The organism is Streptomyces sp. HNM0575, assembly GCF_012726265.1.
Lineage (GTDB): Bacteria > Actinomycetota > Actinomycetes > Streptomycetales > Streptomycetaceae > Streptomyces.
Genome location: NZ_JAASAG010000003.1, coordinates 750,941 through 808,611 on the forward strand (window position 1 = coordinate 750,941; position 57,671 = coordinate 808,611).

Annotated in this window: 46 protein-coding genes and 1 riboswitch (2 of these 47 running past the window's edge); of the genes, 29 read left to right on the top strand and 17 right to left on the bottom strand. The window is 72.3% G+C overall.

Features of this window, described 5'->3' with window-relative positions:
• Positions 1-911: the 5' end (the start) of a DEAD/DEAH box helicase gene (locus HCC61_RS11235; RefSeq protein ID WP_169135135.1), read on the bottom strand. The gene continues 2,236 nt to the left of window position 1, outside the view; 911 of the gene's 3,147 nt are visible here — the first part of the coding sequence; the start codon lies at positions 909-911; the stop codon falls past the left edge of the window.
• A gap of 154 nt (positions 912-1,065) precedes the next feature.
• Here HCC61_RS11235 and HCC61_RS11240 point away from each other — a divergent pair, with 154 nt between their 5' ends.
• Both HCC61_RS11240 and HCC61_RS11245 read left to right on the top strand, forming a co-directional pair.
• Positions 1,066-1,248 carry a hypothetical protein gene (locus tag HCC61_RS11240; RefSeq protein WP_169135136.1) on the top strand — a complete coding sequence of 61 codons (183 nt, stop codon included), beginning with the start codon at positions 1,066-1,068 and terminating at the stop codon, positions 1,246-1,248.
• A 104-nt stretch (positions 1,249-1,352) separates the two neighbouring features.
• Positions 1,353-2,357 (top strand): hypothetical protein, encoded by a 1,005-nt coding sequence (locus HCC61_RS11245; protein WP_169134610.1) that lies wholly within the window; start codon positions 1,353-1,355, stop codon positions 2,355-2,357.
• Between the two features lie 121 nt (positions 2,358-2,478).
• On the opposite strand, the gene HCC61_RS11250 is transcribed toward HCC61_RS11245, so the two are convergent.
• Entirely contained in the window at positions 2,479-3,264 is a 786-nt protein-coding gene (locus HCC61_RS11250; protein ID WP_169135137.1) for a hypothetical protein, read from the bottom strand.
• Positions 3,265-3,352: 88 nt separating this feature from the next.
• Here HCC61_RS11250 and HCC61_RS11255 point away from each other — a divergent pair, with 88 nt between their 5' ends.
• The gene (locus HCC61_RS11255; protein WP_169135138.1) at positions 3,353-4,270 is read left to right on the top strand and encodes an oxygenase MpaB family protein; all 918 of its coding nucleotides are present in this window, start codon (positions 3,353-3,355) and stop codon (positions 4,268-4,270) included.
• Positions 4,271-4,464: 194 nt separating this feature from the next.
• Here the strand turns inward: HCC61_RS11255 and HCC61_RS11260 are convergent, their stop codons facing one another.
• A complete protein-coding gene (locus HCC61_RS11260; RefSeq protein ID WP_169135139.1) occupies positions 4,465-5,076 on the bottom strand; it encodes a class I SAM-dependent methyltransferase in 612 nt (203 codons plus the stop codon).
• A 124-nt stretch (positions 5,077-5,200) separates the two neighbouring features.
• Complete coding sequence (locus HCC61_RS11265) at positions 5,201-5,629, bottom strand: PPOX class F420-dependent oxidoreductase (RefSeq protein ID WP_169135140.1); 429 nt, start codon at positions 5,627-5,629, stop codon at positions 5,201-5,203.
• Positions 5,630-5,757: 128 nt separating this feature from the next.
• On the opposite strand from HCC61_RS11265, the gene HCC61_RS11270 reads away from it, so the two are divergent.
• A complete protein-coding gene (locus HCC61_RS11270; protein ID WP_169135141.1) occupies positions 5,758-6,150 on the top strand; it encodes a roadblock/LC7 domain-containing protein in 393 nt (130 codons plus the stop codon).
• Positions 6,151-6,497: 347 nt separating this feature from the next.
• Entirely contained in the window at positions 6,498-7,628 is a 1,131-nt protein-coding gene (locus HCC61_RS11275; RefSeq protein WP_169135142.1) for a DUF6397 family protein, read from the top strand.
• Here the strand turns inward: HCC61_RS11275 and HCC61_RS11280 are convergent.
• Together HCC61_RS11280 and HCC61_RS11285 are read right to left on the bottom strand one after the other, a co-directional pair.
• A complete protein-coding gene (locus tag HCC61_RS11280; RefSeq protein WP_169135143.1) occupies positions 7,609-8,475 on the bottom strand; it encodes an acyl-CoA thioesterase II in 867 nt (288 codons plus the stop codon). The genes HCC61_RS11275 and HCC61_RS11280 overlap by 20 nt on opposite strands.
• An 88-nt stretch (positions 8,476-8,563) precedes the next feature.
• Complete coding sequence (locus HCC61_RS11285) at positions 8,564-11,107, bottom strand: DEAD/DEAH box helicase (RefSeq protein WP_169135144.1); 2,544 nt, start codon at positions 11,105-11,107, stop codon at positions 8,564-8,566.
• A gap of 181 nt (positions 11,108-11,288) precedes the next feature.
• Here HCC61_RS11285 and HCC61_RS11290 point away from each other — a divergent pair, with 181 nt between their 5' ends.
• Positions 11,289-12,083, top strand: coding sequence for a metal-dependent hydrolase (locus HCC61_RS11290; protein ID WP_169135145.1), 795 nt, complete (start codon positions 11,289-11,291; stop codon positions 12,081-12,083).
• 20 nt (positions 12,084-12,103) lie between these two features.
• Here HCC61_RS11290 and HCC61_RS11295 read toward each other — a convergent pair whose 3' ends face one another.
• Together HCC61_RS11295 and HCC61_RS11300 are read right to left on the bottom strand one after the other, a co-directional pair.
• Positions 12,104-14,071 (bottom strand): ABC transporter ATP-binding protein, encoded by a 1,968-nt coding sequence (locus HCC61_RS11295; RefSeq protein WP_240968782.1) that lies wholly within the window; start codon positions 14,069-14,071, stop codon positions 12,104-12,106.
• Positions 14,068-16,161: an ABC transporter ATP-binding protein gene (locus HCC61_RS11300; RefSeq protein WP_169135146.1), complete on the bottom strand. Its 2,094-nt coding sequence runs from the start codon at positions 16,159-16,161 to the stop codon at positions 14,068-14,070. The genes HCC61_RS11295 and HCC61_RS11300 overlap by 4 nt, the downstream gene beginning before the upstream one ends.
• A gap of 273 nt (positions 16,162-16,434) precedes the next feature.
• Here HCC61_RS11300 and HCC61_RS11305 point away from each other — a divergent pair, with 273 nt between their 5' ends.
• On the top strand, positions 16,435-17,328 hold the full coding sequence (locus HCC61_RS11305) for a L,D-transpeptidase family protein (protein WP_169135147.1): 894 nt from the start codon (positions 16,435-16,437) through the stop codon (positions 17,326-17,328).
• A gap of 263 nt (positions 17,329-17,591) precedes the next feature.
• On the top strand, positions 17,592-18,959 hold the full coding sequence (locus tag HCC61_RS11310; RefSeq protein WP_169135279.1) for an alpha-amylase family protein: 1,368 nt from the start codon (positions 17,592-17,594) through the stop codon (positions 18,957-18,959).
• Between the two features lie 68 nt (positions 18,960-19,027).
• Here the strand turns inward: HCC61_RS11310 and HCC61_RS11315 are convergent, their stop codons facing one another.
• A complete protein-coding gene (locus HCC61_RS11315; RefSeq protein WP_169135148.1) occupies positions 19,028-21,991 on the bottom strand; it encodes an FAD-binding and (Fe-S)-binding domain-containing protein in 2,964 nt (987 codons plus the stop codon).
• A gap of 245 nt (positions 21,992-22,236) precedes the next feature.
• Here HCC61_RS11315 and HCC61_RS11320 point away from each other — a divergent pair, with 245 nt between their 5' ends.
• Positions 22,237-24,147 (top strand): ABC transporter ATP-binding protein, encoded by a 1,911-nt coding sequence (locus HCC61_RS11320; RefSeq protein WP_346777143.1) that lies wholly within the window; start codon positions 22,237-22,239, stop codon positions 24,145-24,147.
• A gap of 232 nt (positions 24,148-24,379) precedes the next feature.
• Positions 24,380-25,630, top strand: a complete 1,251-nt coding sequence (locus tag HCC61_RS11325) for an MFS transporter (RefSeq protein WP_240968921.1) — start codon at positions 24,380-24,382, stop codon at positions 25,628-25,630.
• Positions 25,631-25,711: 81 nt separating this feature from the next.
• On the opposite strand, the gene HCC61_RS11330 is transcribed toward HCC61_RS11325, so the two are convergent.
• On the bottom strand, positions 25,712-26,353 hold the full coding sequence (locus tag HCC61_RS11330) for a M15 family metallopeptidase (RefSeq protein WP_169135151.1): 642 nt from the start codon (positions 26,351-26,353) through the stop codon (positions 25,712-25,714).
• A 104-nt stretch (positions 26,354-26,457) separates the two neighbouring features.
• Here HCC61_RS11330 and HCC61_RS11335 point away from each other — a divergent pair, with 104 nt between their 5' ends.
• From HCC61_RS11335 to HCC61_RS11355, 5 genes are all read left to right on the top strand, one after another.
• Positions 26,458-27,156: a class I SAM-dependent methyltransferase gene (locus HCC61_RS11335; protein ID WP_169135152.1), complete on the top strand. Its 699-nt coding sequence runs from the start codon at positions 26,458-26,460 to the stop codon at positions 27,154-27,156.
• 144 nt (positions 27,157-27,300) lie between these two features.
• On the top strand, positions 27,301-28,830 hold the full coding sequence (locus tag HCC61_RS11340) for an amino acid permease (RefSeq protein ID WP_169135153.1): 1,530 nt from the start codon (positions 27,301-27,303) through the stop codon (positions 28,828-28,830).
• A 10-nt stretch (positions 28,831-28,840) separates the two neighbouring features.
• On the top strand, positions 28,841-29,296 hold the full coding sequence (locus HCC61_RS11345) for an Lrp/AsnC family transcriptional regulator (protein ID WP_169135154.1): 456 nt from the start codon (positions 28,841-28,843) through the stop codon (positions 29,294-29,296).
• A gap of 329 nt (positions 29,297-29,625) precedes the next feature.
• Positions 29,626-30,426, top strand: coding sequence for a carbon-nitrogen hydrolase family protein (locus HCC61_RS11350; protein ID WP_169135155.1), 801 nt, complete (start codon positions 29,626-29,628; stop codon positions 30,424-30,426).
• 266 nt (positions 30,427-30,692) lie between these two features.
• The gene (locus tag HCC61_RS11355) at positions 30,693-32,417 is read left to right on the top strand and encodes an NAD(P)/FAD-dependent oxidoreductase (protein WP_169135156.1); all 1,725 of its coding nucleotides are present in this window, start codon (positions 30,693-30,695) and stop codon (positions 32,415-32,417) included.
• A gap of 121 nt (positions 32,418-32,538) precedes the next feature.
• On the opposite strand, the gene HCC61_RS11360 is transcribed toward HCC61_RS11355, so the two are convergent.
• Entirely contained in the window at positions 32,539-33,468 is a 930-nt protein-coding gene (locus tag HCC61_RS11360; protein ID WP_169135157.1) for an LLM class F420-dependent oxidoreductase, read from the bottom strand.
• A gap of 226 nt (positions 33,469-33,694) precedes the next feature.
• On the opposite strand from HCC61_RS11360, the gene HCC61_RS11365 reads away from it, so the two are divergent.
• On the top strand, positions 33,695-34,084 hold the full coding sequence (locus HCC61_RS11365; RefSeq protein ID WP_169135158.1) for a VOC family protein: 390 nt from the start codon (positions 33,695-33,697) through the stop codon (positions 34,082-34,084).
• A 45-nt stretch (positions 34,085-34,129) separates the two neighbouring features.
• Here HCC61_RS11365 and HCC61_RS11370 read toward each other — a convergent pair whose 3' ends face one another.
• On the bottom strand, positions 34,130-34,927 hold the full coding sequence (locus HCC61_RS11370; protein WP_277349036.1) for a DUF5995 family protein: 798 nt from the start codon (positions 34,925-34,927) through the stop codon (positions 34,130-34,132).
• Between the two features lie 170 nt (positions 34,928-35,097).
• Entirely contained in the window at positions 35,098-36,486 is a 1,389-nt protein-coding gene (locus HCC61_RS11375; protein ID WP_169135159.1) for an MFS transporter, read from the bottom strand.
• 304 nt (positions 36,487-36,790) lie between these two features.
• Positions 36,791-36,921: riboswitch (FMN riboswitch) on the top strand.
• A gap of 212 nt (positions 36,922-37,133) precedes the next feature.
• Between HCC61_RS11375 and ribD the strand changes: the two genes are divergently transcribed.
• From ribD to HCC61_RS11425, 10 genes are all read left to right on the top strand, one after another.
• Entirely contained in the window at positions 37,134-38,378 is a 1,245-nt protein-coding gene (gene ribD / locus HCC61_RS11380) for a bifunctional diaminohydroxyphosphoribosylaminopyrimidine deaminase/5-amino-6-(5-phosphoribosylamino)uracil reductase RibD (RefSeq protein WP_169135281.1), read from the top strand.
• On the top strand, positions 38,379-39,050 hold the full coding sequence (locus tag HCC61_RS11385) for a riboflavin synthase (RefSeq protein WP_169135160.1): 672 nt from the start codon (positions 38,379-38,381) through the stop codon (positions 39,048-39,050).
• A complete protein-coding gene (locus tag HCC61_RS11390; RefSeq protein WP_169135161.1) occupies positions 39,047-39,721 on the top strand; it encodes a nicotinamide mononucleotide transporter family protein in 675 nt (224 codons plus the stop codon). The genes HCC61_RS11385 and HCC61_RS11390 overlap by 4 nt, the downstream gene beginning before the upstream one ends.
• Positions 39,722-39,795: 74 nt before the next feature.
• Entirely contained in the window at positions 39,796-41,385 is a 1,590-nt protein-coding gene (gene ribB, locus HCC61_RS11395; protein ID WP_169135162.1) for a 3,4-dihydroxy-2-butanone-4-phosphate synthase, read from the top strand.
• A gap of 193 nt (positions 41,386-41,578) precedes the next feature.
• A complete protein-coding gene (gene ribH, locus HCC61_RS11400; RefSeq protein WP_169135163.1) occupies positions 41,579-42,064 on the top strand; it encodes a 6,7-dimethyl-8-ribityllumazine synthase in 486 nt (161 codons plus the stop codon).
• 88 nt (positions 42,065-42,152) lie between these two features.
• Complete coding sequence (locus tag HCC61_RS11405) at positions 42,153-42,425, top strand: phosphoribosyl-ATP diphosphatase (RefSeq protein WP_169135164.1); 273 nt, start codon at positions 42,153-42,155, stop codon at positions 42,423-42,425.
• A 148-nt stretch (positions 42,426-42,573) separates the two neighbouring features.
• The gene (gene hisG, locus HCC61_RS11410; protein ID WP_169135165.1) at positions 42,574-43,422 is read left to right on the top strand and encodes an ATP phosphoribosyltransferase; all 849 of its coding nucleotides are present in this window, start codon (positions 42,574-42,576) and stop codon (positions 43,420-43,422) included.
• A gap of 37 nt (positions 43,423-43,459) precedes the next feature.
• Complete coding sequence (locus HCC61_RS11415; RefSeq protein ID WP_169135166.1) at positions 43,460-43,906, top strand: PH domain-containing protein; 447 nt, start codon at positions 43,460-43,462, stop codon at positions 43,904-43,906.
• A gap of 367 nt (positions 43,907-44,273) precedes the next feature.
• Positions 44,274-45,764, top strand: a complete 1,491-nt coding sequence (locus HCC61_RS11420) for a hemolysin family protein (protein ID WP_169135167.1) — start codon at positions 44,274-44,276, stop codon at positions 45,762-45,764.
• Positions 45,761-47,005 carry a hemolysin family protein gene (locus HCC61_RS11425; RefSeq protein ID WP_169135168.1) on the top strand — a complete coding sequence of 415 codons (1,245 nt, stop codon included), beginning with the start codon at positions 45,761-45,763 and terminating at the stop codon, positions 47,003-47,005. Before HCC61_RS11420 ends, HCC61_RS11425 begins: the two co-directional genes overlap by 4 nt.
• Here the strand turns inward: HCC61_RS11425 and HCC61_RS11430 are convergent.
• Together HCC61_RS11430 and HCC61_RS11435 are read right to left on the bottom strand one after the other, a co-directional pair.
• Positions 46,926-49,031 (bottom strand): AAA family ATPase, encoded by a 2,106-nt coding sequence (locus HCC61_RS11430; RefSeq protein ID WP_206322382.1) that lies wholly within the window; start codon positions 49,029-49,031, stop codon positions 46,926-46,928. The genes HCC61_RS11425 and HCC61_RS11430 overlap by 80 nt on opposite strands.
• 506 nt (positions 49,032-49,537) lie before the next feature.
• Complete coding sequence (locus HCC61_RS11435) at positions 49,538-50,152, bottom strand: hypothetical protein (protein WP_169135282.1); 615 nt, start codon at positions 50,150-50,152, stop codon at positions 49,538-49,540.
• A gap of 249 nt (positions 50,153-50,401) precedes the next feature.
• Here HCC61_RS11435 and HCC61_RS11440 point away from each other — a divergent pair, with 249 nt between their 5' ends.
• Positions 50,402-51,772 carry a peptidase C39 family protein gene (locus tag HCC61_RS11440; protein ID WP_169135170.1) on the top strand — a complete coding sequence of 457 codons (1,371 nt, stop codon included), beginning with the start codon at positions 50,402-50,404 and terminating at the stop codon, positions 51,770-51,772.
• A gap of 193 nt (positions 51,773-51,965) precedes the next feature.
• Here the strand turns inward: HCC61_RS11440 and ccrA are convergent, their stop codons facing one another.
• Both ccrA and HCC61_RS11450 read right to left on the bottom strand, forming a co-directional pair.
• Positions 51,966-53,213 carry a crotonyl-CoA carboxylase/reductase gene (ccrA, locus tag HCC61_RS11445; RefSeq protein WP_169135171.1) on the bottom strand — a complete coding sequence of 416 codons (1,248 nt, stop codon included), beginning with the start codon at positions 53,211-53,213 and terminating at the stop codon, positions 51,966-51,968.
• A 217-nt stretch (positions 53,214-53,430) separates the two neighbouring features.
• The gene (locus tag HCC61_RS11450; protein WP_169135172.1) at positions 53,431-55,194 is read right to left on the bottom strand and encodes a tryptophan 7-halogenase; all 1,764 of its coding nucleotides are present in this window, start codon (positions 55,192-55,194) and stop codon (positions 53,431-53,433) included.
• 288 nt (positions 55,195-55,482) lie between these two features.
• Here HCC61_RS11450 and HCC61_RS11455 point away from each other — a divergent pair, with 288 nt between their 5' ends.
• Positions 55,483-56,271, top strand: a complete 789-nt coding sequence (locus HCC61_RS11455) for an alpha/beta hydrolase (RefSeq protein WP_169135173.1) — start codon at positions 55,483-55,485, stop codon at positions 56,269-56,271.
• Between the two features lie 27 nt (positions 56,272-56,298).
• Positions 56,299-57,671, top strand: part of the annotated coding region (locus HCC61_RS30655; protein WP_169135283.1) for a type I polyketide synthase (this coding region is incomplete at its 3' end). Its footprint extends 13,207 nt past the window's final position; 1,373 of its 14,580 annotated nt are in view.

The window sequence follows — 57,671 nt, forward strand, 5'->3', positions numbered from 1 at the left end:
CTGTGCAGCTGGAGCACCGCCCGGTAGCGCACGCCGTCCGGTGCGGCCACGAGCCCGGGCGCATCGGAAGGGCCGGCCGGCGTGTCCTCGTCGCCGGGCAGACCGTCGACCTCGATGCGCAGGGACAGCCGTACGCCCGCGTCGTGGCCCGCGGCGACATCCGCGGCCCACTCCCGCTGCTCGGGAATGTGCTGCGGCTCCGGGGCGGCGAACGCGGAATGTCCCGTGGCCAGGATCGCGGCCGGGGTACGGGGCAGGGCGTCGGCCACCGCGTCCAGGAAGGCGCGCAACCGCTCTTCCTGCGCCGGGAGCAGCAGGGGAGCGCCCGCGGAGGACTCTTCCGCGGCACCGTCCGCCGCCGGCAGCGGCACGGCGTGTGCGTAGGGAGGCATCGCCGCCGCGAGGCTCCGCAGCATCCCGGCGTCCGCCGGATCGAGCGGCGCCGGTCTCCACGCGTCGTGTCCGCCGGGGCTGACCCCCGGCAGCAGCCGTCCCCGAGCCGCGAGCCGCAGGGCGAGCAGCGCGGCCTCGCCCCAGAAGACCGACGAGGGGAGCCGCTGCTCCGGATCCTGGTCCTGGGGCTGCTCCCGGCCCTGGTTCCCGCCCCGGTCCTGGCCCGGCGTGTGCCGTCGCTGCGCGGCCCTGATGCGCGTCAGTACGGGAAGTGCCTCGTCCACCGGGAGCACCGCGGCCGGGACGGTGTGCGTGCCGGCGCCGCCGTCCTCCCCGGGAAGCACGACGGTCAGCTCCTCGACGCGGGCGTCGCCGTCCGGGAGCGGGGGTGCCCCGTCCGTACGCCAGAAGGCGACGCGCGAGGTACGGGGAGGATCACCGGGAAGCAGCACGGCTTCCGAGCGCGCGAGTTGGGCGATCTCGGAGGGCGTCGTCACGGTACGGGTCGCAGGGCCCACGCGATTCCTCAAATTTGACTAGCCGGGCTGGAGGCGCCGAGGTTACATCAGGGCCGAGGCAACCGGAAAACGCCGCCGGAACCCCGATGGGCGAAACGGCGTTCTAATGGATAGAGGCAGGCGGGCAGACCTGCCTGTCCTGAAGGAGGACGCAATGACCAACAGAGGCAAGATCGCCGTCGGTGGCGTGGCCGTGGGGCTGCTCCTGTGGTGGCTGACCTCGTTCTGGATCGCGCTCGCAGTGATCGTCGGGGTGCCCGTGGTCGCGTATCTGGCGCTCGACCCCTCGCAGCGGTCAAGGCTGCGCCGGGTCAGCCGCAAGGAGCTGCGCCGCTGACCTCGGCAGCCGGCAGACCCCGCCGCCGTCGCGGACACCCCCGGTGCGTCACGCCCGGCCGGTGTGGCGTGCCCAACGGGCCGCATCGTCCATAGAGTTGGGCCATGACGTTGGCGCTGGAGGCGGGGGACGCCGCGACGTGGGGCAGCACCGTGGTCACGTTCGGCATGGCGTGCTATGCGATCGCCCAGGGCATCGGCCAGCGGCGGGACCTGCGCAGGCAGAACGAACTCCAGGCGGAGGCCTCGCAGTTGCAGCGCCGCCAGATCGAGACGGCGGAGCGTCGCGCCCTGGCGATGGAGCAGCTGCTGGAGCAGCTCACCGCCGCCTCCGTGCCGCCCGCAGCCCAGGCACCGGCGGCGTCGGACGGGGAAACGTCCGGCCCGAGGGATTCGCACATCATCGTCGGCGGCATGCGTGGGGGCGTGTCCGCGACGGGTGCCGGCGCGGCTCCGGCACGGTCTGCCGGCGCTTCCTCCGCAGAGCGGCAGCCGGCACCGCCTCCCTTCACGTCGCCGGATGAGGATGCGGACGAGGAAGCCGGGGACTTCGAGCTCGCCGATCCCGAGCCGGCCGCTGAGCCCGAACCCGCCGCCGAACCTGCGGCCGTACCTGTGGCCGAACCTGTGGCCGAACCCGCCTACCCGCCGGGCGGGTACGGCTACCCGCAGTCCGGCGGCGGGTACGGCTACCCGCAACAGCAGCCGGACCCCCTCCCCGCCAGTACGCGCACGGCACCCGACTACGGCGGGTACGGCGCTCCTCCGGCTGCCCCGCCGCCGTCCCGGCCGTACGGTCCGCAGGCACCGGCTCCCGTGCCGTTCCCGCCGTACGCATCCCCGTCGGGCCCGTGGCGCGTCGAGCGCGTCGGCAGGCACGGCTTCGCGCTGCGCAACACCGGTTTCACGACGCTCACGGGTGTCCGCGTCAGCCGCGCGAACCTTCCGGACTCGGCGCGCGGAGTGCCGGAGGACTCCGTCGTACGGCCCGGTGAGGCGGCCGAGTTCCTGATGGCCGCCGAGCGGGGGCAGCCGGTGCCGGACTCGGTGGTGGTCTCGTGGCACGGAGGGCCCGCCGGTGCGTACGTGCCGGTGCCGCCGCCGGTCTGAGGGTCTGGGCGTCAGCCGGTTACCGGGCACGGAGCCGGCCGGAAGAGCCCGCGCGGGCTCAGCCGTCGACGGGACACAGCCGGCGGGCGGGAAGGCAGCGCCGTTGTGCGGGCGGGTCGGCTCACGCGGCCGGCCGCAGCGCCATCCCGTCCAACGCCTCCAGCAGACCGGGCAGTTCGGACCCCCGCCCCACGGGCAGCACCTCGCCCGGCTCTTCGTCCAGCAGCAGGAAGGCGATGTCGTCGGTGCGTGCCACCATGCTCCAGCCGGGCCCGTCCGCGCGAAGGGTGCGCGCCTCGCCCGAGGCGAAGGCCGAGCGGACGCGTCCGGGCGGCGGAGGGTCGTCCAGATATGCCCGCACCTCCTCCAGCACCCGCTTCACCGACGAGTTGGGGCTCTCGCCCGCCTGGACGAACTCGACGTCGTCCTCGACCTGTTCGCGCCAGACCGCCCACTGAAGGGCGATCTCGTCCGCTCCGAGGCGGCGTTGGGCAGGCCCCCACCGCTCGGTGTCCGGTGGTACGAGGGCGGAGCGCCCGCCGTCGATCTCCGGGTCGGGCTCCGGGTCGTGCGGCGCCGGCACTCCGGGGGCCGACACGGCGACGTTCAGCGGCCAGCCGGGCAGTGCCGCGGCCACGGAGCGGTCGGAGGGGGAGAGGTCGTACTCCATGCCGCAGTCCCACGCGGCGATCGCGCACGCGACGAGGGTCACGTCGTCGGTGGCGACGGTCCAGCGGGCGCCGGAGCCGTCCTGGCCGAGAACCAGTCCGTATCCCTCGGCGTACGGCTCGAGGCCGAGTCTCGCGCACGCCTCCGGGTAGTCGTCGCCCAGAACGCTCGGAAACTGAGCGGGAGTCAGCAGTACAGCCGTCAGCACAAACAGCGCGTCATCGTTCTCGGCGGCCACGGCGCTTCCCCTTCCGTACGTTCTGGGGAACCTTAACTCTAGAGTCAGTTGGTTTACAGACCAGGGCAGCTGACGGAGGAGACGCGACGTGGGGCGGTACGACAGGCTCAGGCACATCCTGCAACTCGACCCGGAAGAGGACTTCCTGGAGATCTACCGGCTGTCGGCGACCTACGAGTTCCCCTGGGACTTCACCCGCTCCCTGGAGCTGGCCCTCTACCGCACGTACGCGGTGCCCAGCATCGGGCGGCTGCTCGCGCGGACGGCGGAGCTGACCGACCGGACGCAGAAGCGCTACGACGACACCACGTTATTGCTCGACGCGGTCGTGGAGCACGGCTTCACGACCGATGAGGGACGCACCGCGATCCGCCGCATCAACCAGATGCACCGCAGCTACGACATCTCGGACGACGACATGCGCTACGTACTGTGCACGTTCGTCGTGATGCCGAAGCGCTGGCTCGACGCGTACGGCTGGCGGCCGCTCTCCGGCCACGAGCAGCAGGCGTCCGCGGCCTACTACCGCACGCTGGGACGGCACATGGGGATCACGCGGATCCCCGGCGACTACGGCGGTTTCGAGTCGTATCTCGACGAGTACGAGGCTGCGCACTTCGCCTGGGACCCCGGCTCACGCCGCGTATCGGACTCCACGCTGGCGCTGATGGCGTCCTGGTATCCGTCGCCGCTCGCCCCGGTCGTGCGGGGCGCGAGCAAGGCGCTGCTGGACGACTCGCTGCTGCGCGCCTTCCGTTACGGTCCGCCGCGGCCCGGGGTGCGCGCGCTCGTACGGGGAGCGCTGCGGGCGAGGGCGCGCGCCGTACGGCTGATGCCGCCGCGCCGCACCCCGCATTACGCCCGCCAGAACCCGGAGATCAAGGGCTACCCCGGCTATCCGGAGGGCTACTCGCTGGCGGACCTCGGCACGTTCCCCGGAGGGGCCGGACAGGCGGAGCGCGGCGCCGGGGCCGGGGGATGTCCGGTGCCGCACGGCGGGGCGTAGGGCGGCGGGGGCCCGGCCGGGGGGTGTTAAGCAGGACCGTGAAGCAGGGCCGTAGAGCGGGAGCGTGAAGTCGCGGCCGGAGCAGTGCCGTTGGCGCCGTCCGCCGTGTGACCCCTCGGTGTGGTGACCCTCGCGGTGGTCACACCGCCCCTTGGCCACGCCGCCCTTGGCCACTGCGTCCGGGCCGCCAGTGGTCACTCCGCCCGGGCCGCCAGCGCCAGATAGCGGTCCTCGCCGTCGTCCAGCGACGTCAGCCGCCAGCCCGAACCGGCCAGCAGCGTGCGGAGGTTGGGCCCGGCCCGTACGTCGTCCGGGGACAGCACGCGGCCCTGGCGCTCGGCGAGGGCGGCGCGGCCCACGGGGTGGAAGAGGGCGAGGGCGCCGCCGGGTCGCACGACCCGGGCGAGTTCCCGCAACCCCGCCTCCGGGCCGCCCAGATGGGAGACCAGACCGGCGGCGAAGACGGCGTCGAGGGAGGCGGTGCGCAGTGGAAGCCGGCGCACGTCCGCGAGGAGCAGCCGCCCGCTGGCGAGCCGCCCGGCGCGCACGGCCTCGGCGATCATCTCGGGGGTGACGTCCGCGGCGAGCACGGTGCCGCGCCGTCCGACGGCGGCGCGGAGCGGTGGCAGGGCCCTGCCTGTGCCGCAGCCCGCGTCCAGCACCGAGTCGCCCTCGCGGAGCCCGAGTTCACCGACCGCGGCCTCGTAGGCCGGGCCGTCGTCGGGGAAGCGTGCGTCCCAGCGTGCCGCGCGGACGGAGAAGAACTCCCGTACGCGGGCGGTCTCGTCACTCGTCTCGTGCGGCATGGGCTCCATGATGGCGGACGCGGGGCGGGGGAGAGGGGCGGCGGCTGGGGCGCGGCCGGGGGTACGGCGGCGAGGGAGGCTGTCGGTGCCGTGGCGTGTCGGTGCCGTGGCGCGCGCCGCGCCGTCATTCGGCCAGGCCGGAGAGCGCCACCACCTTTCCGACGCGTACCCGTACAAGCAGCTCTCCCGGGACGGCGTTGCGGGCGCCGAACTCCTCTCCGGCCTCCTCGCCCATGTAACGGGCCGCGATCCGGGTGGCCCAGTGCAGCATCGTGTCCGGATCGGTGCTCAGCTCGGCCCGGCCGCGTACGACGACGAAGGCGAAGGGCGGGCGCTCGTCGTCCACGCAGATGCAGACGCGTCCGTCGCGGGCGAGATTGCGCCCCTTGACCGTGTCCTCACCTGTGGTGAAGATCAGGTCGTCGCCGTCGAGCACGAACCACACGGGGGCGACATGGGGGCTTCCGTCGGCACGGACCGTGGAGAGCTTCCCCGTACGGGTGCCCTCGCTGATGAAGCCGCGCCACTGGTCTTCCGTCATCTTCTCTGCCATGCCTACATACTGCGCGAGGCGTACACGGTTCGTGGCGCTGAGTGCGGCACGTGAGCGTGTGGTTGCTCCCCGCGTTGTGGTGGGTAAGGGTGGCACGGCAGCAGCTGAGGAGAAGGGGGAACGCCGCGATGGCGCTGAACACAGGGCTCGACTGGCTGCTCGATGACCTGACGGAGCGGATCTCGTCCGTACAGCACGCGATGGTGCTCTCGACCGACGGCCTGGTCACCGCGAACAGTCAGACCCTGTCGAAGACGGACGCGGAGCATCTGGCCGCGGTCGCGTCCGGTTTGCAGTCCCTGGCGAAGGGATCGGGTACGCAGTTCGGTTCGGGACGGGTACGGCAGACGATGATCGAGTTCGAGGAGGGGTTGCTCTTCGTGACCTCCGCGGGCGAGGGAAGCTGCCTGTGCGTGCTCACAGGACCGGACACGGACGTGGGTGCGGTGGCGTACGAGATGACGCTGCTGGTGAACCGCGTCGGCGAACACCTGGGGCTGGCGGCGCGGAACGGCACATAGCGACGGAGCGGCGCCACGCGTAGCGGTTCGCGGGGTGGGCGGAGCGGAGACGGCCGGGCGGTTCGGGCCGCCGGGCACCGCCCGCTCGATTCGTGCTGGCGCGGGACGGGTTGAGGCCGGGTACGGGCCGAGCGGGGGCTGATACGAGGGACTCGGAGACTGATACGAGGGGCTCGGAGAAGGGGCCCGGCCGGTCGCCGACCGGTCGTGTCCTGCCTTCGCTCCCGCCTCTCGGCGGAGTTATCCACAGGCCCGAGCGGGATCTCGCGCGATCGTCTAGCGTCGTCACCGTCAGTAGCTGAAGGGCTGCTGACGAGCAGTGACGACGACGAAAGACGGGGGAGACCATGACGGACGACGTCGCGATGAGCACGGCCGCCAAGGAGCTGGGCCTGACGCCGGGAGCGATGGACTTGGCCGCGCAGCTGGGAGAGGTGCACACGGTGCGGGCCGTGTCCGCGGCGGCGCCCGCCTCGGGCACGCTGCCCGCGGCGGGCTCGGCGCCGCCCGGCGGACGCGGGGCACGCAGGGTGCCGCGCGGTGAGCTGGCCCGGCTGCGCTCCGCCGAGGACTTCCCGGACGGCCTCCGCACACGGCTGCGTGTGGTCAACGGGCGGGGCGGCGCGCAGCTGCTCGGCATCACCATGTCGCGGTTCTCCCGCCTCGCGCGCGCCGGCTGCTTCAGCCCCGTGCGGCTGTATGTGAACCGCTACCGCACCGTGGTGTGGCTCTACCTGGCCGCCGAGCTGCTCGCGTTCGCCGCGAAACGTCCGGCACTGCTCTCCGGGCGGCTGCCGCGGGGACTGCGGGTGCCGCTGGCGGAGGGGATGGATCTGCGCGGCAGGCACTGGCGGGGCCGCCGCGTCGGGCAGTTGTGCCGGCAGGCGGACGGCCCGTGGGAGGCGGCTGCCGCTCGGGCCGCGGTGCTCGGCGAGGCGGTGCTGGAGCAGGCGGTCCCGGACGCCGGCGAGCGGCGCAGACTGAGCGCTCTGCGGCCCGAGTTGCTGCCGCTCGCCGGGAAGCCCGCCGCTGTCCGCGAGGTGGCGGGAGAGCTGTGCACGGCGGTCCCGGAGGACGAGATCTTCTGGCAACGGCTCATGCTCGCGGCCGACTTGGAGTACGCGCGAGCCTCGGAGCGGGGCTCCGCATCCGCAGCCACCGCGGAGGCGGCGGCCCCGGACCGGCAGGACGACCCGACGGGGGAGGACCTCCCTGCCCACGGCCTCCTGTTGGGGAGGCCTCACGCGTCATGGCCGGAGCGGCCCGCGGGGCGGCGGTCCTATGAGGGCGGCGTCCTGGGCCGGGACAGGGCCCGGGCCCTTCAGCAACGCACCCGTGTGCTCGCGATGCTGCGTGCCCCGCGGCAGAGCACGGCGCGGCAGTGTCCGCCCGCTGACGGTGCGGGGGACCGGAGTCCGGGGCGTGACCGTGGCCGGTCGCTGGACAGGGACGGGCGGCTCAGCCACCCACCTTTCTGAACAGGCCCTCCTGCATCACCGAGACGATCAACTGGCCGTCGCGGTCGAAGATCTGGCCCCGTGCCAGCCCTCTTCCGCCGGTCGCGATGGGCGACTCCTGCTGGTACAGGAACCATTCGTCCGCGCGGAACGGCCTGTGGAACCACATCGCGTGATCGAGGGAGGCCATGTCGAAGCCCCTCGGACCCCACAGCGGTTCGACGGGGATGCGTACGGCGTCGAGGAGCGTCATGTCGCTGGCGTAGGTGAGCGCGCAGGTATGCACGAGAGGGTCGTCGCCCAGGGAACCGATGGCCCGCATCCACACCCCGCTGCGGGGCTCCACGTCCCGCAGTTCGCCCGAGTCCCAGCGCAGCCGCTCCACGTAGCGGATGTCGAACGCCATGCGGCGCTCCATGCGCTCCAGGGTCTCGGGAAGTTCGCCGAGCCGGTCGCGGATCTCCTCGCCCAGCTTCGGAAGGCCCTCGGGGCCGGGCACGTCAGGCATCGGGACCTGATGGTCGATGCCTGTCTCCGGCTGATGGAAGGAGGCGGTGAGGTTGAAGATGGTCCTGCCCTGCTGCACGGCCACGACGCGCCGGGTGGTGAACGAGCGGCCGTCCCGCACCCGTTCGACCTGGTACACGATGGGCACGCCGGGCACCCCGGGCCGCAGGAAGTACGCGTGCAGCGAGTGCACGGGGCGCTGCCCGTCCGTGGTGCGTCCCGCGGCGACCAGGGCCTGTCCGGCCACCTGCCCGCCGAAGACGCGCTGGAGGTTCTCCCGGGGGCTGCGGCCGCGGAAGATGTTGATCTCGATCTGTTCCAGGTCGAGAAGGGCGGCGAGCTGTTCGGCGGGGCTGTTCATGGGGCGTGCTCCTCTTCCGGATGCGGCGGGCCCGCCGGACGCCGGGAATCCGTTCCGGGCCGCGGGTCCTTCGCGCGGCGCGGGCCGCTCACAGCCGGCCCACGTCGGTCACCTTGATCACGGCACGGCCCTCCTCGTCGGACGCGGTCAGGTCGACCTCGGCGGAGACGCCCCAGTCGTGGTCGCCCTCCGGGTCGGCGAAGGTCTGCCGCACCCGCCACAGCCCCTCCTCGGGCACCTCCTCGATGCGCAGCAGAGCCGGCCCGCGGGCGTCGGGGCCGGTGCCCATGTCGTCGTACTCGTCCCAGTAGCCGTCCAGGGCCTCCGCCCAGGCGTCCTCGTCCCAGCCGGAGTCGGCGTCGAGCTCGCCCAGTTCCGCGACCTTGTCGAGGGCGGCCAGCTCCACGCGGCGGAACATCGCGTTGCGCACCAGGACCCGGAAGGCGCGGGAGTTGGCCGTGACGGGCCTGACACGGTCGGCGCGTTCCTGCGCCTCGTCGGCGCTCTCCGCCGGGGCCGCGGCCGTCTCGGGGTTGGCCAGCTGCTCCCACTCGTCCAGCAGGCTGGAGTCGACCTGACGGACCATCTCGCCGAGCCATTCGACGATGTCCTGGAAGTCCTCGGACTTCTTGTCCTCGGGGACGGTGTGCTCCAGCGCCTTGTACGCGCCGGCGAGGTAGCGCAGCACGATGCCCTCGGTGCGGGCGAGTTCGTAGAAGGAGACGAACTCGGCGAAGGTCATGGCGCGTTCGTACATGTCGCGGACGACCGACTTCGGCGAGAGCGGATGGTCGCCGACCCAAGGGTGGGACTTGCGGTAGAGGCCGTAGGCGTGGAAGAGGAGTTCGTCGAGCGGCTGCGGATGGCCGATGTCCATCAGCCGTTCCATCCGCTCCTCGTACTCGAGGCCGTCGGCCTTCATCTGCGCGACGGCCTCGCCCTTGGCCTTGTTGGTCTGCGCGGCCAGGATCTGCCGCGGGTCGTCGAGGGTCGACTCGACGACGGAGACCATGTCGAGGGCGTAGGAGGGGGATTCGGGGTCGAGCAGTTCGAAGGCCGCGAGTGCGAAGGTGGACAGGGGCTGGTTGAGCGCGAAGTCGTGCTGGAGATCGACGGTGAGCCGTACGTCACGGCCCTGCGCGTCGGGCTCGTCGAGCCGTTCCACGACGCCGCCGTCCAGCAGCGAGCGGTAGACGGCGATCGCCCTGCGGATGTGCCGCAGCTGGGAGCGGCGGTCCTCGTGGTTGTCCTCCAGCAGCTTGCGCATCTGCGAGAAGGCGTCGCCGGGGCGGGCGATCACCGACAGCAGCATCGCGTGGGTCACGCGGAAGCGGGAGGTCAGCGGCTCGGGATCGGAGGCGATCAGTTTCTCGAAGGTCTGCTGCCCCCAGTTGACGAACCCTTCGGGGGCCTTCTTCCGCACGACCTTCCGCCGCTTCTTCGGGTCGTCGCCGGCCTTGGCGAGCGCCTTCTCATTCTCGACGACGTGCTCGGGCGCCTGAGCGACGACGAAGCCGGAGGTGTCGAACCCGGCCCGCCCCGCGCGGCCCGCGATCTGGTGGAACTCCCGCGCGCGCAGCGTACGGACGCGGGTGCCGTCGTACTTGGTGAGGGCGGTGAACAGCACTGTGCGGATGGGCACGTTGACGCCGACGCCGAGCGTGTCGGTGCCGCAGATGACCTTCAGCAGACCCGCCTGCGCGAGCCGTTCCACGAGCCTGCGGTACTTGGGCAGCATGCCCGCGTGGTGCACGCCGACGCCGTGCCGCACGTACCGCGAGAGATTGCGGCCGAATCGGGTGGTGAAGCGGAAGTTCCCGATGATCCTGGCGATCTCGTCCTTCTCGACGCGGGTGCACATGTTGATGCTCATCAGCGCCTGTGCCCGCTCCACCGCCTGCGCCTGCGTGAAGTGCACGATGTAGACCGGCGCTTGACGGGTCTCCAGAAGTTCCGTGACCGTCTCGGTGAGGGACGTCGTGCGGTACTCGTACGACAGCGGCACCGGCCGGGTGGCGGAGCGCACGACCGCCGTCTCGCGGCCCGTACGGCGCTTCAGGTCCTCCTCGAAGCGGCTCACGTCGCCGAGCGTCGCCGACATCAGCACGAACTGCGCCTGCGGGAGTTCCAGCAGCGGGATCTGCCAGGCCCAGCCCCGGTCGGGCTCGGCGTAGAAGTGGAACTCGTCCATCACCACCTGCCCGATGTCGGCCTCGGCGCCGTCGCGCAGCGCGATCGAGGCGAGAACCTCGGCGGTGCAGCAGATGACGGGAGCGTCGGCGTTGACGGACGCGTCGCCGGTGAGCATGCCGACGTTCTCGGTGCCGAAGATCTTGCAGAGGTCGAAGAACTTCTCCGAGACGAGAGCCTTGATCGGAGCGGTGTAGAAGGTGACCTCGTCGCGGGCGAGAGCCGCGAAGTGAGCACCCGCGGCGACCAGGCTCTTCCCGGAGCCGGTGGGGGTGGAGAGGATCACGTTCGCACCGGAGACAACCTCGATCAGCGCCTCCTCCTGCGCCGGGTAGAGCGAGATGCCCCTCTCCTCGGCCCAGCCGGAGAAGGCCTCGTAGAGGGCGTCGGGGTCGGCGTCGCTCGGCATCTGATCGATAAGGCTGGCTGTCACGCACCCCATACTGCCTGCCTCGTGCGCGCTACCGGGAACCGGTGCCCGTCCCGTGATCATCTGCCGATACGCTGTCACGCCGAAAAGGCGTCAGCAGGCGGGGCGATCCTGGCGTCCACAGCGGGCAGTTGGGGCCGCACCCGGCTGCGGGCGCCGTCATCGCGAGCAGTCACAGGGGTGGGGGACCGACATGATGGGACCGGCGCATTCGCTGTCGGGAGCGGCGGCGTGGCTCGGGGCGGGAGCGGCGGCGGCCGCACTGGACCACCCGATGCCCTGGCCGGTGCTGCTGGCGGGCTCCCTGATCAGCTCGGGGGCCGCGCTCGCTCCGGACCTCGATCACAAGTCGGCGACCATCTCCCGTGCCTTCGGGCCGTTCTCGCGCGGGTTGTGCGGAGTGATCGACAAGCTGTCCGAGGCGGTCTACAACTCCACCCGCGGCCACGGCGAGCGGCGCCGCTCGGGCGGACACCGCACCCTCACGCACACCTGGCCGTGGGCGCTCTTCCTCGGCGTCGGATTCTCGGCTGCGGCGGTCTTCGGCGGGCACTGGGCGGTGCTGGTGATCCTCTTCATCCACATGGTGCTGGCCGTGGAGGGACTGCTGTGGCGGGCGGCCCGCGTCTCCAGCGACATACTGGTGTGGCTGCTCGGCGCGACGAGCGCCTGGACCCTCGCCGACGTACTCGACCGCCCGGGCAACGGCTCGGACTGGCTCTTCACCGGGCCGGGCCAGGAGTACCTGTGGCTGGGGCTGCCGATAGTGCTCGGGGCGCTGGTGCACAACATCGGCGACGCCATCACCGTCTCCGGATGCCCGATCCTCTGGCCCGTGAAGATCGACGGCAAGCGCTGGTATCCGCTGGGCACACCGGAGTTCATGCGCTTCCGCGCCGGGGCGTGGGTCGAGACGAGGCTGCTGATGCCGCTGTTCATGCTGCTCGGGGGCGCGGGCGGGCTCTTCGCGCTCGGCGTCATCGGCTGAGAGCCACGCTCCGCACGCCGTCAGCCGTGCCAGGAGCGCCAGAGCGCGGCGTACGCTCCGTCCGCCCCGACCAGGGCGTCGTGACTGCCCAGTTCGCTGATGCGTCCGTCCTCCACGACGGCGATCACGTCTGCGTCGTGCGCGGTGTGCAGCCGGTGCGCGATGGCCACGACCGTGCGGCCCTCCAGCACCTGCGCGAGCGAACGCTCCAAGTGCCGGGCGGCACGCGGATCCAGCAGCGACGTGGCCTCGTCCAGTACCAGCGTGTGCGGGTCGGCCAGCACCAGCCGTGCCAGCGCGATCTGCTGTGCGTGCGCCGGAGCGACGAAGATCCCCCCGGAGCCGACCTCGCTGTCGAGGCCGTCCGGGAGCGACCGTGCCCACTCGTCGGCATCGACGGCGCTCAGCGCCGCCCACAGTTCGGTGTCGCTCGCTCCCGTACGGGCCAGGAGGAGGTTGTCGCGGAGCGACCCCACGAAGACGTGGTGCTCCTGATTGACGAGCGCGACGTGGCGGCGGACCCGTTCAGCGGGCATCCGCGACAACTCGGCCTCGCCGAGCGCGACTTCACCGGTGCGCGGTCCGTAGACGCCCGCCAGCAGCCGGCCCAGGGTGGACTTGCCCGCTCCCGACGGGCCCACCAGCGCCACGCGGGTGCCGGGCGGCACGCGCATCGTCACCCCGTGCAGCACGTCCGTGCCGGTGCGGTAGCCGAACCGCACGTCCTTCGCGTGCAGTTCGCGGCCCCGCGGAGCCAGCTGACCGTCCCCGCTGTCGGGTTCGATCTCCCGTACGCCCACGAGCCGGCCCAACGAGACCTGTGCGACCTGGAGTTCGTCGTACCAGCGAAGGATCAGCCCGACCGGCTCGAAGAGCATCTGCACCAGCAGCGCCCCCGTCGTCAGCTGCCCCACGCCGATCCAGCCCCACAGCACGAATGTGCCGCCGAGGACGACCACACCGGCCACGAGCAGCAGATTGGTGACGTTGACGACGGGAAACAGGACGGAGCGCAGCCAGAGCGTGTAGCGCTCCCACGCGGTCCACTGCGAGATCCTCCGCTCGGACAGCGCGATGCGGCGCGCACCGAGCCGGTGGGCCTCCACGGTGCGTCCGGCGTCGACCGTCTCGGCCAGTGCCCCGGCTACGGCGGCATATCCGGCGGCCTCGGACCGGTAGGCGCTCGGAGCACGGCGGTAGTACCAGCGGCAGCCGGCCAGCAGCACGGGAAGTGCGACGAGCACCGCAAGCGCCAGCGGCGGCGCGGTGACCGTCAGCCCCCCGAGCAGCAGCGCCGTCCATACGACGCCGACGGACAGCTGCGGCACGGCCTCCCGCATCGCGTTGGCCAGCCGGTCGATGTCCGTGGTGATCCGGGAGAGCAGATCGCCGGTGCCGGCCCGCTCCAGCACTCCCGGCGGCAGCGCGACCGACCGTACGAGGAAGTCCTCACGCAGGTCCGCCAGCATCCGCTCGCCGAGCGTCGCGCCGCGCAGCCGCACCTCCCGCACGAACACGCTCTGCACGGCGAGCGCCAGCAGGAAGAGACCGATCACCCGGCCCAGCGGGAGGTCGTCGCCGCCGGAGGTGAGGTCCTCGACGAGGCCGCCCAGCAGATACGGCCCCGCCATGGACGCCAGCACCGCGATCGTGTTGACGAGGACGAGCGTGACGAAGGCCCGCCTGTGCCGGCGCAGCAGTTCGCGCACATAGCCACGGACGGTGGCCGGGCAGCCGACCGGGAGGGTGGTGGCGTTCTCCGAGGCGGCGGGGTCGTAGCCGGGCGGTGCGACGCCGAGGGTTCCGCCACCGGCGGAGGCGGCCCGGCCCGCAGCGGCGGCACCGGCAGGAGCGGCATGGGTGTCAGCACCCCTGGTGTCTGCGGCACCGGTGTCTGCGGCCCGCGCAGGAGCGGCACCGGCATCAGCACCCCTTTTGTCAGCGGCACCGGGGGAGGCGACGGGCGGGGCGCTGTCGGAGGCGGTCATGTGCGCTCGGCTCCTTCCCGCTGTGCGAGCTTCGTGCGTCCTTCGAGTACGGGGGAGTGTCCGGGCGCGGTCGCGGCCCCGGATCCGGCGCCCCCGGATCCGGCGGCCCCGGCGGCCCCGGCCGCGGCATCGGACGCTTCGGCAGCGGTGCCGACTCCCGCCCCGGCACCTCGTCCCTCGGCGGCTCCACCGGGCTCCCCGGTCTGCCCGGTCTGCTCGGCCGGCTCGATCTGCTCGGTCTCGCGCGTCACCACGGAGCGGTATCCGGCGTGCGTGCGCAGCAGTTCACGGTGCGGTCCGGCGGCCAGCACCTCGGAGCCGCGCACCAGGGCGACGCGTTCCGCCTGGTCGAGCATCAGCGGGCTGGAGGTGAACACCACCGTCGTGCGGCCCTCCCGCACCCGGCGCAGCGACCGTGCGATGCGGGCCTCGGTGTGGGCGTCGACCGCCGACGTGGGTTCGTCCAGCACCAGTACCGGCGGATCGGCGACCAGCGAGCGTGCCAGCGCCAGCCGCTGTCGCTGCCCGCCCGAGAGGGACCGGCCGCGCTCGGTGACCGACGCGTCGAGCGGGTCGCCGTCGCTGGCCCCGGGGCTTGCCTGCTTGAGTGCGTCCAGTACGTCGCCGCACTGCGCCGCTTCCAGAGCGCGTTCATCGGGTACGGCGCCGGAGCCGGGTACGTCCAGCAGCTCCCGCAGCGTGCCCGAGAGCAGCACCGGGTCCTTGTCCTGTACGAGCACGGCCGAGCGTGCACTCGCGAGCGGCATGTCGTCGAGCGGCATCCCTCCGAGGAGGACCGAGGCGGAGCCGTCATGTTCCGGCGCGTGACCGCCGAGCCGGTCCGCGAGCCGTCCTGCGGCCTCCGGGTCTCCGCACACCACGGCGGTCAACTGCCCTGCGGGGGCGAGCAGTCCCGTCACGGGATCGTAGAGATCGCGACAGAGCATGTCGCCCGTGCCCGGCGGCTCCGCCGCGGTCCCGGCTCCCTCTCCCGCGACGCCCGTGGCCCCGGCCGTGCCCTCGTCCCCGGCCTCTCCCTCTACCCCTCCCTGGTCTTCCGCCTCGCCGCGAGCCTCCACGCCCGCGTCCCCGCTCCCGCGGCGCAGTCCCAGGACACGGACGGCCCGCCGTGCCGAAGGACGCGAGAAGGAGTACGCCATGGCGAACTCCTGGAACAACCGCAGCGGGAAGAGCAGAAAGGTCACCGCCCCGTAGACGGTGACCAGTTCACCCACCCCGATACGTCCGTCCAGTGCAAGCCGCGTGCCGTGCCAGACGACCGCCACCAGCAGCAGCCCGGGCAGTGCGACCTGCACGGCCTCGATCAGCGCCCACATCCGCGCCGTGCGCACGGCCGCCCGGCGCACCTCCTGCGAGGCCCTCCGGTAGCGCGTCAGGAACAGCTCCTCGCCCCCGATTCCGCGCAGCACCCGCAGTCCGGCCACGGTGTCCGCGGCGAGTTCCGTGGCCCGTCCCGCCTTCTCGCGCTGAAGGTCGGCGCGGCGCGTGGCGCGTGGCAGCAGCGGCAGCACGGTGACGGCCAGCACCACCATCCCCGCCGAGACGAGGACCCCTAGCTGCGGCTCGTAGAAGACCAGCCCGACGCAGACGCCGACCGTGGTCACCAGGGCCGCGCTGAAGCGGGAGGCGGACTCCACACACCAGCCGATCTTCTCGATGTCGCCCGTGGATACGGCGACCACCTCGCCCGCGGCGACCCGCTGGGTGAGCGTCGCACCGAGAGCGGCCGTCCTGCGGGCCAGCAGCTGCTGGACGCGGGCCGCGGCGGTGATCCAGTTCGTGATCGACGTACGGTGCGTCATCGTGTCGCCCGTCGTGACCGTGACCGCGATGACCGCGAGCAAGGCCCCAGCTTCGAGCAGTCCGCGACCCGAACCGGCCACGACCGCCTTCAGGGCCAGACCGACGACCGCCGGCACGAGGGCCACGGATCCCATGTGCATCGCGCCCCAGCCGAGCGACTTGGCCTGCCCGGTCACTTGCATGCGGAAGAGCCACAGCAGAAAGCGGGGCCCCGACCGCACATCGGGGACGCCGGGATCGGGATACGGAAGATCGCGAATCTGCATGACGTCCCAGAGCGGTCGGTACGAGTGGTGACCCGGTGCGGTGGCGGCGCGTGAGGGGTGTGGCCGCTCCGCAAGACTCGCCGTGCAACTGCCGCTGCGCAACGGGTTTTCCCACCGGTGCCGCCGTACGGCCGAAAGCACGGTTCCGCCCCGCCACCTGCGGCTGCGCACCTTTCGCGGCCGTCCGGCCCCCGGTCTTCGGTGGGCCTCGGCGGACCCGGTGCGCCCGGCGTCCCACGGACCGCCACCCGGGGGAGTGGGAGCATGGTGGGCATGCGGAGAACTGGAGCGGAAGCGCCGCGGAGCCTCAGGAATCAGGGACAGCCGAGCCGGGCACAGGCGGACGCGGCCGGGCCGGAGGGAGCGGCGAAACCGGCGGGAGCGGCGAAACCGGCGAGTGCGGAACCGGCGGGTGCGGCGAACTCGGCGGGAGCGGCAGCGGTGCGGGCGGCGAGGACGGCGGCGGCCGGTGCGGCGGCGCTCGCCCTCGCGGTGACGCTCGCCGCATGCGGCGGTGATTCGCACGCGGCCAAGGCGCCGAGCGGTGGCCGGGCGTCCGGCGACGACGCCGCGCGCAAGACCGACCCGACCCGCGTCCCCGGTGTCGGCGACGCCCTGCACAAGGAGATCCCCGGAAAGTCCAGCCAGGTGGTGGCCGTCTACGGCGAGGGAAAGAACTCCGCCACGGCGACCGTGCGCCTCTTCAGCAAGAAGGGCGGGAAGTGGACCCGGGAGCGCAGCTGGCCGGCGCACAACGGACGCAGAGGCTGGACACGTGATCACCACGAGGACGACAAGCGCAGTCCCGTGGGCGTGTTCACGCTCACCGACGCGGGCGGGGTCAGCTCCGCGCCGGGCGCGAAGCTTCCGTACACCGCGAGCGCCGACTTCACCCCGCCCACGTACTGGCCGAAGCGCACCCGGCACGACTTCGACCACGTCATCGCCATCGACTACAACCGGGCCAAGGGCACCTCACCCCTCGATCCGACGCGGCCCCAGGGCCCTTCCAAGGGCGGGAGCATCTGGCTCCACCTGGATCACGGCAGCGGCACCTCCGGGTGCGTGAGCCTGCCGCGGGAGGGCATGGAGTATCTGCTGCGGACGCTGGACCCGGACAAGCATCCGGCCGTGGTCATGGGGGACCGGGCGGACCTGTCCCGGTAGCGGGCCCAGGGGAGCGGGCGCCGATCCTCGCGTGCGGCGTGCGGCTCCCCGACTCCCGCCCCGGAAAGGGGCGTTGACGGCCGCGACGGCCGACTCCGCGCGGCGGCAAGAGCTTTCAGAAAGTCGCTGGAAACGCTTGCGTCACCCCTTGACGTGCACACGAGTGCGACGGCAGGCTCCCTCCCGAACCCCCCACGGCGGCCTGGCGCGTGGCTGCCCTTCATCGGCACCTGTGTGTCCGACGACGAAGGAGCCGCACGATGATGACGAAGCGTCTGATCTGCGCGAGCACGGCCGCGGTCCTGGCGGCGGCAGGCATCACCGCCGTCACCGCATGGCCGTCCCAGGCCACGCCCCCCGGTGAGAAGACCGTGACGGCAACGCTGTTCGAGAGGCCGTTCGCCGACGTGGGCAAGGCGTGCACGGACACGCTGGGCCCCGCCGGCTACGGCTATGTCGAGGTCTCACCGGCGAGCGAGCACATCAAGGGCGACCAGTGGTGGACTTCGTATCAGCCCGTCAGCTACAAGATCGCCGGCCGGCTCGGTGACGCCGACGCGTTCAAGGGCATGGTCTCCGCCTGCCACGAGGCCGGGGTGAAGGTGATCGCCGACGCGGTGATCAACCACATGGCAGCCGACTCCGGCACGGGCACCGGCGGCACCCAGTACAGCAAGTACGACTACCAGGGCACCTACGGCGACTCTGACTTCCACGCCTGCCGCAAGGACATCTCCGACTACGGCGACCGGGAGAACGTGCAGACCTGCGAACTCGTCGGCCTGTCCGACCTCGACACCGGCAGCGACAAGGTGCGCTCCACCATCGCCGAATACCTGGACCGTCTGCGGGAGATGGGCGTCGACGGGTTCCGCATCGACGCCGCCAAGCACATGTCGGCCGACGACGTGAAAGCCGTCAAGGGCAAGATGGCCGACCCCGGCTTCTGGGTCTCGGAGGTGATCGCGGGCGACGATGAGGCCGTCCGGCCGGAGGAGTACACGGGCATCGGCGACGTGGACGAGTTCCGCTACGGCAAGCACCTCAAGAGCGCCCTCCAGAGCGGCGACGTCGGCAGCCTGAAGGACATCGCCGACGGGAAGCTGGACAGCGCGAACTCCCGTACGTTCGTGGACAACTGGGACACCGAGCGCAACGGCTCGACGCTCACGTACAAGGACGGCGATCTCTACAAGCTCGCCAACGCCTTCATGCTGGCCCATCCCTACGGTTCGCCGAACGTCTTCTCCGGCTACGAGTGGTCGGATGAGGACTCCGGCCCGCCCGACGGCGGCGACGGCTGGACCGGCATGCACGCCCAGCGCGAGATCACCGGCATGGTCGGCTTCCGCAACGCGGTCGGCGACGCCGAGCTGACCGACTGGTGGTCGGAGGGCACCGCCCTGTCCTTCGCGCGCAAGGGGAAGGGCTTCGTGGCGCTCAACGCCGGGGACGCCGCGACGAAGCGGACGTTCACGACGTCGCTGCCCGCCGGTACGTACTGCAACGTCGCGAAGGCCGCGCCCGACGAGTGCGACGGCAACACGGTAGAGGTCGGCGACGACGGCAAGGCCGAGGCGTCGGTCCCGGCGAAGGGCGTGCTGGCACTGCACGTGGGTGCCAAGTCGTAGGCCGCGCGGGGGCCGTGGCGCCGTGCCTGCCGTGCCCGGGGGAGTGGTGAACGGGCCGGCCCCCGGACCTACTCGGGACGCGTCGCCCGTTCCAGCTCGGTGAGCACCGAGCGGTAGCCGCGGCCGCCCGTCGCCTGGTCCATGCCGACCTCGCACATCCGGTTCGCCGACAGATACGCGTCGAAGTCCCGCGCGCCGACCTCGGCGGCCTCACGCGCGGCCGCGGAGGCGGTCAGCTCCTTGTGCAGCATGCCGCGGTCGCCCGCGAAGCCGCAGCAGCGCGCGTCCACGGGGACGACGACCTCCTCCGCGCACGCCTCCGCCACCGTACGCAACTGCTCGCTCCCGCCCAGGTGTTGCATGGAACAGGTCGGGTGGAGCACCGCCGAGCCCGTGCGCCTCTCCACCGTCAGCCGCGGCAGCAGCTCCTGCGCCGCCCACGCGACGGAGTCGACGACCGTCATCCGCTCGTGCAGCTTGCGGTTCGCGGCCGTCAGATACGGCACGACCTCCTCGCCGAGGCCCAGCGTGCAGGAGGAGGCGTCCACGACCAGCGGCAGTTCACCGCCGTCGGTCCAGCGCCAGGCGGCCTCCACGATCCGGTTGGCCATCAGGGCGTTCCCCGCCTCGTAGCCCTTGGAGTGCCAGATCGTCGCGCAGCAGGTGCCCGTGACGTCCTCCGGGATCCACACCGGCCGTCCCGCACGCGCCGAGACGATCACCATGGACTCGGGCAGCGAGGGGCCCTCGTATCCGTCCGGTTCGCCGAAGATCCGGTTCACGCACGCCGGGTAGTAGACGGCGGCAGCGCCGTGACGGTCCGTGGCGGGCAGCCGCTTCGCCGCCGCCGAGGGGAGCTGAGGCAGCCACTCCGGTACGAGATCGGGGCGTACGGCCTTGCGTGCCGCGCCCGTCAGCGACTCCAGCAGCCGCTCGCCGCGTCGCGGCATGACCTTGCGCCGCAGTCCGTCCGCGGCGGCCACCGCCAGCCTCGCCGACCTCTCCACGAGACGGAAGCGGCGGGCTGCGCGCTCGGCGTTGCGCTCCTCGCGCGGCGAGTGCCGCCGGTGACGGAAGTCCTTCATCATCGCGCCGGTGTCGATGCCGACGGGACACGCCAGGGCACACGTCGAGTCGCCGGCGCACGTGTCGACGGCGTCGTAGCCGTAGCTGGCCAGCAGGCTGTCGTTCACGGCGGACCCGGCGGGCTGGCGCAGCATCTCGCGGCGCAGCACGATGCGCTGGCGCGGTGTGGTCGTCAAGTCCCCGCTGGGGCAGGCCGGTTCGCAGAAGCCGCACTCGATGCAGGGATCCGCGACCGCCTCGACCTTCGGGATCGACTTCAGGCCGCGTAGATGGGCCTTCGGGTCGTGGTCCAGCAGTACGCGCGGAGCCAGCACCCCTTCCGGGTCGACGGTCTGCTTGATCCGCCACATCAGCTCGGTGGCACGCTCGCCCCACTCCAGCTTCAGGAAGGGAGCGATGTTGCGCCCGGTGGCGTGCTCGGCCTTGAGCGAACCGTCGAAGCGCTCGACGGTCAGCCGGCAGAAGTCGTCCATGAACGCGGCATAGCGCGCCACGTCCCCTTCCTTGGCGGCGTCGAACGCGAGCAGGAAGTGCAGATTGCCGTGGGCAGCGTGCCCGGCGACTGCGGCGTCGAAGCCGTGCCGCTCCTGGAGCGCCAGCAGCGACTCACAGGCCTCCGCGAGCCTGGAGGGCGGCACCGCGAAGTCCTCGGTGATCAGCGTCGTACCGGAGGGGCGGGAGCCGCCGACCGCGGAGACGAAGGCCTTGCGCGCCTTCCAGTAGAAGCCGATGGTCTTCGGGTCCCGTGTGAAGGCGTTCGTCACCGACGGTACGGGCGCGACGAGTTCGAGCTCAGCCAGCACCGCGGCGGCCTCCCGTTCCCTTTCCTCCTGCGCCTCCTCGTCCGGCGACCTGAACTCCACCAGCAGCGCCGCCGTCTCCTTCGGCAGCTCCGCCCAGTCCCGGGGTACGCCCGCGACGCTGACCGAGGCGCGCAGCGTGTTGCCGTCCATCAGCTCGACCGCCATGGCACCGGCCTCGTTGAAGCGGGGCACCGCGGCGGCGGCAGCGGCGAGCGAGGGGAAGAAGAGCAGCCCCGTCGACGTACGCCGGTGCAGCGGCAGCGTGTCGAAGACGACCTCGGAGATGAAGCCGAGCGTCCCCTCCGAACCGACGGCGAGCCCGCGCAGGATGCTCACCGGGGTGCTGGCGTCGAGGAAGGCGTCGAGGCGGTAGCCGTTGGTGTTCTTCAGCTCGTACTTCGCGCGGATGCGCGCCGTGAGCTCCGCGTCCGCCTCGATCTCCGCCTTCAGCGCCAACAGCCCCTCGCACAGGGCGGGTTCGGCGCGTGCCAGCTTCTCGTCGGCGTCCGGGTCGCCGGTGTCGACGACCGTGCCCGACGGCAGCACGAGGGTGAGGGAGGCGACGGTGCGATACGAGTTGCGGGTGGTGCCGGCCGTCATCCCGGAGGCGTTGTTGGCGACCACGCCGCCGACGGTGCAGGCGATGGCGCTCGCCGGGTCCGGGCCGATCAGCCTCCCGTACGGGGCGAGCGCGGCGTTGGCCCGCACCACCGTCGTACCCGGCCCGATGCGGGCACGGGCACCGTCCTCGCCGAGCACCTCCACGCCCGCCCAGTGCCGGCGCACGTCGACCAGGATGTCCTCGCCCTGCGCCTGCCCGTTCAGCGAGGTGCCCGCCGCGCGGAAGACGACCTGACGGCCGTGGGCGCGCGCGTAGGACAGCACTTTCGAGACGTCGTCCGCGTCCTCGGCGACCACGACGACCTGCGGCACGAAGCGGTACGGGCTGGCGTCGGAGGCGTAACGCACCAGGTCCGAGACCTTCCACAGCACCTTCTCCTCGCCCAGCAGCCGGGCCAGGCCGCCGCGCAGCGGCTGGGGCGTGCCGCCCGCCAGGCCCTCCGGGACGCGGTCGTGCGCGGGCACGTGACCGGCGTACGGGCGGGGCCGCAGCGCGCCGTGTCCTGGGTCGAGCAGCGGCATGTTCTCTCCTGGATGGACGCGTACGGACGGATGTGCGGCCCATGCTAGGGGGCCGGTCCCGGACAGCGGCCGGGGCCGGATCGGCCGTACGGGCACCCGCGGGCCGGCGCGTAGTCTCGAAGGACTGTGTGCATGCGGGTCCGGCCCGTCCTGGAAGCTCCGCCTCCGTGAGCCCGGTCCGGTACGGGCCGCCCGCAGACCCGGCACCCACCCCCGGCGAGAGGAGCCCGTTGCAACGCGACGACATCGACTGGAAGCGGCGCGCGGACGGCGACACCGCGGCTCAGCCGCCCCGTCAGGTGAGGCGCATCCTGCGCATCTTCCGCCCCTACCGGGGCCGGCTCGGCGTCGTCGGACTGCTGGTCGGCGCGTCCTCACTGGTGTCCGTCGCGTCGCCGTTCCTGCTCCGCGAGATCCTCGACGTCGCCATTCCCGACCGGCGCACCGGCCTGCTGAGCCTGCTCGCGCTCGGCCTGATCGGCATCGCCGTCATGAGCAGCGTCTTCAACGTGCTCCAGACGTATCTGTCCACCACCGTCGGGCAGCGCGTCATGCACGACCTGCGTACCGACGTCTACGCCAAGCTCCAGCGGATGCCGCTGGCGTTCTTCACCCGCACCCGCACCGGCGAGGTGCAGTCCCGCATCGCCAACGACATCGGCGGCATGCAGGCCACCGTCACCTCCACCGCGACCTCGCTCGTCTCCAACCTCACGGGCGTCGTCGCCGCGGTCGTCGCCATGCTCGCCCTGGACTGGCGGCTGACGGTCGCCTCGCTGCTGCTCCTGCCGCTCTTCGTCTGGGTCAGCCGCCGCGTCGGACGGGAGCGCAAGCGCATCACCACGCAGCGGCAGGCGCAGATGGCCGCGATGTCCGCCCTCGTCACCGAGTCGCTGTCCGTCAGCGGCATCCTGCTGGGACGCACGATGGGCCGCGCCGACTCCCTCACCCGGCACTTCGCGGACGAGTCGGAGCGGCTGGTGGAGCTGGAGGTCCGCTCCCACATGGCGGGCCGCTGGCGGATGTCCACTATCGGCATCGTCATGGGCGCCATCCCCGCGCTGCTGTACTGGACGGCCGGGATGCTCGTCCACTTCGGCGGGCCGGGCTTCTCCATCGGCACCCTCGTCGCCTTCGTCACCCTCCAGCAGGGGCTGCTGCGGCCCACGGTCTCCCTGCTGTCGACGGGCGTAGAGATGCAGACGTCGCTCGCCCTCTTCCAGCGCATCTTCGAATACCTCGATCTGCCCGTGGACATCGAGGAGCCCGCGCATCCCACCGGGCTGGAGCACGTACGGGGCGAAGTCCGCTTCGAGCACGTCGACTTCGCCTACGGCGGCGAGGACGCGCCCGCGACGCTGCACGGCATCGACCTCACCGTCCCCCGTGGCACCTCGCTCGCCGTCGTCGGGGCCACCGGCTCGGGGAAGACCACGCTCGGGCATCTCGTACCGCGCCTGTACGACGTCACCCGCGGCCGGGTCACCATAGACGGCGTCGACGTGCGCGATCTCGCCTTCGACACCCTCTCCCGGGCCGTCGGCGTCGTCTCGCAGGAGACGTACCTCTTCCACGCCTCCGTCGCCGACAACCTGCGGTTCGCCAAGCCCGACGCGACCCGCGAGGAACTGCGAGCCGCCACCCGCGCCGCCCAGATCCACGACCACATCGCGGCGCTGCCCGACGGCTACGACACCCTCGTCGGGGAGCGCGGCCACCGCTTCTCCGGCGGCGAGAAGCAGCGCCTCGCCCTCGCCCGCACGATCCTGCGCGACCCGCCCGTGCTGATCCTCGACGAGGCGACGAGCGCGCTCGACACCCGTACCGAACGCGACGTGCAGCGGGCCGTCGACGCGCTGTCCGCGGGCCGCACCACGATCACCATCGCCCACCGGCTCTCCACGGTCAGGGACGCCGACCAGATCGTCGTGCTCGACGGCGGACGCATCGCGGAGCGCGGCACCCACGCCCAACTCCTCGCGGCGGACGGGCGGTACGCGGCTCTCGTGCGGCGGGACGCCCGCGTCGCGGCCGCACCCGGCGGCGCACAGGACGGTACGGAGGCGCCCGCAACGGCTCGGGCCGGGTCCGCGCCCGCGCCCCCTCCCGCGCAGAGTGGCCCGCCGGCGGATCCGGCCGACGCACCCGTGCCCTGAGGGGCGCGCACGGCACGCAGGGCACGGCACGGCGCGCACTGCACGGGCCGCGCGATACCGCGACCGACCCCGCGACCGGCCGCCGTGACCACCGTCCCCGCCTCGGCCGCGGCGGGTTTCGTGAGCATGCATTCACACACGTGTGCCCACGTGAATTCTGGGGAGATGACGGCTCATGACGCAGCCCACCGATGCCGCGGGGCCCGCGAAGCAGACCGGCGAGGCCCGGCGCATGCGCTCGGGCCGCCAACTGCTCGCAGCCTCCGTAGGCAACGCCGTCGAGTGGTACGACTGGCTCGCCTACACCTTCCTCGCCACCTTCATCGCCGACGAGATCTTCCCCAAGGGCGCGGACGACTCCCTCGTCCCGCTGCTGGCGACGTTCGCCGTCTTCGCCGTCGGCTTCTTCATGCGCCCCATCGGCGGGCTGCTGCTCGGGGTCATCGCCGACCGCAGCGGACGTCGCGCCGCGCTGACAGCCACCATCCTGCTGATGGGCGGCAGCAGCCTCCTGCTGGCGCTCACCCCGACCTACGCCGCGGCCGGGCTGCTCGGCCCCGTCGTGCTCGTCGTCGCCCGGCTGCTCCAAGGGCTGTCCGTGGGCGGCGAGTTCGCCGCAGCCACCACCTTCCTCGTGGAGTCCGCGGGGCCGGGCCGGCGCGGGCTGTTCTCCAGCTTCCAGTACGTCTCGACCACCGTCGGGCAGCTCATCGCCTCCGGCGTCACCGCGCTGCTCGTGGCCCGTGTCGACGACGCGGCGATGCACCAGTGGGGCTGGCGCGCGGCCTTCGTCTTCGGGGCGGTGCTCAGCCTCGCCGGCTTCTGGATCAGGCGCAGCTCGCAGGAGACCCGCAGCGCCGAGCAGCAGGCCGGGCCGCGGCCCGGGCTCTTCGAGGCGCTCCGCACCCACCCGCGCGAGTCGCTGCTGATCTGCGGCATCACCACGGGCGCCACCATCGCCTACTACACCTGGACCTCGTACCTTCCGACGTACGCCCAGGTCAACGTCGGCTTCGACAAGGGCGATTCGCTCCTGATCGGCACCATCTCGCTGGCGTTCTTCGCCGTGCTGCAACCGCTGGGCGGCATGCTCTCCGACCGCGTCGGACGCAAGCCGCTGCTGCTCGTCTTCTCCGTGGGCTTCGCCGTGCTGTGCGTGCCGCTGCTGAACTCGATCACCAAGTCCTTCACCTCGCTGCTGCTCGTGCAGTGCGCGGGCATGATCCTGCTCACCGGCTACACGTCGATCGCCGCCGCGGTCAACGCAGAGGTCTTCCCCGCACGGGTACGCGCCTCGGGCATCGGCTTCCCGTACTCGGCGACGGTCGCCCTCTTCGGCGGCACCGCCCCGTACATGGGCACCCTCTTCAAGGACCTGGGCCGCCCCGGCGCCTTCCCCTGGTACGTGGCGGTGCTGTGCCTGATCTCCGCGGCGGTGTACGTGAAGCTCCCGGAAGGCGCGAAGAAGCCGCTGGAGCGATAGCGGCGCACCGCCGCGGGCGGGCGGCTGGTGCGGCCCCGTTCACACCTGGTGCGGCCCCGTTCACACCTGGTGCGGCCCGGTTCACACCGGGCCGTACACGGCGGTGCCCGCGCCCGTGACCAGCGCCCAATAGCGGTCGCCGTAGCTCCAATGCCACCACTCCGTCGGGTAGTTGACGAAGCCCGCACCGCGCATGGCCCGCGCCAGAAGACCGCGATTGCGGCGTGCGGTGCCGGACAGCCCCGGGGCGTCGAACGGACAGGACCGCTCGTCCCCCGTGCGATGGCCGTTGACCGGGCCGCCCATGTCCAGCTCGGTGCCGTCGGCGCCGGCGAGGGTCAGATCGACCGCCGCGCCCGCGCAGTGCGGCGCCACCTCCACGGGAGCGACGAACTCGCTTGCGAGGCGCCTGAGTTCGGCGGCGCCCGTGACGCCCTCCGCCCGCAGACGCTCCTGCCGTAGCGCGAACCGCCGTTCCTGTTCGGAGCGCGTGCGGTGCCCTTCCACCGCGAGCAGCCGGACGCCGTCGGGCAGCGAGTCCGATGCCGAGCACAGCCGGGAGAGGACACCGGCCCGGACCCGGCCGTACGCGCCCGTCGCGTCCCGCTCCCGGCCGTCCAGAGCCACGGAGGAGGCGGAGGCGATCTCGACCAGCGGCTCACCGCACTCGGCCACCGGCACGGAGGCCACCCGGGGATCGCCCAGCAGAATCACGGACCCCATGCCTCGCGAGCCTATGGCCCCCGGTGAACAGGGCGCAGCCGCACCCGCATTCGGCCCGGGACGAATCTCTGCCCATGGCGTGTCCGCCGTGCTGCGATACGCGCATGACCTCCTTCACCCGTGACGGGCACTCAGGTACCGGACCCGGAGACTTCACCCCCGACGGCTGCTCCGTGGAGCTGTACTCGCAGCTCTCCGGGAACGGCGAGACGGACATCGTCCTCGCCGCGCTGCCGCCCGGAGCGACCCTGCTCGAACTCGGGTCCGGCGCGGGCCGGATGACGCGCCCGCTGGTGGCCGGAGGGCTCCGCGTGACCGCCGTCGACGAATCCGAGGAGATGCTCGCCCGCGTCCGCCCCGCGGTGCCGACCGTGCACGCGGCCATCGAAGACCTCGACCTGGCGCGGCAGTTCGACGCTGTGCTGCTCGCCTCGTTCCTCGTCAACACCGCCGACGACGCGCACCGCGCGCGCCTGCTGCGCACCTGCGGCCGGCACACCGCGCCCGGTGGACACGTCCTTCTCCAGCGCCAGCGCGACGGTCTGCACGACAGCCTGCGCGCCGGGTCGAGCTGGAGCAGAGGCGAACTGACCGTCACCGTCGTCTCCATCGAGCCGCTGGACGGCGGCGTCGCCCGTACCTGCCTGGCCTACGAACTCGGCGGCCGCCGCTGGACGCAGACCTTCCACTCGCACGAGCTGCCGGAGCCGCGCTTCGAGGAGGACCTCGCCGAAGCCGGACTCGCCGTGGACGCCTATCTCACCGACGACCGCACCTGGGCACAGGCACGCCTCGTCCGCTGAGCGGCCCGCTGAACGAATCGCCGCCGAAGCCCCTTCTCGCGCAACGGATCGCCGCGCACGCGCAAGGATCCCCAGTTACCGGCCGTCGTCCACGCCTCGTAAGGTCTTGCGCCACAGCAGATCAACAACGAGGAGGCCGCTGCCGTGTTGGACCGGGACGCAGGCCCGCACACCCCGAAGACCCCGGAGGTGCGGCAGGGCGACGTCGGGCGGCTGATGCGCCGCAAGCCCGTGGAGGCGCTCGTCGCCGAGAGCGGCCACGGCGAGGGCGGTCAGCTGCGGCGCAGCCTCGGTCTGTGGCAGCTGACGATGATCAGCATCGGCGCGACCCTGGGCACCGGCATCTTCGTCGTACTCGGCGAGGCGGTGCCCGACGCCGGGCCCGCGGTGGTCGTCTCGTTCGTCATCGCGGGGTTGACCGCGCTGTTCTCGGCGCTGTCGTACGCGGAGCTGGCCGGCACCATCCCCGTCGCCGGCTCCTCCTACTCGTACGCCTACGCCACCATGGGCGAACTGGTCGCCTGGGTGTGCGGCTGGTGTCTGCTGCTGGAGTACGGGGTGTCGGTGGCCGCGGTCGCCGTCGGCTGGGGCCAGTACATCGACGAGTTGCTGCACGGCACGCTCGGCGTGAACCTTCCGCAGGCCCTCTCGGCGCCGCCCGGAGACGGCGGGTTCTTCAACGTGCCCGCGCTCCTCGTCGTGATGCTCGCCATGGCCTTCCTGATCGGCGGCGCCAAGGAGAGCGCACGCGCCAACACCGTGATGGTCGCGGTGAAGATCGTCGCGCTGCTGCTCTTCTGCGCCGTCGCCGCCACCGGCCTGCGCGCGGGCAACTACCAGCCGTTCATGCCGCTGGGCATGGCCGGAGTGAGCGCCGCCGGCGCCACCCTCTTCTTCTCCTACATCGGGTTCGACGCGGCGTCCACGGCGGGGGAGGAGGCGAAGGACCCGCAGCGGGACATGCCGCGCGCCATCCTGCTCTCGCTCGTGCTGGTCACCGCGCTGTACTGCCTGGTGGCGGCCGTGGCCGTCGGCGCAACGCCCTGGCAGCGGTTCGAGGGCAGCGAAGCGGCGCTCTCCGGCATCCTGCACAGCGTCACGGGGCAGAGCTTCTGGCCCACGCTGCTCGCTTTCGGAGCGGTCGTCGCCATCGCGTCGGTGGTGCTGACAGTGCTGTACGGGCAGACCCGCATCCTCTTCGCGATGTCGCGCGACGGCCTGGTGCCCGCCGTCTTCTCCAAGGTCGACCCGCGAAGCGGCAGCCCCCGCACCAACACCGTGATCGTCTCCGCGTTCTGCGGGATCCTCGCCGCGGCCATACCACTCGGGCGCCTCGCGGACGCCACCAGCATCGGCACGCTCTTCGCCTTCGCGCTCGTCAACATCGCCGTGATCGTGCTGCGCCGTACTCGCCCGGACATGCGGCGGACCTTCCGGGCGCCGCTCTCTCCGCTGTTCCCGCTCGTCGGGCTCGGACTGTGCCTGTGGATGATGTTCTCCCTTGACGCCATCACCTGGGAGGTGTTCGGCGTCTGGATGGCGGTGGGCGCTGTGGTGTACTTCGGGTACGGGATGCGGCGTTCACGCCTCCAGGCCGCGGGGAGCGAGCAGGCCGCTCCGACTCCCGTACCGGACGCGACGGACAAGCCCGAGCCCGCGAGCAGGGAAGAGTGACCGGCCCGCAGTGACCCTCGACGACCTCGACGAACGCATCGTCCACGTCCTCTCCGAGGACGCCCGGCGCTCCTATGCCGAGATCGGCGCCGAAGTGGGCCTCTCCGCGCCCGCCGTCAAACGCCGCGTGGACCGGCTGCGCGCGGAGGGCGTCATCACCGGGTTCACCGTGCGGGTCGATCCGGCGGCGCTCGGCTGGCGGACCGAGGGCTATATCGAGATGTACTGCCGCTCGAAGACGGGGCCCGAGGACATCCGCCGCGCCCTCGCGCGCTATCCGGAGGTCGCCTCCGCCTCCACGGTCACCGGGGAGGCGGACGCCATGGTGCAGGTCTTCGCCGCCGACATGCGCCACTTCGAGCAGGTGCTGGAACGCATCGCGGGCGAGCCCTTCGTGGAGCGTACGAAGTCGGTGCTGGTGCTCTCGCCGCTGCTGCGCCGCTACACGTCGGGTGCGCCGCGCTGACGGCCGGTGCCGACGGGCAGTGACGGGTCTTCCGTGACGGGCCTTCTGCAACGGAACTTCTGCAACGGGCTTCCGTCGGCGGGCCCCGGCCGCTCCGTCGAGCCGCGCCCCGGGTCCGGGCCCGGGGCACGGCTGCCGGCCCGCCGCGCAATGAATCTCCGTGAAGACGCCTGTTCACGCAATGGAACGCCCGTATATGCGCAATGGTTCAGCCTTGTCGCCCGGTGAGCGGTGACCGTACCGTCGAAGTGTTCCCTTGCACGCCCGTACGAGCGGGTCAGGGCCCTTGCCCGCCTCGCCTCGTACGCCCGAACACAGTCAGAGGTCTCATGCCGTCGCTCCGCCTCGCCCTCCAGCAGGGCCCCGCCGGTGTTCCCCGCACCGTCGAGGACGGTCTCGCCGCGCTGGACTCCGCCGCCCGCGAGGCCGCCGCCGGGGGCGCGCGGCTGCTCGTCACCCCCGAACTCTCCCTGACCGGCTATGCGTTGGGCGACGGATTGACCGGTCGCGCCGAGCCCGCCGACGGCCCGTCCGCCCGTGCCGTGGCAGGCATCGCCGCCGCTCACCGTATCGCCGTCGTCTACGGATATCCCGAACTCGACCCGGACAGCGGTGCGTTGTACAACTCCGCGGCCCTCATCGGACCGGACGGCACCGTGCTCGCCGGCTACCGCAAGACACATCTCTACGGCGGCTACGAGAAGCGCCGGTTCACGCCGGGAGACCGGCTGGTCGCACAGGCCGAGCTGGACGGGGTGTGCGTCGGTCTCCTGATCTGCTACGACGTGGAGTTCCCCGAGACCGTGCGCGCGCACGCCCTGGCGGGCACCGAACTGCTCGTGGTGCCGACGGCGTTGATGCGCCCGTACGACGTCGTCGCGGAGACCCTGGTACCGGCCCGTGCCTGGGAGAGCCAGCTCTACGTGGCGTACGCCGACCGCACGGGCCGCGAGGGGGAGTTCGACTTCGCGGGGCTCAGCTGCCTCGCCGCTCCCGACGGAAGCGTGCCGCTGCGCGCGGGCCGCGATGCGGCGCTGCTCCTCGGCGACGCCGACACCGGCCTGCTGCACAAGTCGAGGGCGCAGAACGGCTATCTCGCCGACCGCAGGCCCGGGCTCTACGCGGCCTGATCACCTGAACCTGAACCTGAACCCACCGGCCGTGTCCGCGGCCCGGATCCACGGCCCGAACAGACGGCCTTGACCGACGGCCCCAACCGACGACGGTGGGCCCCGCCCGAGGACCGAACCGACGGCCCAACCGACGGCCCTGCCACGGGAGTTCGGCAGTACGGCCTCGCCCCTTCCGACCTCAGCCCACCCGCAACGCGCCCACCCGCAACGCGCCCGCCCGCGCGGTCGCGCCCGCCCGTACCCCGGAGAGGAGAAGTACGCCGATGACGTCCACGGTGCCCACCGCCGTACACGAGGACCAGCAGCCCGCCGGTGCCGCAGGGAAGCCGCTGACCATGTCGGGTCCCGACTTCCCGTTCGCCTACGACGACTTCCTCGCCCACCCGGCCGGCCTGGGGTCCGTACCCGCCACCGAGCACGGCACGGAGGTCGCCGTCATCGGCGGCGGACTCTCCGGCATCGTCACCGCGTACGAGCTGATGAAGACCGGCCTCAAGCCCGTCGTCTACGAGGCCGACCGGATCGGCGGGCGGCTGCGCACCGACCGGTTCGAGGGCTGCGAGGGCGAACTGACCGCCGAGATGGGCGCCATGCGCTTCCCGCCGTCCTCCACCGCCTTCCAGCACTATGTCGAGCTGACCGGGCTGGAGACCCGGCCGTTCCCCAACCCCCTTGCCGCGGCGACCCCTTCGACGGTCGTCGACCTCAAGGGCCGCTCGCACTACGCCCGTACGCTCGAAGACCTGCCGCCCGTCTTCCATCAGGTCATGGACGCCTGGAACGCATGCCTGGAGGACGGGGCCGAATTCTCCGCCATGCAGCGGGCGTTGCGGGAACGCGACGTCCCGCGCATCCGCGAGATCTGGTCGCGGCTGGTGAAGAGGCTCGACAACCAGACCTTCTACGGGTTCCTGTGCGACTCGGAGGCCTTCGCCTCCTTCCGGCACCGCGAGATCTTCGGGCAGGTCGGCTTCGGCACGGGCGGCTGGGACACCGACTTCCCCAATTCCATCCTGGAGATCCTCCGCGTCGTCTACACGGGCGCGGACGACGACCACCGCAGCATCGTCGGCGGCAGCCGCCTGCTTCCGCTGCGGCTGTGGGAGGCGGAGCCGGACAAGCCGGTCCACTGGCCGGCCGGCACCTCCCTGGCCTCCCTCCACGAGGGGCGCACCCACCGCCCCGCCGTCACGAGGCTGCGCCGCACAGCGGGCAACCGCATCACCGTCACCGACGCCGGCGGCGACATCCGCACCTACCGCGCCGCGGTCTTCACGGCCCAGTCGTGGATGCTGCTCAGCAAGATCGACTGCGATGACGAGCTGCTTCCCATCGACCACTGGACCGCGGTCGAACGGACCCACTACATGGAGTCCTCGAAGCTGTTCGTGCCGGTGGACCGGCCGTTCTGGCTCGACGAGGCCGTCGACGACAGGGGCGAGCCGACCGGCCGCGACGTGATGAGCATGACGCTCACCGACCGGATGACGCGCGGCACCTATCTGCTGGACGACGGACCGGACCGGCCCGCCGTGATCTGCCTGTCGTACACGTGGTGCGACGACAGCCTCAAGTGGCTGCCGCTGGACGCGAATCAGCGCATGGAGGTGATGCTGAAGTCGCTCGGGGAGATTTACCCGGACGTCGACATCCGCAGCCACATCACGGGCAGTCCCCTCACGGTCTCCTGGGAGGACGAGCCGCACTTCATGGGGGCGTTCAAGGCCAACCTCCCCGGCCACTACCGCTACCAGCGGCGTCTGTTCACCCACTTCATGCAGGACGGCCTCCCCGAGGACAAGCGCGGCCTGTTCCTCGCGGGCGACGACGTCTCCTGGACCGCGGGCTGGGCGGAGGGCGCCGTGCAGACCGCGCTCAACGCCGTATGGGGAGTGCTGCACCACCTCGGCGGCGGCACCGACCCGTCCAACCCGGGGCCCGGCGACGTGTACGACGAGATCGCGCCGGTGCTGCTGCCGGAGGACTGACGGGGCCGGCGGGGACCGGCCACGCACCGGCCACGCACCGGCCGCGGACCCGCCGCGGACCGACGGCGGCCGTCGAGACGGCCCGTGCACCCGGGCCCCGCCACGGGGCCCGGGGTACGCCTCACATGCCCGCTTCGCGGACCGCTGCGTACAACTCCCGCCCGCCGTCGATCAGTTCACGCGCATCGCGTGTCCCGCTCTGGAGGTCGAGTATCACCTCGTCGACGCCCGCCGCCACGTCCTCGGCGAGGTCTTCGACGATCTGCTCCACGCTGCCCTGGTGCGGGCGGCGGTCGTCGCCCTCCGGCTTGTCGGTGATGCGCACGGCGCATCGGTGCACGATGGTGAGGGAGTCCGGGTCGCGCCCGTGCCGCTCGGCCAGCTCGCGGAGCGTGGCGCCGTTGCGCGCGATCGCGGAATGGGGCGTGAGGGAGGGCATCCAGCCGTCCGCGCGGCGCGCGATCCGTTCCAGCGTGCGGGAGTTGCCCGCCGCGAGCAGCACGGGGATCCGGCCGCCCGGCGGTTTGGGCCCGACGTCCGAGGGCGCCAGCCGGGTGCGGGACCCCTCGTATGCGGAGGGGCCGCTGCTCCACACCGTCTCGCACACGTCGAGCACCTCGTCCAGCAGCGCACCACGCCTGCCGAAGTCCGCGCCCGCGGCGGCGTATTCGTCGCGCGACCAGCCTGTGCCGAGTCCCGCGACGACGCGGCCCTCGCTCGCGGCGCTCAACGTGGCGAAGGCACGGGCCAGTTCGAACGGCACGTGCAGGGGCGCGACCAGAACCGACGTGCCCACACGGATCCTTGAGGTGACCGCCGCGGCCTGAGCGATGGTGACGAGCGGGTCGGCGACATGGCGGAAGGTCTCCGGCCAGGGGCGGCCCTCGACGCCGTACATCCCGTCGACCGGGTCCTCGGGGACGAGGGTGCGCTCCAGGACCCACAGACTGTCGAAGCCGCACTCCTCGGCCTCGCGGGCCACGGACATCACGTCGCGGCCCGGCACGTAGTGCTTCATCTGCGGCAGTCCCAGGCCCAGTCGCAGCGCCATTTCTCCTCCGTACGCTCGTGTGCGGTACGGGACTTCCCGCGTCCCGCTCTGCAAGAGTGCCCCTCTTCCCCGCCGGTGACCCCTCCCGTCACCGCAGCCACTCACGTCTTCCCGGGCCCCGTGCCGGGCGTTCACCGCGACCGCCGCCGAACACTGCGGCTAGCGTGTGGTCTTCGGCGGACCGCTACGCGACCGTGGGCCGCTATACGACCGGGGAGGTCCCGACATGACCAGTAAGTTCACCGAGCTTGCGATCGACTGTGCCGACCCCGGCCGTCTCGCCCGCTTCTGGTGCTCGGTCCTCGGCTACGAGGTCCAGGACGAGGACGAGGGAGTCGTCACCATCGGCTCGCCCGCGGTGCCCGAGGGCAAGGATCGACTCGGGCCGGTCCCGCCGACGTTGACGTTCGCGCCCGTTCCCGAGGGCAAGACCGTCAAGAACCGGCTGCACCTCGACGTCAATCCGGCCGACAGGGAGCAGGACGAAGAGGTCCGCCGCCTCCTCGACCTGGGCGCCCGGCACGCCGACGTCGGCCAGACCGGCCAGGACAGCTGGGTCTGTCTCACCGACCCGGAGGGGAACGAGTTCTGCGTCCTCGCGAGCCGCTGCCCCTGACCCCTGACCGCTGCCGCCCCTTTTGAGGGCCCTTGCCGGGTCCCCTCAGCCGCGACGGCACGCCAGGGGAGTCAGCAGACAGCGCCCGGTCATCCCGGCGGTCGTGTCCAGCCGCCGGGTGAACTCCCAAGCCAGCTCCGGCAGTTCACGCAGGCCCCACAGCGCGCGGAAGGCCATCCACGCACTCGCGCGGCCCATCTCCAGGCTCCAGGAACCCACGAGGTGAGTGAGCGGATCGGCGACGTCGAGTACGTCGGGGCCGGGCATCAGCTCTTCGCGGATGCGCTCCTCCAGCAGCGTCAGCAGATCCCCCACGCGCTCGAAGTCGCCCTCCAGCGCCTCTGGCCGGGCCCGCCGCGAGCGGCACGTGGCGAGCAGCGCCAGCGGCAGATCGTGGCCGACGTGCGCGTTGATCCCCGCCAGGGCGAACTGGAGCGGCCGTACGTACGGATGGGCCCGCAGCTGGAACAGCGGGCGCCAGCAGGCCGGCGGCTCGCTGCCCGCGCGCTCCGCGCCCACCGCCGCCAGATAGCGGCCCGCGAAGCGCACGCCCAGCTCCTCCGCCGAGCTGCGGTCCCTGAACCAGCCCGATTCGAGGCGCTGTTGGAACTCCAGCGTCACCGACAGATACACGCGGTTGAACACGGCGACGCCGTCGCCGCGCGGCAGCCCGGCCCCGATGCCGCGCATGCTCCGCACGACGGAGTGCAGCGCGCCGGGCGGAACCGGCCGCCGGGACGTACGGGGCGGATGCGGCGGGCCAGGGGCACGGGAGGGAAGCGGACGCCCCGGGTGCGTCTCAGGACCGCCGTCCCGCAGCGGCGTACGTTCGGCTGACGTCATGCGGGCAGCGTGGCAGCCCTGGTGGCGTGGGGTGGCGGACACGGCAGGCGGGGCGCCCGTACGGGGGACGTACGGGAGTCAGGGCGACGCCGGAGTCCTCCGCCGCAGACGCCCCGGCCACCGGCGTGCGTGGGTGTGGTGTGCCTCGGTCCCCGGCGGGAGACGCGCGCTCAGGGTGCCTCGGGGGAGGAGGCCGTGGCGCTCCCGGCCTGGGCGGGGGAGTCGTCCGGCTTCGGCGAAGCCGCCGGAGAGGTGGTGCGCGGCTCGGTGCGCAGCACCCCAGCACCCAGCACGAGCCCCAGCAGCAGCACGGTGACCAGTCCGAACGACACCGACAGCGACGTGGCCTCCGCGATCCAGCCGACCGCCGCGGGAGCCGCGAGGCCCGAGGCGTATGCGAGGGTCGCGACGCCCGCGATCTCCTGGCCTGGGGACGACGACGGAATGCGGCCCGCCGCCGCGAAGCACAGCGGCACCACCACCGCGACCCCGATGCCGATCAGCGCATAGCCCGTGATCGCCAGCGCCGGCGTACGGGCGATCACCACCAGCACCCCGCCGACGGCCGCCGTCAACCCGGAGGCCCGCACCGTGCGCACCGGTCCCAGCCGGCGCACCACCGCGTCACCGAGGAGGCGGGCGACGGCCATCGTGCACGCGAAGGCCGTGAACGCCGCGGCGGCCAGGCCCGGATCGGCGTCGGTCACATCGCGCAGGTAGATGGCCGACCAGTCCATCGAGGCGCCCTCGGCGAAGACCGCGAAGAAGCCCATGAGCCCGACCGTGAGGGCGGCGCGGCTCGGCAACGCGAAGCGAGGGGGCGCCTCGTCCGGCCCGCCGGGCGCCGCGGCGCCGCTCCCGGCCCCGGCCTCGTGCTCGCCGTCGCCCTTGCGGCCCTCGTCCCCGGTCCCGGCCCCGGCCCCGGCCCTGTCCCCGGTCCCAGCCTCGGACTGCCGTTCCGCCGCCTCGCCCGCCGCAGTGCCCTCCCGTACGTCCAGCGCCCAGCGCGAAGCGACGACCGCCACCGCCGCCAGCACCGGGGCCACGGTCCCCAGGTGGATCCTGCCGTCCAGTCCGGACTGTGCCGCGAGGGCGCCGCCCGCGCCGCCCAGCAGCGTGCCTACGCTCCACATGCCGTGCAGCCCGGACATCACCGAACGCCCGTATCGCTCCTCGATCAGCACGCCGTGCGCGTTCATCGCGACGTCCATCAGGCCGAGTCCGCAGCCGTACACGAAGAGGATCACGCACAGCCACACCAGGCCCGGCGAGAGCGCGGGCAGCACGAGACCGGCACAGCACATCACCGACAGCCACGCCAACGACCGGCGCGGGCCGTAGCGGTGGGCCAGCCTCGCGGAGAGCGGCATCGCCGCGGAGGCGCCGACGGTGAGGAAGACCAGCGCCATCCCCAGCCAGCCGTGGCCCAGTTCGAGATGTCCGCGGATCCACGGGATGGCCGTCGCGAAGCTGCCGCTCACCCCGCCGTGCACGGTGAAGACGACGGAGATCGCGCGCCGTGCCCGCCGGGTGGCGCCGTCGATGGCGGTCTGCTGCATGTACGGGATCCTCCGGCCTGTGTACGTCTTCTCCGGCGGCCGTCGGCCGCCGTCCCGGCTGTTCCGCCGCTGCCTTCCAGCAGCCTGCGCCCCCGCGCCGTACCCCTTCGGCCTGCGCGATCCGGGACACTGTACGGGGGGTCGTACGCACCCGAACAAGGGGTTTTCGCAAGGGAATTGCAAGCGGCTGAAAGCGCTCGCACACGCTCGACGCAGCGCCGTGCACGCACTGTGAGTGAGCCCACAGACCCGGCACGCTCGGCCGGTGCGGGGCCGTGGCAGACTGGGGGCGTACCAGTGACGTCAGCGCACTCCGGGGTCGGTGAAAGTCCGAACCGGCGGTTACAGTCCGCGACCCGGTCGCCTCCAGCGGCCGGTTGACCAGGTGAAACTCCTGGACCGACGGTGAAAGTCCGGATGGGAGGCAGTGCGCGGCGGGCGAGACCGGTACACCGCCCCGGTCGGCGGGAGCCGCCGTGCCAAGCACGGAGAGGCCCTTCGTGCCCGGCGGTGCCCCGGCCCCGATGCCCGTAAAGGTCCCGAAGCGCCCCGGAGTCCGTGCCCGAAGAGGCAGGAGAGACCCGGTGGCCACCGACGCAGCAGCCGCAGTGTCAGCCCCTTCCGCCGAACCGGCCGAACGGGCCGCCATGCGCCGTGCCGTCGAACTCGCCGCCCGCGGCCTCGGATCCACCAGCCCGAACCCCGTCGTCGGCTGCGTCGTGCTCAGCCCCGAGGGCTATCCCGTCGGCGAGGGCTGGCACCAGCGGGCCGGCGGTCCGCACGCCGAGATCCACGCGCTGGCCGAGGCCGGCGACGACGCCCGCGGCGGCACCGCCGTCGTCACTCTCGAACCCTGCGACCACACCGGCCGTACGGGCCCCTGCTCCGAGGCGCTCATCGAGGCGGGCATCGCCCGCGTCGTCTACGCCGTCGCCGACCCGTCCGCGACCGGCGGCGCACAGCGGCTCGCCGCGGCGGGCCTCGACGTCGTTCGGGGCCTGCTGGCCGACGAGGCCGCGGCGGGCAACGCCGCATGGCTCACCTCGGTGCGGCTGAAGCGTCCGTACGTCGTGTGGAAGTACGCCGCGACGCTCGACGGGCGCATCGCCGCCGCCGACGGCTCCAGCCGCTGGATCACCTCCGACGAGTCCCGCGCCGACGTGCACCGGCTGCGCGCCCGTACCGACGCCGTGCTCGTGGGCTCCGGTACGGCACGCGCCGACGATCCGCATCTGGCGGTGCGCGGAGTGCCGGGCGCGGTGCAGCCGCTGCGCATCGTCGCCGACACGGAGGCCGCCGCGGTGCGGCCCGGGGCACGCGTCCTGGACGGCACCGCACCCACCCTCCTCGCGGTCGCCGAGGACGCGGACACCGGCGGGGCGGCCGGCAGCGGCGAACTCGAAGGCGCCGTAGAGGTGTTGAGGCTGCCACGCGCCGGAGGCGGACGGCCCGGCCTGGATCTGGCCGCGCTGCTTCAGGAGCTGTACGCACGGGACGTCCGCTCACTGCTGCTGGAGGGCGGTCCGACGCTCGCGGCCGCCTTCGTACGAGCCGGAGCCGTCGACGAAGTCATCGGCTATGTCGCGCCGGTGCTGCTGGGCGCGGGGCCCGCCGCGCTCGGCGACGCCGGAATCGCCACGATCGCGCAGGCGTTGCGGCTGAAGGTGACCGAAACCGCCCGGCTGGGCCCGGACTTGCGCATCACCGCCGTACCCGAGGAATCCGTACGGGCGGGGGCCACCGGTGCCGCCGCCGCGACCACCGCCGCACCCGCCGTGGCACCCGCCGCCGCGACCGCCACGGGCGCCACGACCGCCGTCGCGGCATCCACCGGTTCCACCGCCACGTCCACCACCACTGCCGTCAGCACCGCTGTCACCGAGGAGTCCTGAGTGTTCACCGGAATCGTCGAAGAGCTGGGCGAGGTCGTCGCCGTCGAGGAACTGCCGGGCGCCGCCCGCCTCCGGCTGCGCGGCCCCCTCGTCACCGAGGGCGCGCGCCACGGCGAGTCGATCGCCGTCAACGGCGTCTGCCTCACCGTCGTCGAGGCTTCAGGGGGAGAGTTCACGGCGGACGTCATCGGCGAGACCCTCGCCCGCTCCAGCCTCGGCGCCCTGACCGCGGGCTCCCGCGTCAACCTGGAACGCCCGATGGCGCTGGGCGGCAGGCTCGACGGACACCTCGTGCAGGGCCACGTCGACGGCACCGGCACCATCGCCGAGCGGACCGCGGACGGCACGGTGCGGATCCAACTGCCGCCGGAGCTGGCCAAGTACATCGTCGAGAAGGGGTCCATCACGGTCGACGGGGTGAGCCTCACCGTCGTGGAGGCGGGCGACGCCCACTTCACCGTCAGCCTGATCCCCACCACGCTGGAGCTGACCACCCTCGGCGTCAAACAGCTCGGGGACCCGGTCAATCTGGAGGTCGACGTACTGGCCAAGTACGTCGAGCGGCTGCTCACCCACGACGGGAGCGGCACGGTCGCCCAGAGGGCCGCCCACGAGGACAGGGCTGTGCACGGCGACCGGGCTGTGCACGATGACAAGGAAGCGGTCCGGTGAACCCCGTGGCCCTGCTCGGCGACGAGGCGTTCACGGCCTTCGGCCAGCACGTCATCTACTCCGACCTCATCGGCAACGTGATCGGCCTGGCCGGTCTCGCGCTGGGCTGGCGCCGTTCCGTGCTCACCTGGCCCGTGCAGGTGCTGGCCGGGGCCGTGCTCGTCTGCGCCTACTACCAGGCCCAGCTCGCGGGCGGAGTCGGCAAGCAGCTCCTCGTCGTGGCCGTGGCGCTGTGGGGCTGGTGGCAGTGGCGCCGCGGCAACCGCACCGCCGAGGACGGCGCGATCACCGTGCGCTTCGCGACCCCGCGGGAACGCGGCGTGCTGCTGGCCGGGACCGTACTCGGAACCCTCGTCGTCGGCGGGCTCTTCACGCTCGCGCCGAAGCTGTCCTGGAACCCCTGGCCGGACGCGTACATCTTCGTCGGCACCCTCGCCGCGATGACCGCACAGGCGCGCGGGCTCGTGGAGTTCTGGTTCGCCTGGCTCCTGGTCGACGTCGTCGGCGTCCCGCTGGCCTTCAGCAGCGGGCTTCCCTTCTCCGGACTGGTCTACGTCCTCTATCTCGGCCTCGTGCTGTGGGGCATGCGCAGCTGGTGGCTGAGGACCCGCAGCGCAGCACCGGCGGTCTCCCTGCCCCGGGATTCCGCCGTCGAAGGAGTACGTCCATGAACAGGCCCGGCAGCGTCGCCGGGCCGCCGCCCGGCACGACCGGCCCCCACGGGCCGCCCCGAGGAGGCGCAGCGATGAGCGCAGCCACCCCCGGCCGGCACGCGGACGGCGAAGCCGCCGCCGCGCCCGGACCGGACCGCACCCACGACGGCTTCGGACCCGAGAGCTTCGGACCCGAGGGCTTCGGCCCCGGCGGTTTCACCGCCGACGACTTCGCCGCGGACGGCTTCGGCCCCGGCGAGTTCACGCTCGACCCCGTCGAGCGCGCCATAGCCGACATGGCCCTCGGCCGTCCCGTGGTGGTCGTCGACGACGAGGACCGGGAGAACGAGGGCGATCTGATCGTCGCCGCCGAGCGGATCACCCCCGAGATCGTCGCCTTCATGATGAGCGAGTGCCGGGGCCTGATCTGCACGCCCATGGAGGCCGCCGACCTGGACCGGCTCGACGTGCCGCAGATGGTCGAGCACAACTCCGAGTCGATGGGCACGGCCTTCACCGTCTCCGTCGACGCCACCGCGGACCACGGCGTCACCACCGGCATCTCCGCCGGGGACCGTGCCACCACCATCCGGCTGCTGGCAGATCCGGAGGCCGTGCCGTCCGACTTCGTACGGCCGGGCCACGCCTTCCCGCTGCGGGCCCGGCCCGGCGGCGTGCTGGCCCGCGCCGGGCACACCGAGGCGGGAGTCGACCTGGCGCGGCTGGCCGGGCTGCGGCCCGCCGCCGCCATCGTCGAGATCGCGGCCGAGGACGGCACGATGCTGCGGCTGCCCGAACTGCTGCCGTTCGCCCGCAAGCACGGCCTCGCGGTGATCTCCATCGAGGACCTGATCGCCTACCGCAGGGCGCGCGCAGGGCAGGAGCACGAGGGGCCCGCGGACGCCGAGCGGCACCGGCCGGAACCGGCCGCCTTGCACCTGCCCGCGGACTCCGCACCTGCCACGTCCGCCACACCTGCCACGTCCGCCGGGGTCGCGTCGACCGCAGCGAACGCGGCGACGGTCGGATCCATGGAGCCTTCGGAGCCCGTCGTGCTGCGCGAAGCGGCCACGCGGCTGCCCACCCGCCACGGCGAGTTCCGGGCGTACGGCTACCGCTCCGCCGCCGACGGCGTCGAGCACATCGCCCTGGTCGCCGGTGATCCCACCGCGGACGGCGGCGAGGACGTGCTGGTGCGGGTCCACTCCGAGTGCCTCACCGGCGACGTCTTCGGGTCGCTGCGCTGCGACTGCGGCACGCAGCTGGACGCCTCCCTGGAGGGGGTGCAGTCCGAGGGCCGCGGGGTGGTGGTGTACCTGCGCGGGCACGAGGGCCGCGGCATCGGGCTGCTGTCGAAGCTGCGCGCCTACGAGCTCCAGGAGCGGGGCCGCGACACCCTCGACGCCAACCTCGAACTGGGGCTGCCGGCCGACGCCCGCGACTACGCCGCCGCCGCCCGGATCCTCGCGGACCTGGGCGTACGCTCCCTGCGGCTGATGACCAACAACCCGGAGAAGTCCGAGGCGCTCACCCGCCACGGACTGCGGGTCCAGGAGCGGGTGGCGATGCCCGTGGAGGCGGGCGAGCACAATCTGCGCTATCTGCGCACCAAGCGCGACCGCATGGGCCACGAACTGCCGTGGCTCGAGGCGCAGAAGGCCTCGCCGTGCGGCAGCCAGTGACGGCCGCGCCGAGCGTCGCGGACAGCGCGCCCCGCACGTACGAGCAGCACGAGCAACACGAAGAGCACGAAGAGCACGAAGAACGCGAACTGCGTCAACGGTACGAACAGCGAGCGAGCGCCGGGCGCGGAGTGAACCGTACGAACGGTACGGAGCACGCCGCCGCAGCCGGCCGGAGTGAGGAGCGAGGAACGTGAGCGGCAAGGGCGCCCCCGGACTGTCCGTCGAGGACGTCGAGAACTGCGGCGAACTGCGAGTGGCGGTGGTCGCCGCCCAGTGGCACGAGACGGTGATGGACGGACTCGTGGCCGGCGCCCTGCGCGCCGCACGGGAGCTGGGCACGGGCGAGCCGACGCTGCTGCGCGTCCCCGGCAGTTTCGAACTCCCCGTCGCGGCCGGGGTGCTCGCGCGCTCCGGCTACGACGCGGTCGTCGCGCTCGGCGTCGTCATCCGCGGCGGTACGCCGCACTTCGACTACGTATGCCAGGGCGTCACCCAGGGCCTGACGCAGGTGAGCGTCGAGACCGGCGTCCCCGTCGGCTTCGGTGTCCTCACCTGCGACGACGAGCAGCAGGCCCTGGACCGCGCCGGGCTTGCGGGCTCTTCCGAGGACAAGGGCCACGAGGCCGTGACGGCCGCCGTGGCGACCGCGGCGGCGCTGCGGAAGGCGGCCGTCTGACCGCCGTCTGATCGCCGTCCGACCGGCCTCCGGGCGGCGAGACCCGGAGGCCGCAGGTCCCCGGCCGCCACGTAGAGTTGGGAACACCATGGCGAACAAGACATTCGAGGAGCTCTTCGCGGAGCTCCAGCACAAGGCCGCCGACGGCGACCCCATCACCTCGCGCACGGCGGAACTGGCCGCGCAGGGCGTCCACTCCATCGGCAAGAAGATCGTCGAAGAGGCCGCCGAGGTGTGGATGGCCGCCGAGTACGAGGGTGACGAGCGCACCGCGGAGGAGATCTCGCAGCTCCTCTACCACCTCCAGGTCATGATGATCGCCCGCGGCGTCTCGCTGGAGGACGTATACGCTCACCTCTGAGCCCGCCGCCCTGCTCCCGTCCCGCCCTGTCCCGCAGTCCTTCCGCGGCTCACCGCCCCGCTCTTGCTCGTCGTACGCTCCCTCTCCACCACCTCCCTTCGGGCCGCTCGAGCCCGAACACCCCACCCACGCAAAGGAAGCCCGCACCATGCTGCGCATCGCCGTCCCCAACAAGGGTTCACTCTCCGAGCCTGCGGCGGAGATGCTTCATGAGGCCGGATACAAGCAGCGCAAGGACCGCCGTGAACTGGTGCTGACGGACACGGAGAACGACGTCGAGTTCTTCTTCCTGCGGCCCCGCGACATCGCCGTGTACGTCGGCTCCGGAAAGCTCGACATCGGCATCACCGGGCGCGATCTGCTGCTGGACTCCGGTGCGAACGCCGAGGAGATCCTCCAACTCGGCTTCGCCGGCTCGACGTTCCGCTACGCCACCCGTCCCGGCACCGCCAAGGACGTGCGCGACTTCGGCGGCATGGCCGTCGCCACGTCTTTCTCCGGCATCGTCAGCAGGCACCTCGCGGAGCACGGAGTGGACGCCTCCGTCGTCCACCTCGACGGCGCCGTGGAGACCGCCATCCAGCTCGGAGTGGCCGAGGTCATCGCCGACGTCGTGGAGACGGGCAGCACACTGCGCAACGCCGGGCTGGAGATCATCAGCGAGCCGATCCTCCACTCCGAGGCCGTCGTCGTGCGCGGCACCGACGCCGGTGACGACGACCCCAAGGTCCGCCAGTTCCTGCGCCGCATGCAGGGCGTCCTCGTGGCCCGCCGGTACGTGATGATGGACTACGACATCCGTGCCGAGCACCTGGAGCAGGCCGTCGCGCTCACCCCCGGACTGGAGTCGCCCACGGTGTCACCGCTGCATGACCAGGGCTGGGTCGCCGTACGCTCCATGGTGCGTACGAAGGAGGCGCAGCGGATCATGGACGACCTCTACGAGCTGGGCGCACGCGCCATCCTGACCACCGGCATCCACGCCTGCCGGCTGTGATCCGCCGAGCCGCAGCGCGTCCGCCAGGAGGATCCGCATGACCGAACCCCCCGCTCTGCCCGTCACGTTCCGCCCGACCCGCACGCGTGCCGTGCTGATCACTGTCGGCGTCGCCGTGTTCGCGGTGCTCACGCTCGTCGGGCTGATCCTTCCGGCCACGACTCCGGGGCAGCGGGTCAGTTTCGTGGTCACCGGGCTGCTGTTCCTGGGCGTACTGCTTCTGCTGTCGCGTCCGCATGTGACCGCCGACGAGGAGGGAGTCACCGTGGTCAATCTGACGACGCGGCGGCGCCTCGAATGGGCGGAAGTGCTGCGCGTCAATCTCCGCCAGGGCGACCCGTGGGTCGGCCTGGACCTCGCCGACGGTACGAGCCTGCCCGCCATGGGCATCCAGCCCGGGATCGCCAAGGAGCGGGCCGTCGCCGACGCGGTGGCGCTGCGTGCGCTGGCGGAGCGGTACGGCACGGGGGAGACGGTGCGCTGATGCGCTGACAGGCCCCGGCGGACCCCGACCGCGATCGCATTCGCACCGGGCGTCCCCATGCGCGCCGGGCTTCGGCATACGTACCGGCACTCCGCGGGAGCCCTCCCGGCCACACCCCGGCGCGGTGCCGTCACAGCCCGCACCGGCGGCCCCCGCGGAATCAACTCCTCCGTCGGCTGCCTCTGCCGCCCGCCGCACGGACGTGTTTACTCTGGTCGGAACGGCGCATCCGCCGCCCCGGCCCCCACCCCGATTCGCAACCGCGCCCCGCAATCCCGCAACCCGAGGAGTGACCCCCGTCAGAGATGGACGGATCGTCCTGTAGTACCTGCGCTGTGTCCCCCACCCTCTTGCGGGGAGACACAGCATGACCCTTTCGCTCGTGCTCCTCTCCGCCGCGTTCGTACTGGTCCTCGCCAACGGCTTCTTCGTCGCAGCCGAGTTCGGCCTCGTCACCGTCGAACGCCCCGAAGCCGAACGGGCCGCCGCCGAAGGCGACCGCCGGGCCCGCGCCGTCACCGCGGCGCTGCATGAACTCTCCTTCCAGCTCTCCGGCACGCAGCTCGGCATCACCCTCACCTCCCTCGTCGTCGGCATGCTCTGCGAGCCGGCGCTCGCCCGGCTGCTGAGCGGTCCGCTGACGGCGACGGGCCTGCCCGAGGGCGCGGTGCCCGGAACCGCCGTCACCGTCGGCATGTTCGTGGCCTCCGCCGTGCAGATGGTCGTCGGCGAACTGGTGCCCAAGAACTGGGCGGTCTCGCGGCCGCTGGCCGTGGCCCGGTTCGTCGCGGGGCCGCAGCGGGTGTTCTCCGCGGCGTTCCGTCCCGTGATCAGGCTGCTCAACACGGTCGCCAACCGCATCGTCCGGGCCTTCGGCGTGCAGCCCGCTGAGGAGCTGGCCTCGGCACGCACACCCGCCGAACTCGTCTCCCTCGCACGGCACTCCGCGCGTGCGGGAGCCATCGAGGAGGACACCGCGGACCTCTTCGTGCGGACGCTGTCCCTCGCCGGCCTGACCGCGCAGCACGTGATGACGCCCCGGGTGCGGGTCAGCGCGCTCCAGTCCGGCGCCACCGTGGAGGACGTCGTCAACCTCACGCGCGCCACCGGCCTTTCGCGCTTCCCGGTCTGCCGTGAGCGGCTCGACGAGATCACCGGCACCGCCCACCTGAAGGACGCGCTCGCCGTTCCCGCGCAGGAGCGGCTGCGCACGCCCGTGGACGACATCACCGAACCGGCGCTGCTCGTACCGGAGACGCTGCCCGTGCAGCCGCTGCTGGAGCGGCTGCGCAGGGAGGCACCCATAGCCGTCGTCGTCGACGAGTACGGAGGCACGGCCGGCGTGGTCACCCTGGAGGACATCGTCGAGGAGCTCGTCGGCGAGGTGCGCGACGAGCACGACGGCGTCGACGTGCCCGCGCTCGCCCCCGCGGCCCCCGACCCCGAGGGCCGCCCCGCCTGGGACGCCGACGGCGGCTGCCGCGTGGACATGCTGCGCCGCATCGGACTGCACGCTCCGGACGGGCCGTACGAGACGGTGGCCGGGCTGGTCGCCGACCGCCTCGGACGGATCCCCGCTCCCGGCGACACCGCTCATCTGCCAGGCGCTCCCGGTGAGTTCGGCTGGTCGCTGCGGGTCCGTCTCGTCGACCACCACCGCGCCGAACGGGTCCGCATCGTACGTACGGGAGAGAGCGGGCGGGCCGTCCCGCTGCCTCCGCAGGGCGCGACTCCGCAAGGGGCGTCCGTGCAGGGCGCGTCCGCGCAGGCCGTGCCCCCGGAGGGCGCGCAGGAGCCGGACGTCGCCGTGGACGCCGTCCGGATCGACGCCGTGCCCGCGGAGAGGAGTTCGCGGTGAGCATCCTCCAACTCCTCTTCGCCGCACTGCTCGTGCTCGCCAACGGCTTCTTCGTCGGCGCCGAGTTCGCCCTCGTCTCGGTGCGCCGCAGCCAGGTCGAGCCGCTCGCCGCGGCCGGATCGGCCCGTGCGCGGCAGGTGCTGGCCGGCCTGGAGAGCCTGCCGCAGATGATGGCTGCCGCGCAGTTCGGCATCACGGTGTGCTCGCTGACGCTGGGCGCCGTGGCCGAACCGACCATCGCCCGGCTGCTGGAGCCGCTCTTCGACGTGGTGCGGCTGCCGGAGGCGCTGATCCATCCCGTCGGCTATGTCGTGGCACTGGCCGTCGTCGTCGCCGCCCACCTCGTCATCGGCGAGATGGTGCCGAAGAACCTGGCGATGGCGGCGCCCGAACGCACCGCCCTGTGGCTCGGCCCGGCCCTGGTGGCCTTCGCGCGGCTGTGCCGCCCGGTGACCGCCGGCCTCGGCAGCTGCTCCAGGGTCGTGCTGCGGCTCTTCCGCGTCGAGCCCAAGGACGAGGTCGAGGCCGCCTTCACCAGCGAACAGCTCACCGGTCTCCTCGCCGACTCCCGGCAGGCCGGACTGCTGGACCACGAGGAGCACGAACGCCTCTCCGACGCCCTCGAACTCGGCACCCGCCCGCTGACGGACGTGCTCCTCACCCGCGGTTCGCTGGTGACCGTGGGCCCCGGGGTCACGCCCCGGCAGGTCGAGGAGCTGACCGTCCGCACCGGCTACTCGCGCTTCCCCATCTGCGCACCCGACGGGGCGTTCATGGGCTATCTCCACGTGAAGGACATACTCGACCTCACCGACGACGTGACCGGGCACGACAGCGCCGTACCGCAGCACCTGTGGCGTTCCATGACGACGCTGCGCGCCGAACTGCCCCTGGACGACGCCCTCGCGGCGATGCGGAACGCCGCATCCCATCTCGCGGCGGTCGCGGACGCCTCGGGACGGGTGCTTGGCCTCGCGGCGCTGGAGGACGTACTGGAGATGCTCGTCGGCGAAGTCCACGACCCGGCGCACGAGTCGGCGGGCGCACCCCCGAAGCAGCGCGGCGGCAGCGGACCGTCCGGCGGCACGGGCCCGACGGCGGCCGGCCGGACAGGACAAGAGGGCGAACGGCCGTCGGGGGAGGACGCCCCGGAGGGGCCCGTCAGGACAGCGGAGGCGGAGGATCGAGGCGCGGACCGTCCGGACCCCGCCCGGAGAGCACCTCACCGTACGCCTGCATGAGGTCCGGCAGCCGCAGCGTGGCGAGGTCGTCCCGCGTCGGGACGCCCGGGTAGCCGGAGAGGCGCAGATCGCGGTAGGCGCAGCTCTTCTCGTAAAGCGTGCGCAGGAAGCGGCCGTTGCCCAGCTCGTCGACCCAGCCCTGGTCGACGACGTGGCCGCTGATGCTGCGCATCTCCTCCAGTGCCTCCTCGTCCCACACGTCGCCGTTCTCCGCGGCGAGCACCTCGCCGATCGCGGTCAGCTCAAGCGGCCGGTAGCTGGGGAAGTCGACGCGGGTCGTGAAGCGTGAGGACAGGCCGGGGTTGGCGGCCAGCAGGCGGTCCATGCCCTCCCGGTACCCGGCGAGGATCACCACGAGCTGGTCGCGGTTGTCCTCCGCGCGTTTCAGCAGCACCTGGAGCGCCTCGTCGCCGTACGCGTCGCCCTTGCTGTAGCCGGAGTTGGACAGCGCGTACGCCTCGTCGACGAAGAGCACACCGCCGAGCGCCGAGTCGATCAGCTCGTTGGCCTTCACCGCCGTCTGGCCGAGGAACTCGCCCACCAGATCGGCCCGTTGGGCCTCCACGAGGTGGTCGCCGCCCAGGAGCCCCAGCGCGTAGAAGGCCCTGCCGAGGATGCGCGCCACCGTCGTCTTGCCCGTGCCGGACGGCCCGGAGAAGACGAAGTGCCGCTTCGGCGGCTGCACCGGCAGACCCTGGGCGGCACGCAGCCGGGCCATGTGAAGCTGCGCCGACAGCGCCCGCACCTGCCGCTTGACCGGCTCCAGGCCGACCATCCGCTCCAGCTCGTCCAGGGCCTGCGCCAGCAGTACGGGGTCGGAGGGGCCCGTCAGCACACGGTCGGCGGCGGCGCTGCCGGTGTGCGGCACCATCCGGTCCCGTACGGCGTCGGAGTCGACGCGCACGGGCTCCGCCGGGTCGCCGGAGTCCTCCAGGCGCAGCGCGTCGGCGCCGGGGTCGACGTCCGGGTCGGCGTTCTCCGCGGGGTCGGGCATCACGTCGGCACCGCCGACGCCGTCCAGGCCGTCGAATCCGTCGATGCCCGCGCCCGCCCCCGACGGGGCGGCACCGGAGCCGCCTCCCGCGCCCGTGCCGGGGGAGTCGGCGGCGGAGGGCTCGGCGGCGTCCATGCCGCCCTCGTACGCTCCGTCCGGACCCTCCAGGCCGTCCTGAGCCCTGCGGCCCCCCGCGCCCGCACCCGTGTCGGTGCCGGCCAGGGTGATCGCCGTGGCCAGGTCGCCGTTGTCGCCCAGACCGTCGCCGTCGGCGATGGTGGTCAGCCTCGCGGCGGTGTCCATGAAGGCGGGGTCGATGCGGTGGACCGCGCGGTACAGCGGCAGGGCCGAGGCGCTGCGCCCGGTGCCCTCACGGGCGCGCGCCAGCCAGTAGCGAAGCTCCTTGCGCTGCGGCTGCTCGCTGCGGCAGCGCATCAGCGCGGCGGCCAGCAGCGGCTCCGCCTGCCCGTACATCTCCAGCCTCACCCGCGCCATCCCCGCGAACAGCCCCGCCTCTATGCCCAGCAGGGCGTCGTCGACGAGAGGTTCGGTGTGCGCCACGAGGCGCTCCCAGTCCTTGGCGAGATAGGCGCGGCACGCGTGCAGGAAACGCACCTGCGGATCGGTCTCCACGGGCGGGCAGTCCGCCAGCGCCCGGTCCAGCTCCGCGACATGGCGTCCGTCCAGCCAGTGCGAGGCGTGCGCCAGCAGCAGATCGCGGTCGCTCTCCAGCACCGGCTGCACCCACCAGCCCAGCCAGTACCAGGAGTTGAGGTTACGGGCGTGACGCGAGCGCTGCTCGCCGAAGCGGCCGCGGTTGTGGTACATGCGCAGCAGGGCCGTCGCGGTGTCGGCGCGCAGCGCGTGCAGTCCGAGCCAGCCGTCGGCCATGCCGGGGTCGAGCCGTACTGCGGTGTGGAACTCCTCCTCGGCCTGGGCGTACTGGCCGATCGTGTAGGCGTCCACGCCGCGCAGCCAGGCAAGGTCGGCAGGGGTGTGCAGATGCGGGCCGCCCTGCCTGCCGTAGTCCATCACGTCCCCCACGAAACGTCCCCCGTCATCCGCCGACGGCCCGCCCGCTCAGCCCCCGGGGCCGTGCGCCCCCGGAGCCCCGGCGCCGGGCAGCCGGATGAGGTGTGGGACGAACGTCCGTACTCCGGGCGGGAATTGAGGCTCGTTGCCCCTGGTCTGCCCGATGACCCGCGCCCCTACGCATCGTACCTGCGAGGTCGTCGCCGCCGAAGGGCGGTGGACCGGCCGCGGCAGGCGGCGCACGGCGGACACGATCCGGCAGTTGTGCGGTCACATACCGTGAACGACGCCACGGCTGGAACTCCCGGCGCGCGGACGCGGGCAGAACGAAGCCCCCGATCACGGGGGAACAACCGGGGGCTTCGCGTCCGCAGGCGACCTGTACAGACCGCCTGTTGGAAAAGTAATTCCTCCATGGCTCCCGGGTCAAGCGGCACCGGCGACCTGCATACGGAAGGAGTCCCGGAGAGCCCCAACGGGTCACCGAGCGTGAGGAGTTGGGACTGTCAGCGTCCTCCCGCAGGTCCCTTGCCCACCTCGTATCCCGGCTCTCCCTGACGCACCACGAAATTCGCGAATGAATGCGAGGAGTCCTCCGCGAAATGCATCATCTCGGCGCGGCTCCACGCGTCCCAGAATTCCGCGAGCCGAATGCCGTCCCGTCGCCGGCCTCGCCGCCACGCTTCCTCGGGCGCCATGTCCATCCACAGCAGGCAGGCCAGATACGGGCGCAGTGCGCGCCTGCCCGCCCCGACCCCCTCGACGAGGACCACGGGCGCGGGCGGCAGCGGCTTCACGGCGCCGGGACCCGAGGGGAAGCACCCGGCGTGCCAGTCGTACGGCGTGTAGCGCGCGGTGCGCCCCAGCGACAGGGGAGTGAGCACCTGCTCGAAGAGCCGGTCCGTCCAGCCGAAGAAGTCCTCGTGAGAGGCGAGATCGTCGAGATGCAGCACGGGAGCGCCGCCGAGGGCGCCGGCCAGCAGCCCGGCGAAAGTGGTCTTGCCGGAGCCCGCGTGTCCGTCCACGGCGACGAGGCGTACGGGGCCGCAGGACGGCGGCAGGGCGCGCACCAGGGCGGCGAGACCGTCGGTGCCGGGCCCGCAAGCGGAACGCTCCGATATGCGACCGGGTATGGGAAGGCCCGAAGATGCGGAGGATCCGGGTGGGCCGTGGGACCTGGACACCGGGCCAGCCTACGGTTCCCCCGCCTGGCGCCCGCACCTCTCCGGCGTCAGTGGTCCACGCCAATAATGGTGTGTGCGTCGGAGCCGGACTTCTGGCCGACCGGGCGCCGTAGCGGGGATAGTGGCACCCTGACGCGCACCTGCCGCACGGGAACCGAGGTTGAGGGATCTATGGGATCGAAGTCCATGAACAGCAGACCCGCCACGCGCCGTACCGTACTGGCCGCCGCGGTCGCCACAGCCGCCGCGGCGGCAGCCTCGCCCGCCTCGGCCGCGGAGCGCGCCGGCCGCCCCGGCACGGCGCGAGCCGCTAAGCCGAAGATCTCGCTGCACAGCTGGAACACCCGCGGCGACTGGGCGTCGGGCAAGGAGGAGGGCACGCGCGCCACCGGCCGGGACCGTCCCGCCGTCGTCTTCGAGACCCCGCAGGGCACCACCCGCTACAAGGACCCGCACACCGGCGAGAGCGCCACCTGGGAGTACGCGACGTGGACGTCGCCGCTGCGCCCCGCCGGCATCGCGGCGGGGGAGATCATCACCTCGTGGAACGCGCACACCCCCAAGGGCACCTGGCTGCGCGTCGAGCTCCAGGGGCTCTACTCCGACGGCAAGAAGACGCCCTGGTACACGATGGGCGTCTGGACCTCCGGTGACGGCAAGGACGTTCCGCGGCGCACCTCCGTCGACGACCAGAGCGACGGCAAGTCCAGCGTGTGGACCGACACCCTGTCCATCGACGAGCTCGACGGCGGACTGCGGTTCGTGGCGTACCAGGTGCGTCTGACGCTCCACCGCGCTCTGGCCAGCGGCGCCGAGCCCGCCGTGTGGCGGCTGAGCGCGATGGCTTCGGACGTTCCCGACCGCTTCGAGGTCCCCGCGTCGAAGCCCGGCCCGGGCCGCGGCATCGAGCTGGAGGTGCCGCGCTTCTCGCAGGAGATCCACAAGGGGCAGTACCCCGAGTACGACGGCGGCGGCGAGGCGTGGTGCAGCCCGACCTCGTCGACGATGATCCTCGAGCACTGGGGCCGTACGCCGTCGAAGAAGGACCTGGAGTGGGTCGACCCGGACTTCGCCGACCCGCAGGTCTGCCACGCGGCCCGCTACACCTTCGACTACCAGTACGAGGGCTGCGGCAACTGGCCGTTCAACGCCGCCTACGCGGCCACCTACCGCGGCATGGAGTCCGTGGTCACCCGGCTCGGCAGCCTCACCGACGTGGAGCGTCTGGTCGCGGCCGGCATCCCCGTCATCACGTCGCAGTCCTTCATCGAGTCGGAGCTCGACGGCGCGGGTTACGGCACCGCCGGTCACCTGATGACCGTCATCGGCTTCACGCAGGACGGGGACGTCATCGCCAACGACCCCGCCTCGGAGGACGACGACGCGGTACGCCACGTCTACAAGCGCCGCCAGTGGGAGAACATCTGGCTGCGCACCAAGCGCAAGGACGAGGACGGCAAGGTCAAGTCCGGTACGGGCGGCGTGTGTTACCTCTTCTTCCCCCGGGACCTCTCGTCCGGCCAGCGCCGCGTGCTGCGGGACCTGGGGGTGCGCTGAGGCGGCCGTCCGGCCCGTCGAGCGTTCGGCGCGAGGCGGGGGCACCGATGACGTGACGCGCTTACGGTTTCCGCCCGCCGCGGTCCCTCTCAGGTGACCGCGGCGGGCGACGACCGTGCCCCGGGCCGGCCCGCCGCGAACGTGCCGCCGGGCGGCGTGGCCGCTGCCGGGAGGCGTGGCCGGAGCGGATCCGTCAGCCCGGCAGGGACACCAGGCCCCGCTCGGGCGAGTTGACCAGCACGGCCAGATTGCCCGGCGGCTGGTTGTTCTCGTACAAGACCTGATGGCTTTCGCCGATGTCCTCGAAGCTGTCGACACGGGACAGACAGGGGTCGATGCTGCCCGCCGCGACCAGCGTGGTGATGTCCCGGCACTGTTGCAGGTTCGCGAAGTGCGAGCCCTGGAGCCGCTTCTGCCGCATCCACAGGTGGCGAAGGTCGACGTCGCCGTTGTAGCCGCTCGTCCCGCCGCAGATCACGACCATGCCCGCGGTGTCGCACACCAGCAGCGAGGTCGGGATCGTCGCCTCCCCGGAGTGCTCCAGCACGATCTTCGGCGACGCCCGGGTGCCGAGGATCTCCCAGATCCGCTTGCCGAATCCCCGCGCCTGCTTCGTCCAGGCGGCCGACGCCTCGTGGTCGTCGATGTCCGGCAGCCGTCCCCAGTGGTCGAAGTCGTTGCGGTTGATGACGCCTTCGGCCCCGAGCTTGAGGCAGTAGTCCGCACGGTCGTCACTTGAGACGACGGCGATCGGGATGCCGCCGCGCTGCCGGGTGATCTGGATCGCCATGGACCCGAGCCCTCCCGCACCGCCCCAGATCAGCACCGGATCGCCGGGGTTCACGACGTGGGGGTGCCAGCCGCACAGCTGCCGGTAGGCCGTGGCCCCGGTCAGCAGGTAGCACGCGGCCTCCTCCCAGGTCAGATGCGGGGGCTTCGGCAGGCACTGGTAGTCCTTCACCACGGTGAACTGCGCGAACGAGCCGCCGTTCAGCTCGTAGCCCCACACCTTCTGGCTCTGCGAGGTCATCGGGTCGGCGCCCAGGCGGATGTCCTGCGCGTGCTCGTCCCACTGGCAGCCGGTCAGCACCACGTGGTCGCCGACCGCGACGCCGCTGGCTCCCTCGCCGACAGCCCAGACCACGCCGGAACCCTCGGAGCCGCCGATGTGGTAGTCCTCCGTGGCGCCCTGGCGCCTGCGCGCCGCGATCACGTCGAGCGGAGCGCCCAGCGCCGCCCATACGTTGTTGTAGTTGATCCCCGCAGCCATGACCATCACGAGGACCTCACCGCGGCCCGCGACCGGTGTCGGCACCACCTCGGTGCGGAACGCCTCGCGCGGCTCGCCGAACCGCTCGGGCCGGATGACCGAGGCGTACATCTCCTCGGGAATCTCGCCGAGTTCGGGGATCTCCCCTATGTCGCGGCGCTTTCCGTTCATGGCTGTGCTCCCTGTTTCCGACGGAGAGGATGCTGTCGCTCGGTGCGCTCGGTGCGCTCGGTGCGCTCGGCGCGGTTTCGCGGGCGGACGGGGCGAAGGGCGGGAGCGGGCCCGGCACCGGCGAGCCGCTGTGGGGGCGGCCTCGTCCGCTCCTTCCGGGTGCCCGGGAAGCGGGGCGGGCGGGTCCTGGCCGCCCGCCCCGCTTCCCTGTGGGGGGCTACTCGGCCGTGTTGGCGGCGACGATGCCCGCCCGCTTGAGGCGGGCGAAGAGCTGCTGCTGGACGGGCGTCAGCTTGTCCGCCAACTGCCGCTGGGTCGCGGTGCCTTCTTCGAGCAGGGCCACCAACTCTGCGACGCCTTCGCGTTCCAGGCCGCGGACCTCCTCGGAGTCCGCGACGTCCGGGAGGCTGAACCGCCGTGCCTTGACCGGGGCGGCGACCGGCGAGGTCACCGTGTCGCCGTTGGCGACCGGGTCGGCCCAGTAGTGCGCGTAGGCGGCCTTCGTCTTCTCGTCCACGTCGTTGTCGAACGGCGGCGCGGGCACGAACGCCTTGAAGCCCGGCACGTCCATCGCGATCGACTCGCGGACCACGGTCCCCTCGGCGAGCCGCAACGGGGTGTCCTCGGTGATCGGTTCGGGCTGTGCGGCCTCCAGCGCGCGGCTCAACGGGCCGGGGCCCTGCATCGGTGCGCCGGTGATGACCTGCATCAGGTTCGGCGTGACGGCGGTGTTGAGCAGCACGTCGAAAGTGCGCTCCTGGATGTCGAGGTCCGGGCCCTGGCCGCGGTGGCGCCAGTAGATGCTGTCCGGGTCGGCGTTGCCGAGCGCGTGGTACCACTGGTCGATCGAGAGCGCGAAGGTCTCGGCCATGCCGTGCCAGCCCTCGTCGTAGTCGCGCCACAGATCGCGCTTGGACTGTTCGTCGATGTCGCCGGCGATCGTCTGCTCCAGCAGCAGCGCGGCGTTCGCGGCCTGGTTGGTGGCGAAGGCCACGCCGGAGGAGAAGAGCGGGTCGACGAAGTAGGAGGCGTCGCCGACGAGCAGCCAGCGCTCGTCGAAGTCGGCGAACTGGCCGTTGATCATCGAGTAGTTGGTGGCGGTGAGCATGTGGTCCTGCACCGGGACCGCGTCCTGGATCAGGTCCTTGAGGAAGGGGACCTTGTTCACCGTGTCGATGAAGACCTTCTGGTCGGTGAAGTCGGTCTCCTTCTGCTTGAGGATCTCCGGGACGGTCACGATGCCGATCGAGTGGGTGGTGACCCGCTCCCCGTCGACGACCTTCTTCACGGGGATGTACCAGCACCAGCCGTCGCGGAAGGCGAAGCAACCGATGGGGGAGAGGTTGTCCTCGCGGAAGATGTTCCAGTCACCGGGCAGGCCCTGCGCCGGCTTGCCGCCGGTGAAGTGCTGCCAGATGGCGATGTTGCGATAGGTCGAGAGCCAGTCGCGCTTCTGCTTGGCGGCGATGCTGTTGCGGCGGCCCGAGGCGTCGACGAAGTAGGCGCCGCGCACGCTGCGTCCGTCCTTGAGCGTGACGGTGCAGCCGGTCTCGTCGGGGCTGAACGCCTTGACGGAGGTCTCCTCGAAAACGTCGACGCCGAGCGAGGCGGAGTGATCGAGGAGTATCTGGTCGAACTCCGAGCGGTTGACGTGGATGGCGAAGCGGTGGACGCCGTCCTCCATCGTGTTGCGGTGGTCGAAGAACGCCACCATCGGAGTCTCGCCCCAGTTGAAGATCCCCCCGAACTTCTTGACCCAGCAGTCGCTGGCGAGCACTTTCTCCAGCGCGCCGCTCTCCTCCAGGACGGGCATCATCTGGTGGGCGAAGGACTCGCCGATGTGCTCGCGCGGCATCTTCTCCTTCTCGAAGATGGCCACGCGCAGATCCGTCCGCTTCGCCAGCAGAGCGCCGAGCGTGGATCCGGCAGGGCCGCCGCCCATGATGAGCACGTCGTACTCGGAATCGAGTTCCCTGGCCACGGGAATACCTCCTGAATTCGGGATCGGTCGAGAGCCGACGCGCTGTCGAGTGGCGCTGGGCCTGGTGGGGCGGCCCTGTGCGGCAGGGGAAAAGTAGGCCAGCGACGGCCCGTATGCAGTGGCGCTGTTCTAGGCCGCGCCCATCCCCCGGTAATTCCGCGGCGATTACCGGTGCGTGGCATGGGGGTGGCGAGAGGTCCGGTCGGGGCGCCACCTGCGCTGCCTACGCTGTCGCCCGAGATCCGTGTCGGCTGTCGCCGGACGGGCGCGAGTAGGTGGGGAAGCCAAATGCCACAAGAGGAGAACGCGGCGCTGCCCGGAAGCGTCCGCGGGGACGGTCCCGGACTGCTGCTGGTGCACGGCGGCGGAGCGACGGCGCAGACCACGTGGGGACCGCTGCTGCCCGTCTTGTCACGCGACTTCCGCGTGGTCGCCCCCGACTACTCCGCGGGCGGCGAGGCGAAGGACCTCGACGGTCTGGTCGACCGTCACGTTCGCACGGCGGACCGGGCCGGACTGGACCGGTTCGGCGTCACCGGGCACTCCTTCGGTTCCGCCGTCGCGCTGCGGATGGCGACGCGGCACCCCGACCGGGTCGCCGGGCTCGTACTCACCGCGGGGTTCGCGCGCGCGGCCGCGTCGACCCGCCTCAAGGTCGAGGTGTGGCGCGGACTGGCGCTCGGCAACCGGGAGTTGCTGCCGTGGTTCCTGATGTCGGTGATGCTCGGCGACCGCTATCTGGAGTCCCTGTCGGCGGAGCAGCGCGAGGGCATGGCCGAGCTGATCGGCCTCACCGTGCCCTCGGGCACGGTCGAGCAGATCGAGCTGATCCTCTCGACCGACCTGCGCCGCGAGCTTGCGCTGGTGAGTGCGCCGACGCTCGTCGTGGCCACTACGGCGGACCAGTTGGTGCCGGCGTCGATGTCCGGCGAGCTGGCCGCGGGCATCCCCGGCGCCCGGCTGTCCGAACTGCACTGCGGCCACCACCCGACCCTCGAGGACCCCGCGGGCTGGATCCGGCTCATCAAAGACTTCCTCGGCTCGACGGTGACAAAGACTTCCTCGGCTCGGCCGTGACGGCGAATGGATGACGAAGTGACGGACATGCACGCCGTTCCCATGGAGGACGACCAGCGGATCGCGATCGTCGGTCTCGCCTGCCGGCTGCCCGGAGCCGACGACCCGGCGGAGTTCTGGCGGCTGCTCGCCGAGGGCCGGTGCACGATCGGCGAGGTGCCCGCGGACCGTTGGGACGCCGACGCGTTCGCCGACGCCCCGGGCGCGCGCTGGGGCTCCTTCCTCGACGACGTCTCGGGCTTCGACCCCGGGTTCTTCGGCATTACGCCGCGGGAAGCAGCGGTCATGGACCCGCAGCAGCGGCTCGCGCTCGAACTGAGCTGGGAGGCCGTGGAGGACGCCGGTCTCACCGCGCAGCGGTTCGGCGACGCCGGCGCGGGCGTGTTCCTGTCCGCGATGCACGACGACTACGCGGTGCTCGCACGGCAGCACGGCACCGTGGGCGCGCACTCCTTCACCGGGTTGCAGCGCAGCATGCTGGCGAACCGGGTCTCGTACTTCTTCGGTGCGCAGGGGCCGAGCCTGACGATCGACACCGGGCAGTCGTCCTCGCTCGTGGCCGTGCACATGGCCGCCGAGTCCCTGCTGCGCGGGGAGGCGGACACCGCTCTGGCGGGCGGCGTCAACCTCATGCTCGCGCCCGGGAGTTCGGTGGCGGCCGCGCGGTTCGGCGCGCTCTCCCCGGACGGCCGGTGCCGTGTGCTCGACGCCGAGGCCAACGGATTCGTCCGCGGTGAGGGCGGCGGCGTCGTCGTACTCAAGAGGCTCGGCCGGGCCGTGGCCGACGGCGACCGCGTGTACGCCGTCATCGACGGCAGCGCCGTCAACAACGACGGCGGCGGCGACGGACTCACGGCGCCCAGCGCCGCGGCGCAGGAGCGGCTGCTCCGGCTCGCCTACCGGCGGTCGACAGTGGACATGTCCGCGGTCGGCTACGTGGAGCTGCACGGCACCGGGACGAAGCTCGGCGACCCGATCGAGGCCCAAGCCCTCGGCGCCGTGCTGGGCGCCGGGCGCGCGGACGCGCTGCCCGTGGGCTCGGTCAAGTCGAACGTCGGGCACCTGGAGGCGGCGGCCGGTGTCGTCGGGCTCATCAAGGCGGCCCTCGCCGTGCACCACGGGGCGCTCCCGGCGAGCGTCGGCTTCACCACGCCCAACCCGCGCATCGCGTTCGGCGAACTGCGTCTCCGGGTCGGCACCGAGTTCGCCGACTGGGAGGGCGGTCGGGTGGCCGGGGTCAGCTCGTTCGGGATGGGCGGGACCAACTGCCACGTCGTGGTCACGGAGGCGCCCGCCCTGCCGGCACCGCCCGGTTCCGAGTCCGAGTCCGAGCCCGGTTCCGGGTCCGAGCCCGGGTCCGGTTCCGGGTCCGGGGTCACGCCGCTGGTGCTGTCGGGACG

Excerpts from the sequence above, each read along its gene's own strand:
- HCC61_RS11240 (WP_169135136.1), top strand. The coding sequence starts at position 1,066 with ATGACCAACAGAGGCAAGATCGCCGTCGGTGGCGTGGCCGTGGGGCTG.
- HCC61_RS11245 (WP_169134610.1), top strand. The coding sequence starts at position 1,353 with ATGACGTTGGCGCTGGAGGCGGGGGACGCCGCGACGTGGGGCAGCACC.
- HCC61_RS11260 (WP_169135139.1), bottom strand. The coding sequence starts at position 5,076 with ATGCCGCACGAGACGAGTGACGAGACCGCCCGCGTACGGGAGTTCTTC.
- HCC61_RS11265 (WP_169135140.1), bottom strand. The coding sequence starts at position 5,629 with ATGGCAGAGAAGATGACGGAAGACCAGTGGCGCGGCTTCATCAGCGAG.
- HCC61_RS11270 (WP_169135141.1), top strand. The coding sequence starts at position 5,758 with ATGGCGCTGAACACAGGGCTCGACTGGCTGCTCGATGACCTGACGGAG.
- HCC61_RS11275 (WP_169135142.1), top strand. The coding sequence starts at position 6,498 with ATGACGGACGACGTCGCGATGAGCACGGCCGCCAAGGAGCTGGGCCTG.
- HCC61_RS11280 (WP_169135143.1), bottom strand. The coding sequence starts at position 8,475 with ATGAACAGCCCCGCCGAACAGCTCGCCGCCCTTCTCGACCTGGAACAG.
- HCC61_RS11285 (WP_169135144.1), bottom strand. The coding sequence starts at position 11,107 with ATGGGGTGCGTGACAGCCAGCCTTATCGATCAGATGCCGAGCGACGCC.
- HCC61_RS11290 (WP_169135145.1), top strand. The coding sequence starts at position 11,289 with ATGATGGGACCGGCGCATTCGCTGTCGGGAGCGGCGGCGTGGCTCGGG.
- HCC61_RS11295 (WP_240968782.1), bottom strand. The coding sequence starts at position 14,071 with ATGACCGCCTCCGACAGCGCCCCGCCCGTCGCCTCCCCCGGTGCCGCT.
- HCC61_RS11300 (WP_169135146.1), bottom strand. The coding sequence starts at position 16,161 with ATGCAGATTCGCGATCTTCCGTATCCCGATCCCGGCGTCCCCGATGTG.
- HCC61_RS11305 (WP_169135147.1), top strand. The coding sequence starts at position 16,435 with ATGCGGAGAACTGGAGCGGAAGCGCCGCGGAGCCTCAGGAATCAGGGA.
- HCC61_RS11310 (WP_169135279.1), top strand. The coding sequence starts at position 17,592 with ATGACGAAGCGTCTGATCTGCGCGAGCACGGCCGCGGTCCTGGCGGCG.
- HCC61_RS11315 (WP_169135148.1), bottom strand. The coding sequence starts at position 21,991 with ATGCCGCTGCTCGACCCAGGACACGGCGCGCTGCGGCCCCGCCCGTAC.
- HCC61_RS11325 (WP_240968921.1), top strand. The coding sequence starts at position 24,380 with ATGCGCTCGGGCCGCCAACTGCTCGCAGCCTCCGTAGGCAACGCCGTC.
- HCC61_RS11330 (WP_169135151.1), bottom strand. The coding sequence starts at position 26,353 with ATGGGGTCCGTGATTCTGCTGGGCGATCCCCGGGTGGCCTCCGTGCCG.
- HCC61_RS11335 (WP_169135152.1), top strand. The coding sequence starts at position 26,458 with ATGACCTCCTTCACCCGTGACGGGCACTCAGGTACCGGACCCGGAGAC.
- HCC61_RS11350 (WP_169135155.1), top strand. The coding sequence starts at position 29,626 with ATGCCGTCGCTCCGCCTCGCCCTCCAGCAGGGCCCCGCCGGTGTTCCC.
- HCC61_RS11355 (WP_169135156.1), top strand. The coding sequence starts at position 30,693 with ATGACGTCCACGGTGCCCACCGCCGTACACGAGGACCAGCAGCCCGCC.
- HCC61_RS11360 (WP_169135157.1), bottom strand. The coding sequence starts at position 33,468 with ATGGCGCTGCGACTGGGCCTGGGACTGCCGCAGATGAAGCACTACGTG.
- HCC61_RS11365 (WP_169135158.1), top strand. The coding sequence starts at position 33,695 with ATGACCAGTAAGTTCACCGAGCTTGCGATCGACTGTGCCGACCCCGGC.
- HCC61_RS11370 (WP_277349036.1), bottom strand. The coding sequence starts at position 34,927 with ATGACGTCAGCCGAACGTACGCCGCTGCGGGACGGCGGTCCTGAGACG.
- HCC61_RS11375 (WP_169135159.1), bottom strand. The coding sequence starts at position 36,486 with ATGCAGCAGACCGCCATCGACGGCGCCACCCGGCGGGCACGGCGCGCG.
- ribD (WP_169135281.1), top strand. The coding sequence starts at position 37,134 with ATGCGCCGTGCCGTCGAACTCGCCGCCCGCGGCCTCGGATCCACCAGC.
- ribB (WP_169135162.1), top strand. The coding sequence starts at position 39,796 with ATGAGCGCAGCCACCCCCGGCCGGCACGCGGACGGCGAAGCCGCCGCC.
- HCC61_RS11405 (WP_169135164.1), top strand. The coding sequence starts at position 42,153 with ATGGCGAACAAGACATTCGAGGAGCTCTTCGCGGAGCTCCAGCACAAG.
- hisG (WP_169135165.1), top strand. The coding sequence starts at position 42,574 with ATGCTGCGCATCGCCGTCCCCAACAAGGGTTCACTCTCCGAGCCTGCG.
- HCC61_RS11415 (WP_169135166.1), top strand. The coding sequence starts at position 43,460 with ATGACCGAACCCCCCGCTCTGCCCGTCACGTTCCGCCCGACCCGCACG.
- HCC61_RS11420 (WP_169135167.1), top strand. The coding sequence starts at position 44,274 with ATGACCCTTTCGCTCGTGCTCCTCTCCGCCGCGTTCGTACTGGTCCTC.
- HCC61_RS11430 (WP_206322382.1), bottom strand. The coding sequence starts at position 49,031 with ATGGACTACGGCAGGCAGGGCGGCCCGCATCTGCACACCCCTGCCGAC.
- HCC61_RS11440 (WP_169135170.1), top strand. The coding sequence starts at position 50,402 with ATGAACAGCAGACCCGCCACGCGCCGTACCGTACTGGCCGCCGCGGTC.
- ccrA (WP_169135171.1), bottom strand. The coding sequence starts at position 53,213 with ATGAACGGAAAGCGCCGCGACATAGGGGAGATCCCCGAACTCGGCGAG.
- HCC61_RS11455 (WP_169135173.1), top strand. The coding sequence starts at position 55,483 with ATGCCACAAGAGGAGAACGCGGCGCTGCCCGGAAGCGTCCGCGGGGAC.